This window comes from Xenorhabdus bharatensis, from assembly GCF_037996705.1.
Classification (GTDB): domain Bacteria; phylum Pseudomonadota; class Gammaproteobacteria; order Enterobacterales; family Enterobacteriaceae; genus Xenorhabdus; species Xenorhabdus bharatensis.
Map to the genome: position 1 here is coordinate 1 of NZ_JBBMXG010000016.1, position 57671 is coordinate 57671.

Below are 57671 nucleotides of genomic sequence, written 5' to 3' on the forward strand. Positions count from 1 at the left end.
TGTAACGAAAGCGCGACGCGGTACCCTGCCGGCGGCTCAGCAGCACACTGCCCGGCCCGTCCGTGCCCAGTAAATACACGCCGTCATCCGTGACACTCGCCGCCGACGCACTGCCCGCCTGCACCAGCCGCGTGACCGCGCCGCTTTTCCGCTGAATTTCCGCCACCCGGCTCGCGCCCTGATAGTACAGCTCTCGGGTGTCAGTCTGGCCCCGCCGCTGCAACGCAAGCCGGCCACTGCCATCATAACCGTAAGTCTGTGTGCTATCCGCCTGCGTGACTGATACCAGCCGACCCAGCCCGTCATAATCCAGCATCCGATGGGCTTCATCCTCAATTAGCCGCCCGGCTTTATCATAAATGAGCACAATCGCGGCCGGATAACCCGGATGACTGTGGGTAATTTTCGTGAGCTGGCAAGGGTCAGCCGGATTAGCGTAACTGAAGCGGGCCGTATCGTGGCTACCATCTTTCAGGGTGGTGATACAGGTCAGCAGGTTACCCAGCGGGTCATAGGTAAACTGCTGACGACTCAGAGTCTGCCCATAGGCATCCCGCGGGCATTCCGTACCCGAACAACGGTAATCCGTCAGCCAGTGGCGGTCGGCATCGTAGGTATAATGCTCTTCCCGTAACCGTCCCACCTTAGGGTAATCCGTGGTACGGCTCGCCAGCTGACCGGTCAGGGTATAGGTCTGACTCAGGGTCAGCACGTCCGTCCCGCTCTCAATCCGCCGCCCGATCTCCCGGCTGAAATCATCAAACGTCAGGGTCGTCATCAACTGCTGCCCGGAGATATTGTCCCGCACCGTCCAGCGGTCTGTCCGGCCGGCCGCATCATAATGGAGGGTTACGGTCACCGCCTTATCCACCGCTTCCACCGACCGGCCCAGCGCATCAAACCGCAGCTGGTGTGAGACCCCCGCCATATCCTGATAGGCTGTCAACTGACCGGTCGGGGAGTAATGATACACCGCACTGCGCGCCGGCCCGGCACCTTTATCGTCAAACTTCATTGTTTCCTGCTGCAACCACCCCGCCGACGTATAAGTGCGTTGCAGCGTAGCCTGCCCGACGGCTTCCGCCCGGAGCATCGCCCCACTCTGGCCATCATAGGTAAACTGCTGGGTAATCCCCGGGGCTTCCACGCGGATTGGGGCATTGCCCAGCCGCGGCTCATACTGCATCGTCACTGTCTGCCCCAGCGGGTCTGTGACGGTCTCCGGCAGCGGACTGGTACCCTGATAAGTGCTCTTCACCGCCCGGCCCCCAACCGTACTGGATGTCACCCGCCCCAGACTGTCAAACTCACGCTCACCGAGTACTTTCCCGCCTGCCTCAATTTTTACCACTAAATTACCGGGACTGAACGGTGCATAGGTTTTCCGCACCATCGTGCCATCACTGTAGAGAACTGCCGAGACCCGGTTAAAGACATCATAGGTGTATTCGGTTTTCCTCCCCAGCCTATCCAGACTGGCCCGTAACCTACCGAGACCATCATAACAGTAGCTCTGCTGGCTGACCGCCTTACCGGTACTGTCATACACCGTCACTGTCAGTGGCTGGTGTCGCACATCATACACTGTCTCCGTAGTACCAAATTTCAAGCCCTTGGCTTCCGTCGTCTGCCGAGCGATGCGGGTCACTGGGTCGTAATCCTGTCGGCTACGTTTGCCTGTGGCATCCGTTACCATGCAGGCCTGCCCCCAGTCGTCATAGCCAGTCTGCTGGCTGACCGAGATAGGGGTGATTTTATCCGGCATGTTCCCGGTCGGCAGCCAGTCATGCCGGGTCTGACTTACCACCCGCCCCCAGCTGTCTCGCTTCGTCTCCGCCACTGTTTTCCAGCCCGCGTGCTCCTGTCCTTTCGGCAAAATGGCCTGCTTGTAGCTCCGCCCCTGCCCGTCAAACCAGGTTCGGTTCTGGTTGTTCAGCACATCGCGCTGGGTGTTCACCACCACCCCCGCCTGTTCAATGGTGTAGGTATATTCAATATCGCGGGCGTATGCCGTCCCGGCATTATTCAGCTGTTTAGATAGGCGGCCAAATGCATCGTATTCATACCACGCCGTACAACCCTGACGGTTTTGCTCAAACCTCACTTTACTACTGAAGCAGGAGTGGATTTGTACGCTGGAAACTGTCAGGCCATCATAATCGCTCGTCCAGTGCGCGGTCTGTTTCAGATGTTGTCTGTCCAGTTTATAGTGAAAGTCCTGTCGACAGCTCCAATGCTGCTCAGCCGCTCCTCCTCCAGACGTCTTTCCTTCGTACACGGTCAACTTAAGCTTGCCTACACGCCCGTAGTGAGGTGAATTTAGGCGACTGATATAGTCGGTCTGGTATACATGCAGCAACTGGCGCTGTTTGGATTGCCAATCCACATGGAACAGACTCTGATGTGTGCGCACTATCGCCTCCGTGGTCGGTGTTCCCGGCAGCGTGGGCAGAGATTCATAACGGTAAATGACCTCATGCCCCGGTGCATCGACATAGAGCCCATCCGGGGAAGCCGCCCCCGGTGTTACCGTTTTCGATTTGACGTAACGGACAAACCCGTAGGGATCAGCCGGACACCCATCCTCCCCTTTCGCCGGATAATATACCCACTCCGTGCGGGTACCGTCCGGGGCAATCTGCATCGTTGGGTTGCCTGCCGCATCAAATTCCGTCAGGGTCACCTCCTCCCGCTGGCCGTTACCGGAAATAAAGCGTACCGTCGCCGATTTTGGCAACTGAAACTGCGGCGGCTGTTTCGCAAACTCCTCTCCTAGTTGGGCGTAATAACACGTTTCATGCTGACGTGTGCAATTATTCTGCTGCACCGTTTCTGAAACCAGCAAATGGTAGTTATTGTAGCGCCGAGTAATCACCCGAACCTCACGACCGTTGTAGCAGCGTTCGATTGAACCGTACTGATAATCGGACAAAATCCCGTAGAGGTAATCCTGATTGCTGCTCCAGTCTCCCCCTGTTCCACTGCCGAGAAAGTTTTCCTTCGAATAAGTATAAGTGCGGACACTGGTGTCCTCCGGACCGGATGACTGGCTGTAACAGGTCACATACGGCAGGGTAGCCGCCGGGCCCTTGGCCGGAAAATGGTGGCCGTTCTGCGTATACGTCACCTCCTCCAGCAAACCGGTCGGGGCCGACACCCGGTTTAAAAACTGGCAGTGCAGGTCATAGTCCAGTGACCATATCAACGTCTGCCCAGCCGTCCGGTTTGTGATGGTACTCACCCGACCGTTATGCAGCACCAGTTCAATCTCATACGCCTCCGACATGCCCGGCCAGACGGTCAGCCAGGTTGCTACCTCCGGTGTTGTCTTGACGGTCAGCAACGCCCGGTGTTTTTTATCCAGATCGTAAATCCCCTTCAGGTGGGGCACGGCGCCGACAGTATAATCCCACTCCAGATGCAGGCTGTGCCCCAGCGGATTCATGATCTTCACCGGGACTTTCAGGTTAAACGCATTTTTTGGCCCGGAGAGGATCTCCACCTGACCGGATTTATGGATCACCTGATACGTATCCTCATCCACTTTTTTTTCAAACCGCACTACATCCTGCTTGTATTGGCGTAAAGTCACGTCCTTATCCGTTTCATCCACTTTATAGCGCTCGCCGGTGGAGAGCTGCAGTATTTTCGTGTTGCTGTCGTAGTAGGTCAGCCCGAGGGAAAAACCGATCCCAAAGCCGATATCCGCGGAATTCAGTGGGTTGTATGTCAGCGCCAGAGTCAGCTCTGGCCCCAGCTGGTTATTGCCGATAAGGTGTGCCACCGGCATCATATAATTAAACAGGCCCGTGCGCGGATCGACACGGCCTGCGGCGATGCTCTGAAAATTCGAGGCCTGAGAAAAAAAATCTGTGCTCATATTAGGTAACCTTATTTAATTTTTATATATTTAATACTCAGAATGACAATATTGTTATATTATTCCCAATAATTATAAAAAATTATAAATAGATCCCATGCTATGTGTTTAATTAAATAAATAGTTAAAATGAAGGAGTATCCCTTACCCCGCGTACGGATACTCTCACTATTATGAAAAGGTATATATCTAAAAAAAATAAAATTATCAGTGTTAACTCGATGTAATGTTGATAAGTCAATCTGAACCCCATTAATCACATATATATAACACTAGTATAAACCCAAGATATTTCCATAAATTTAAAAATAAAAAAATTAAATGAAATTCATTTTCATATTAAAAAAATAAAAGTAAACCATAATTAATTATTTTTGCTTAAAAATTAAAGTGAAAATAAAATTATCTTTATTTAAATGTTAACATCACTATTGGTCATAACTTGTAAAATTCAGCTTCCTCCAGCATTCTACTTCTTCATAATATGAACTATACTGATAATATGTTTTTTAGTTTTCAAAATACTTAGTCATAGCCTGAAATCGACTAGATAACTTTTCAAAATGATAGGAGTATTCCTTACCCCGCGTGCGGATACTCTCACTATTATGGAAAGGTATATAGATATGATATCAATACCAAACATAAATCACTCCATTTTCATAGATCTTTGAAAACTAACATTTTCACCAAAAATTAATTCTATTATGTTATAAGGCAGAAATTTTTATGTTCATATGAGGAAATAAAAATGAATTCACAACAAAAAAAAACTAACAAAGCAAATAGAATAAATAGCTTGCCAGAATTTAGTATAGAATTACTTTCTTGCCATCAAAGTGATGTCATATATGCTAATGGTAATATGCAAGTGGGTGTATTGATCAATATTCAAGCAAGCGATGAAAATCGCCATATTGTTCACCTATCTGATGACCAACTCGATAAAATAGAATTAATCAACTATGTAACCGGGAACAGATTAGACCTAGAATGGTCATACAGTTCTACTAAAAATGATTATGATAATACTTTTCCTCATCCTACTCCTGAAAATACAAAAAAGGACTCTTCACAAGATAAAAGAATAACCGTAAATAAATCAGATAATAGCTCTGAATATCAAAGAAAAATCTATTGGGTTACAACAACAAAATATGAATCCATCATGATTGCAGCACAAGTTGTGCTTGATGAAACAACATTTGCGACAAATCAGGGAAGTCACGATTCATTTGCCTGTGTTACGGGCTACCCCCGTATTATTTATCATTCTGATGATCTTGGACATCCAGATCCTATACCAGATAGCTCTGGTCAGTACGTTGTTCATATAGATAAAGAATATTCTATATCACCACCTGAACATTATGATAAAAATTATGATTGGAAACAGAACAATTATTATCTCACTTTGATAAATAAACCCGCTGCATTATCAGTAAAACATGTTGATATAGAAGGCACTTACAATGATTCTTTTTTCGACATTGCTAATTACCATGGCATTGCCCATCGTGTAGAATCTGATAATCTCTATTTTTGGTTTCTCTGGGGAACAATGAAAAAAGATAAAATGGTAGGGGATGAACACCCCACAGTAAGAAAGAAATCGCTTCCAAATGTTGAAACAACATACACATCAATTGCACAAGCTAATATCTTAACAGCAACACGTACAGATTCTGTTTGTCTCAGTAGATTATACTTTGAATCACCAGTAGAGAAATTCTGGGATGAATTTCCAAATGCCTTGGCTCATTTCAGATTTTATGACAATTACGGAAATCAATCCTATCAAATAGAGTTGATTATGGAGGATGCAAAATCTTTTCACCTACAAGATATGCAGCCGTAACTAAATGTTAATATTAAGACTCTATTACTCTATAAACTTCAAATCCTAAAAAACACAAATAAAAACCGTTCCCGAATAAGAGATAGAAATATTTCAATAAAGCAGGAGAAATAATATGATGAGATTAGATGAAAACAACGATTATCCTAGAGTAGTTGACCATTTGAGTCGTTTTAGTATTGATTTGTATTCAGGTCATCAACAAGATTATCTTTATGCCAATGGGAATATGCAAGTTGGTGTTTTTATTACAATAATGGCAGTGGATGTTCATGAAGAACAAGTTAAGTTATATGATAGTATATTAGATACTATTGAATTAATTAAATACACTGACGGTCAAAAACTACCAGAAGGATGGTCATATACTAGCATTGAAAATGATTATAGCCATACATTTCCTTTTGCTAGTGACACATTTAAAATGGAAAATTTTTTTGATTTGTCATATAGAAGGATACCGCATTATAAGTCAGATGAAAAACCACAATATTATCAAAGGAAGCTCTTTTGGGTTACAACGAATAATATTGATTCAATCAGGATATCAGCAAAAATAACACTTGATGGGAAAACTTATAAAACATTTGATCAATTGACCTTAAAAGATCATGTTGTAAACAATCCATTTACTACCCTTATTGGCTATCCTCCTATTATTTATCATGCACAAGATCTTATCCATATTATAAAAAAAGACGTCAATTCTGGTGAATATGTAGTTAAATCGATCGTCAGTGAAAAACACTATAAGTGGGCGCAAAATAATTATTATATTCTACCAAAGACAGAATTAGGCAATTTTACAATTAAGAATGTCACCGTTTCTCGTACCTACAACGATTTTTATACTAAGGAGAATAATTATCGTTGCTTCACCCATCATACAAAATCTAACGATCTCTATCTTTGGTTTATCTGGGGGCAAGAAAGAACAGTAAAAGATGCAGGGGATACTCACCCTACAAAAAAAAATATGGATTACTTTATATACGAGGCAACGCCACAAGCCACTATAGTAACCACTCCACGTACAGATGCTGTTTGTCTGAGTAGATTATATTTTCAGTCACCAATAGACGGTTTTTGGGATGATTGGTCCAATGCGAGCCCTTTATTCAGATTCACAGATATCTACGGAAATAAATCGTATCTAATAGCAATCGAGATGCAGGATTATGAAAACTTTACTATGAAAGATTGGATACCATGATTGTGTTTTGGCATGAAGTAAATATCACACAACCTGTGGCCTGAAATAAAAGCAGGTCACAGGTTTTTAATTAAGTAGAGTTTCCATGCTTCCAGTTGATTCTTTGCTGAATTTATTCAGCCGGATGTAAATCCACCCATAGCAACTGGCTATCGGCGACTAATGGCTTAATCGCTCCTTCGCGCATATCATCAGGCAACCACCATGCACCCTGCCCAAAAGCCAGCTGCACATTATTTGTACCCGTTATTTCCCAGCGCCCTTTCAGGACATAAAGCACACCGCTATGGGATGTTGGTAATTTGCGCTCATCCGTTACAAAAGAAATTTCAGAAACCCACTCAGCATTGCGGGTCATGATATTGAAACACTGAACAGAACCATCCAACAGTTCAACATTACCCGGCGTATTACCGGAAAAATGGAAAGGCGCTATTTTTTGTACCAGTTCATGTTCAAGAAACCCGGGACTGGTTAAACGAAGCCCTTTACCTTTTAACAATACAATTGAACGATCAATATCCGGAAAGTGCCCCAATACTCCGTTTTTATGGATAGATGTGAAGCAGGCACGCCAGGCAAAATCATCAGTATTCGGCCAACAAACAATATCTCTTACTTCCCCGATGCCCCCAACCCATTGCTCTCTTGGTAACTCTGTATAATCGAAACACTTCATTCTCATGCTCCTATTTTTCCACTGCTTTTATATTCTATTTACACCTAAAGAGGCAATTTATGTCGAATTATAAACTTCGCAAAGAATTTTATCTGTCGCAATAGAAAAACAGTTAAAATGTGACTGATTACCCGTATTCCTTTAACAACATATGACACAAACTTCCTAATGTTTTCATCGCAGCAGCCTGAGTTTCGTTCCATGCAAACGAAGTATTCAGACGGAAAGCATGATCAAACTGAGAACTGGTAGAAAACATACTGCCGGGCGCAATACTGATATTTTTGGCCAGCGCCAGCTGATACAGCCGCTTGACATTGAAAGACGGTTCAAATTCCAGCCAGATAAAATACCCGCCCCGTGTACTGTTCACTTTGATAGAATCGGGAAAATATTCACTCACCGCCCGTAGCATCTGAATCTGTCGTAGCTCCAGTTGACGCCGTAGCCGTCGTATGTGGTTATCATAGCCTCCCTGAGACAGGTATTCAGCTATGGCCAGTTGAGTCGGAATGCTGGCTGAAACAGTACTCGTCATCTGAAGCTGCTGAATTTTCAGGGCGTGTTTTCCTGCGGCGACCCAACCGACACGATAGCCGGGCGCAAGGCATTTTGAAAATGATGAACAGTGCATGAAATTATTTTCTTTATCCCATGCCTTGACCGGCATTGGCGGATGCGGGTCAAAATAGAGTTCACCATAAACATCATCTTCAATCAGCACAATGTCATTTTCATTCAGAATGTCTACCAACCGTTGTTTGTTTTCTGTCGGCATACTGACGCACAACGGGTTCTGGAAACGGGACATCAGCCAACAGGCTTTTATCGGGTATTTTCCGGCCACCTCTTCCAGTACATCTAAATCAATTCCGGTTTTAGGGTCCGTTTTGATGGCAATGGCTTTCAGACGCAAACGTTCAATAGCTTGCAATGCCCCATAAAAAGCCGGTGATTCAATGACCACCCAGTCACCGGGTGAAGTGACTGTCTGAAGGCTGAAACTTAGCGATTCCATTGCACCTGCGGTGATCACAATTTCATCGGGAGAAACATGCATCCCCTGCGAGGCATAACGGCGGGAGATATTGCGACGCAACTGCTCATTTCCCGGAGGTAAATTCACTAACGAACTATGGGGGACAAAGCGACGAGCCACTGAGGCCAGTGTCTTGGCTAATTTAGGTTCCACCAGCAGGGAAGGATCGGGAAATGCAGAGCCGAACGGAACAATTTTAGGATCTTTACACGCCTGTAAAACATCAAAAATTGAGGCGCTGATCTCAACATTTTCGCTCAAATTCAGTCTTTTTCCCCCTTTTGCTTCTGCAAAGGGCTTTATCCGGGGAGCGACATAATAGCCTGACTGTGGACGTGCTACGATCCAGCCCTGACTTTCCAGTAACTGATAGGCCTGCAACACGGTCATCAGGCTCAACCCTGACGTCTTCGCCGATTTCCGTAAGGAGGGTAACCTATCTCCCTCCAGCCAGATATTATCTTCTATCTGTTGGCGGATTGTCACTGCCAATTGCTCGTAGCGTGTCATAGGCCGGGTCTTCCTTAAAGTGTTATAGGTCATTAACAGAGCATTGCTACTATTATACTCTAATCTATAACTTATTTGCTGACCGGCGTTGCTTGCTCAATTCTTGTCATATCTCTTTCAATAACGGGATATTACTCATTCCAATGGCGCATGTTCATTTTTCTCAGGGGATTATTTTCATTCCAGAGAACGGTTTCAGGATAACAATGACCCAAAACCCGGCACGCTGGTATTCAAGCTAAGTCGCTTCAGGAGCATATACGTTGTCGCTACAGAAGCTGAAATCACAGGTAAACCCATACGAGCTTCGATCAGGGGCACTGAGGCCAATGAAGGCATTTGTACACAGGCTGAAGCGACTATCACATCCACATTGCTGTTCAGTTTTTTTGTTATTTCCGCTGGTGCCAGCGGATCCTGACGTCCGACCGCCAGATTATCCGCAATTTCCAGCGAGATACTGTCAATAACTTCAATTCCCTCACTCTCGATGTAATCGATAACCAACTGGGTTAACGGTTTCATATAAGGTGTCAGTATTGAGATCCGTTTTGCCCCTAATGCGTGAAGTCCATCCACCAATGCACCGGCGCTTGTGATCACCGGAGCCGGATATCCGTTTTCTGATGTCCTCAAATGCAGGCGTTTTTCAGAAACACGATGATATCCTTTACCCATGCTCATGATTGCCACCAGACAGGCATATCCTAGCACATCCACTGAAGCATCTGACAGTTCCAATGCGCAACGATCACTGTCTGCATCCATTGCCGCCAGTTCATCTTTGCTGACTGTTTTCATTCTCATACGACTGGAATGGAAGGTAAAACGCTCAGGAGCAATCATTTCACGGGCACGCAAAATAGCTGGGATCTCCGTTTCCATGGTGGTATTTGAAGAGGGGACAATCAGCCCTACCCGAAAACGACGCTGCCCACTCATGAAATATCCTCCCGTATAGCATTAACTCCATCCACAGCAGGATTCAAGTCCGTCTGTTCCGGTTCATCAGTAAATCTGACTGCATTCATAGCACGGCGGCTGACGGCCAGATCGAAAATATCAAAACGGTTGTAATGCCCGGTGATATCGTGCATCTGGCGGGGCTGAATGCAGCGGTTTAAGTCAATTTCCGCATAAACAATCCCGCCTTTATCAATCAGAGGCGTGCCAATCACACGCCCATCCGGCCCGATAATTCCTGTAAATGCGCTGTTACGACGTGCCAACTGATGCTTGGCTTCAGGATGGTTGGCAGCCATCGCCTGCACAATTTCCGGCGAGATGGTGGAACAGGAAACAATAGTAAACACTTTGCCTTCAAAGCAGTGCGCTGCGGCGCGTAAACGGATAGCTTCTGCCATATCATAATCCGGCGGGGCGACAGGCAGAGAAATATAACTGGCGACATGTACCAGCTCCCCCTGCGATAGCAACGTAAAACGCGCCAGTGGATTGGTATTCTCGCCACAGGCCAGCACGCCCAATGGGCCAACGCTGGTGTTATGTACGGTTAATGAAGAAGCGTCACCGTTTGCCCATGTCAGTTTTTCTGCCCATGTCGGCACCAACTTACGATGTCGCCCCAAAATCTTCCCTTCGTCAGATATGGTCACCAGTGTGTTATAAATTGTCGCAACACCATTGGGATTGCGTTCATTGATGCCAACAACAACATTGATGTGATGCCGAGCCGCGGCCTGTGCCACCTTGAGGATTTCAGCGCCCGGCACTTCAATGGCCGATTTGCACAGTTTTTCAAACCACGGACTACCCTGCACAGGGTTCATGATCCAGTTCCAGTAGGGATAACCGGCAATAAAAACTTCAGGGAAAGCCACCAGACTGGCTCCGTTATTCGCCGCCTCACTAATCAGCCGGCAAACGAGATCAACCGTGGCTTCTGTATCCAGAAAGATGGGAGCAGCCTGTACCGCAGCTGCCTTGAATTTGGGAAGATTCAGCATATCAGGTCTCTGTTTAATATGAATGAGGTTTATACGGCAATGACGGGATGACGCAAATCCCCGATTTTCTCAAGATGAGCTTCAATAACATCCCCCGGCCATAACCATTCCTGCGGGTTACGCCCTGCTCCGACACCTGACGGTGTCCCCGTGGCGATAATGTCACCCGGCTCCAGCACAATGCCTTTACTGATATCAGCGATCAGGGCATCGACTTTGAATAACATATGGCGGGTATTGGAATCCTGTTTGGTAACGCCGTTAACTTTCAGGCTCAATGCAAGATCATGCGGGTCGGGGATCTCATCGGCAGTGACAATACAGGGGCCAAAAGGCGCGTAAGTATCCTGCCCCTTAGAATAAATCCACTGTCCGGCACGACGACAGTCACGGGCGCTCATATCAATAATCAGGCTATAACCGAAAACATATTTCAGGGCATCAGCTTCCGATACGCCTTTAGCCCGTGTTCCGATGATAACGGCTAATTCCACTTCCCAATCCAGTTGTTGGGTAATCTCACTGTTATGTTCGATCGCCTCTCCCGGGCCAATCACCGTGGAAGGGGGTTTGGAGAAGATAACCGGTTCTTTGGGCAGATCTTTTGCCGTATCCAGCGAACGGCTTGATTCTTCAACGTGCTCAACATAATTCAGGCCAATACCGAAAATATTTTTACGCGGGCGGGGAATAGGAGCAAGAATTTTGACATTTTCCAGTGGCCGGATGACACCAACCGGCCATAATCCGTCAAATGAATTCAGCAACGTTGCGGTGCTGGTGATGGCAAGCGGCCCCAGTTCAATAAAATCCAGCATATTGTCCGGTAATGTGCTGCCACTATGAGCCGCCAGTTTTGCCAGATCGACGACATTATTATTCACTATCGCCCCTAATCGGGCCTCCGCCGTTACCTCGGTACGATAAGTAATTAAACGCATGTTATTCTCCCGCTCGCTGATGCCCGTTATTCTCATTCAGGGCTTCTTCGTAATACAGCTGTAATGCCAGCATCACCGGCAAATCGCTGAAACAGAACAGGCAGGCATCTTCGGTTTGTGATGCATTCGCATGTTCGTGATATTTCCATGAAGGTACACAAAAGATATCCCGCTCCTGCCAATCAAACCTCTGACCATCAATAATAGAATATCCCGCTCCTTTCGCGACCTGATAGATGAAGCTGCCGGTATGCCGATGCGCCTGACCCACGAATCCGGGCCGCAGCAGTTGCATACTGGCCCCCAGAGTCGGCATAACATGCCCGCCAGTCAGAGGATTGGTGTAATACATTAATATGTCATCAAACGGCGATCCCGCTGATATGCGGGCATAGCGTTGCAGGGCTGCGTAAGTTGGTTTCCATTGGTATCTGAATAATGGGGAATAGGGTTTATCCCAGCCCACATTCTGCGGGCGCAGAGCAGGCGCTCCCCACAAGGCTACCGAGGCATCCACCGGTTCAGTCACAGCCTGACGCAGATCAGGATGCACCTTATAAAACCCGGCTTCCAGAGTATTCACCAGTGGCATATCGAGACCATCCTGCCAGATGCACGGAGAACCATCAGGCTCAACACCATGTTCATGCCAAGTGCCATTGGGCGTCAGAACAAAATCATTCGCTTCCAGCAACATCTTCTGACCATCAACAATCGTATAGGCACCACGTCCTTCCATGATGAAACGCAGGGCCGAGGAAGAATGAGCATGAGCCGAAGCTGCCTCCCCCGGTTGCATAGTCTGAAGCCCGGAATACAGTAAACCGACAGCCGGCCCTTCACCAGATTTACCGGGATTCTCCAGATAGACAACCCGACGTCCGGCTTTTTCCGGTGTGACTAATTCCGCGGATTTAAGGACATGCTCACGTAAGTCACGATAACGCCAGAGTACCGGAACAGAAGTGGACTGAGGTTGCCACGGCTCTATTTTGTTGGCGATTGTCCAGAGTGCTCCTGTGTGATATTTTGCCAGCTCTTTGTAATAGGCCAGCAGTTCAGGGCTATCGGCGACATTGGCACGTCCGAGTATATCTTCTCTGTACTGATCGTGGCTTTCTTGCTCATGCTGCTCATATTCACGCACATTTTCTTGTTGAGACATTAGGTATCTCCTACACGGATAATAGCTATCATTCATTTGAAAATCGGCCTGAGCTCTAGATAATACTCTTCTGGGCAAGCTGGCGTTCCAGCTGCTCTTTGCCGTAAAGGTACGGTTCCGGCCAATTGATATCTGTCCAGCCATATCTGGCACATTCATGCAGCAACCATGCGGCATCGGATAAAAATGGGCGCGATAAGGCACACAGATCTGCCCGACCGGAAGCGATAATGCTGTTAATCTGATCGGCATCGGTAATCGCACCCACGGCGATAACGGGCACATTGCCTTCATTACGGATACGATCAGCCATCGGCGTCTGATACATCCGACCGTAAACGGGCTGTTGTTCCGCAGAAACTTCCCCGGTTGAACAGTCCACCATATCAGCCCCCGCCTCATAGAAAGTACGGGCGATGATGACGGCTTCATCGACAGTGGTGCCCCCTTTTATCCAGTCAGTGGCAGAAATACGTACGGATATTGGCAAATCAGCCGGCCAGACACAGCGAACCGCGCGCAAAACAGCTAACGGGAAACGCAGCCGGTTTTCCAGCGAACCGCCATATTCGTCGTCACGCAGATTGGTAACAGGCGAAATAAAACTGGAAAGCAGATAACCGTGAGCTGCCTGAATTTCCAGCCAATCAAAACCGGCTGTGATAGCACGATGAGTTGCTTCAACAAATTGCGAAATGATTTCACTCATTTGTTTCTGAGTAACCGCCGTCGGCACTTGTGAAATACCCTGCAAATAAGGCAAGGATGAAGCAGAAACCAGCGGCCAGTTTCCTTCCGGCAACGGATGATTAACCTGTTCCCAGCCCCGTTGAGTAGAACCCCGCCTTCCTGAGTGCCCCAGTTGAATGCCTATTCGTGCATCCGTATTCTGGTGGATAAAATCGGTGATGCTTTTCCATCCCTGCACTTGTTGTTCATTCCACAAACCGGGGCAGGCAGGCGTCACCCTTGCCTGTGGCGAAATCGCGGTCATTTCGGCAATCACTAACCCCGCGCCTCCCAACGCTCTGCTGCCAAGATGAATCTGATGGAAGGCTCCCGGAATACCATCCACTGCCTTGTACAGCAGTGTAGGCGAAACTACGACCCGGTTTTTCAGCGTGATCCCCCGAACCTGATAAGGCGTCAGTATGGGAGGGCTCAGCGGGGAAGATTGATCAGGCTGCCGATTAAACCAATATTCATAGTTTTCCAGCCATGATTTATCCCGCAGTCTCAGATTTTCATGGGAAATACGCTGCGAACGAGTGAGTAAAGAATAGGCAAACTGCTCTGGCGGGAAATCTTCATAACGGGCCACATTTTCAAACCATTCTGTGGAATTACGCGCCGCATTCTGGATTTTCAGTACTTCCACGCTGCGTACTTTCTGATAATGAGCCAACCCTGTCGGTAAATTCCCCTTATGAATTTTCAGGCTGTTGGCGAGTTCAATCGCATCCTCCAATGCCAGTTTGGTGCCGGAACCAATAGAAAAATGCGCGGTATGGGCCGCATCCCCCATCAATACAATGGGGACATTTTTGCCTTTATTCCCTTTGGGCTTGATCCAGTGTACCCAGTGATTACAGAGAACCCGGGGAAAACGGATCCAAATTGCCGCCCCGCGTAAATGGGTCGCATTGGAGATCAAACCATGTCCATCCAGCCATTGAGCAAAGATATTTTCACAATACGCGATGCCCTCTTCCTGCGACATTTTGTCAATCCCTGCGGCCAACCATGTATCTTCTGTTGTTTCAACAATGAATGTGGATAACCCATCCTGAAACTGGTAAGCATGGGCCTGAAACCAGCCATGTTCTGTTTCAGCAAACAAAAAGGTAAAAGCATCAAATATCCGATGAGTTCCCAGCCAGACAAACCGACAATGGCGCTGTTCAATATCAGGCCAGAAGTTTTCAGCATGACGGCTGCGGATTTGGCTGTTGATCCCATCGGATGCAATCAGCAAATCAGCATGGTATTGGCGGGCTACCTCCTGCTCATCCTGAACCTGCGTCTCAAATACCAGCTCTACCCCCAATTCCTGACAGCGATCCTGAAGAATATTCAGTAATTTTTTGCGGCCAATACCAATAAAACCATGACCACCGCTGCGGTTTACGGTTCCTTTGAAGTGGATATCGATATTTTCCCAGCGACTGAATGCTGCACTAATAGATTCGGCAGATACCGGATCAGCCATACTCAGGTTTTCCAGCGTGGCATCTGAAAACACGACTCCCCAGCCAAAAGTATCATAGGGGCGGTTGCGCTCAATCACGACAACGCGGTTATCAGGATTTTGTAACTTCATCAGCAAACCGAAATATAAACCCGCAGGCCCACCGCCAATACACACGATGTTCATATTTTTTTTGTTCATGCTGGTTCTCCTGTCACACCTCTTATGGGTACGGGTTAAGGCATGGTTATTGGATAAATAATTGATTAGATAATTAATGGCTGGTTAATTAGTGGATAATAAAATTCATCGGGTATTGGTATTGCCTGATGCGTATCCAGTGAGGTCGTGACATAAGTCTGGATTGCACTCATTCTTAATTCGCCTTCCTGACTAAAACAGCGCTGGTGCAGCTTAAGTGATTTTTTACCAATCTCTTCAACATTCAGCTCCAGCCAGACTTTATCGCCCATTCTGCTAATCGCCTTAAACTCCGCCTCCAAATGTACTGTTGGCAAGCCGAAGCGATGCTTAACAATGTACGCAGCATATCCTTCTGGTGTCAGCTCATCGAACCAATCCTCCAGCAGGTTATTGAACATGACAAAATATTGGGGATAAAAAACAATTCCCGCCGGATCACATTCAGAAAAGCGAATTTTATGAGGCTGTACAAATCTATGCAGGTTCATGACTGACTCCTCCTTCGTTTTTTAGGATGCTAGTTTCAAGATACTGCTGATATTCATGTAACTGCCGTCCATCCTCATCAGCCAGTGCGGCTTCACGTAATTGGCTCAGGCTGTGTGCCGACAGCTTTTTCCGATGACAATCGACAAAGTTCATCAAAGTCTGAAAATTTTTCCGTCCACGGGAGTGGGTATCGCCATATCCCTTCAGCAGTTGCTGACACTTCACAACTTCCACAGCCAGTATCGGGTCATGTTTTGCCGTTGCCACAATTTGTCGTAGCCAGTTGTCAATTCCTGCTGTTTCACGTTGAAAACGCAGGGTACGGCGGCGTATCCGACGTAAACCCGCCAGCATATAAAGCAGTAAATACCCCCATATTGAGCTGGTCGTGATGACGTAACCACGACTGAATAACTTTGTCAGCATCCGGTTTATAGTGTGGGGGCGGGATAACCAGCGGCCAAAACCGGCTGGTAAGGTGTCGCAGATCTCTTCTGTTCTGGGGTGCAGAAATTCATTGATTTCGACGATCTGATAACGATTCGACCGTACCTCCTGATGAACCCGTTTAAAACGGCTGGCACGGGTTTTCAGGTCAGCAACCCGGATAATGTCTTCGTAAGTCATCCAGAGTGCCAGATAACGGGCTGTTTCGTGCAATAACTGCTGGTTAATCTCTCCGACTTGATTGACCAAATGTTGCAACCGATCAAGATATAAACCGGCATATTCCGGATCTTGATAATCTATCAACCGCCTGACCGCTTTGAGCGTGATTTTATGGATACAAGGCGGTAAATTTTCCTCAATACGCAATAAAAGTGCGTTCACTTCACTGTTATTAATAGAGTTGTGATTAATGGGGCTATTATTAACGGAATCGTTATTGATAGACCGGCTATGTTTAACAAAAGTATCCTGTCTGGCATCATTTTTATGGTGATTGTCAGCAAACTGCCCACCGGAAAGGGCTGACTGTGTCCGGCTCAGGCCCAGTCCAAATGCCTGTAAACTGGGTTTTATCCCGACGCCACCCCTGATAATCGCCTGCTCAAACTGAATACTGCTGAATGGCAGAATACCTGTGCCGCAGAGTGCGCCAAACAGTACAGAACTTATTACGCTGCCACTTTTTTCCGCCATCCGTGCCATATCAAAATGGATAAAACATCGGGCTGCCTGCTGTGACTGGCGGATTAACCGACGGCTATCCACCCGTCCATCACCCATTGCCGACTTTTCTTTCATAGAGAAAGCCCGGTGCGTTGAGGCGATCAGCGTTGTACGATCCGGAGTCACAAAACCGCGCTGGACTGCCCGTCCGGCTTCCATTAATTCAGAGGCCAGTACAATATCCACATCACCGGCTGTCGGCATTAATGCCAGTACCGGAGCCGGTGCATCAGGATCGTCTGTGCCGGGGAACAGTTCAACATAATATATTGTGGCTCCCGTCCGTTGTGCGACACCGGGTACTGACGTAGCCTGAGCAAAATAGCCATGTGCTTCAGCCAGACTGACAATCCAATCAGCCAACACACCACCTCCCTCACCTCCCATTGCCAAAATGGCAATTTTGATAGGCTGGGTTTTCATTTTCATCATCAGCGAATTCATGGATGGTGATACCAACATAGTTTCTCCCTCAAGGATGACAGAGACGGTTGTTAAACCTTATTTTGTTCACGACGCCATATATCCCGACGTTGCAGGTAATGGATGACGCGTTTGCGAATACGGTACAGCAGCCGCTCCCAGCGGGAGGGATTAGTCACAATTCTGGCCCTGAAAAAAGAGGGGCATAGCACTGCCGCATGGGCGATTTCCCCGCACAACCCGCATCCCACACAACTGTTCAATACCGTTACCACCGGATCAGTACGTAACGGGTCAGGGTTTGACTTAATGGAAAGGGAAGGACAACCGGACAAGCGAATACAGGAGTGATCACCTGTGCAGGTATCAGGGTCAACGCCAAAACGTTCATGTACCATTCTCTGCCCGGCGACCAGCACGGCTTTATTTTCTTTTTTTATCCGGCGCTGTTTATTCAGCATACATTCACTTTGCGCAAGCACGACTTTCGGGCCCTGTTCTTTGGTTGTCAGTGCTTCCCGTAATGTTTTGATCATGTGTTTGAGATCATACGTACGTCTGATTGTGCGTACCCACTTCACTCCGACCCCTTTAACGGCTTTTTCGATACCATGCCCCGTACTACGACGGGTATTCAAGGCAGTTGAAGATGGAATATCCTGCCCGCCAGTGGCAGAGGTATAGCTGTTATCCACAATAATGGTCAGATTATCGCTACGGTTAAAAACACTGTTGGCAATACCGCTCGTCAAACCGTTATGCCAGAACCCGCCATCACCCATCACGGAAATAGCCCGTTTACCTGAGGCTGATGTACTCAGCGCGGAAGCACTGGCTGTACCTAATCCGTACCCCATTGTGGTATTACCCAGATTAAATGGCGGCAGAATAGCAAACAGATGACAGCCAATATCCGCACTAATATGATGCTGCCCCAACTCCCGTTCTAACAATTTCATCGCAGTAAAAATCGGACGTTCCGGGCAACCGGTACAAAAACCGGGAGGACGGGCATGAACCGCATTGTCTGATATTTCATTTCTCGCATCCGTGCCTTCTGTTTCTCCATTCGGTAAAGTCACGGATGGGATTTGCACCTGACAGGCAGCAGCAGGTACTTTGACTTCAATCCGGCCATAACGCTCCAGAAAAGCACGAATACCTGCCAACACCGTGGCTGTATCATATTCTCCCGCCATTGGCAGTAGATCCTTACCGTGTAGCCGAACCGAAATATTGCGCTGATGCAGGATACTGGCGACATTCTGTTCAACAAAATTGGGCTGCCCCTCTTCCAGTACCAGAATTGCCCGTTTACCGTGGCAAAAACGCGCAAACTCCTCATCAATTAATGGGTAAGCCACATTCATGACATACAGTGGAATAGCGCTTTCACCAAATACATCTGACAGCCCCAGTAAATTCAACGCCCGGATCACGGTGTTATAACATCCTCCCTGTAAAGCAATGCCGATATCATCCGCTCCTTCCGCAAAAAACTCATTCAACGCATGCTGCTGAATAAAGCGCACGGCGGCAGGCCAGCGTTCCTGAGTTTTCTCTTTTTCATGCAAAAAACTGGCGGGCGGCAGAACAATACGGTTGAGGTCACGGGCCGGGTTTTCCAGAGCATCTTCAATCCTGAACATCGATAACTGATTATCAGCACAGACAAACCTGCCATGCACATGACAAGCACGAATACGCATCTGTAACATAACCGGTGTATGGCTGGCTTCCGACAACTCAAACCCCATCTTCACTGCCTGTACAATCGATGGCAGATTTGGGCGTGGATCAAGTAACCAAATCTGTGATTTCATGGCAAATGCGTGGCTACGTTCCTGCATAATTGAGGAACCCTCACCATAATCTTCACCCACTATGATCAAGGCTCCCCCTAAAACACCACCAGATGCCAGATTTGCCAATGCATCAGAAGCAACATTTGTCCCGACTGTTGCCTTGAATGTCACAGCGCCACGTAATGGATAGTTAACTGAGGCAGAAAGTGTGGCAGCCGCAGTGGCTTCACTGGCACTGTTTTCAAAATGAATACCATATTCAGCGAGGATATCCTGCGCATCAGTCAGAACATCCATCAAATGGGAAATCGGCGCGCCCTGATAACCGGCAACATAGCTGACACCTGATTCCAACAATGCTTTTGTAACAGCGAGTATGCCTTCTCCGCTGAAAACTTCGCCCTGCTTCAACCTTAATTTTTCCACTTCCTTTATGAAGGATCGTTCTGCCATGCTCACCTCTCATTTTTCTCTTTTCATGCGACTTTTTATCGATTCCGAATTGCATTGCGGCAACAGGGAAATAACTTCCCGGTAGATAACCGTATATTGATAAAAACGGTGATTGGAGTGACTTAAGTGCAACCAATAAATAAGTTCAGGCAACTAGAAAGACGGGTATATGTATACACAATGGATTTCAAGATGCGTCGCGGCGGCAAGAGAGTGAGTCCCCGAGAGCATAGATAACTATGTGACCGGGGTGAGCGAGCGCAGCCAACAAAGAGGCAGCTTGAAAGACGAAGTGTATAGTAGGAGTATGGAGAATATGAATGAATGATCAATGCATGAACTATCATACAATTGTTATTTATGCAGTACCCGGATAGGTCATGCAAAGAATGGATATACGCTTCATCTTTCAGTTTTCAATCACAAAATACAGCCACTACTATGGCCGCCGTACTGGTGTATCAAGCCCCGCAATATTGTCCATCGGGACTGTAATGGAGAATTTGATACCATTGTTTCCCGCCTGCAAGGTGACGAATGTTCCCATCTCCGCAACCTGATCGATACTACCGCCGGTAGCCGTTGATTCAGGTGTATCGGGATGGCGATGGTAAGCCAATTCCCGAATAGTTAGCCCACGACAATCCAACACTGTGACTGTCGGAGTGTTTTTATGTAACGATATATCCATATTTGATCTTTTTTATGCCAATTACCTGATAATTGATGTGTGAATATCGCTTTGAAATTAGTCTGCCACTTCCCCCCGATTTAGGAGGAAGTGGCAAAACCTTCTTCTATGTCATTAGTTTTTACTTAACTGAATTTTTATTATTTTCTGACTTTATGCGTGTTGCGTCATTAAATTGTGATTATGCCGTTCAATTGTTCGCATAAATCCTTCCGTTGCGCTACGTTTACTCCCTATGTAGTCTGCACTGATTATTCCCGCATGCGGCAGTCTATTAATACCATTGGCCAAAGTATTTTTTACTCTGGATAGATAGCTTTTTACCCCTAAAGTCAATTGCTTACGAGCAGGGGAAGCAACAGGGATATTTGTCTGTATAACATTAAGTTTATTTTCTGGCGCTGGGTCTGCGTGAAACTGGCTGAGGAATTGAACCGTGCCGTTTACGTTTGCACGATTAGCCCACTTTGTGTGAACTTGTTCTTTGTAAGACCACAACTCTGATTCAGTTCTGGCATTGCCATGAACCATGATCCCGATATTTTTTCCTTGGCTGAGTAAGTCAACCGTTGCGTTTGCCAAACTACGTGTATCTTCATGATTAATAAGATGATCATCATAATTTTTAATTACACCCCCTAAAAACATATCTGACACCGCTTTCTTCTTTCCTTTGAATACAAATTTCATTAGATAAAAATTATTTTTATCATCTGCTGCGTAATCTAACAATTCCCTGATATCAGATGTGGCATTGCCTCCCGCAATACTAGGGCCATGAAAAAAGCTAAATGAACCATTTTTATTCTGTGCTACACGAATATCAAAATATCTGGCTCCCGCTTCTGCTTGCTTTTTCAGACTCAAGTTTTGAGTTTTAAATGCGCGGGTAAATAATGCGCCTAATGAAGATGCTCCATTTCTTGCTCTACTATAGGCGTAAGTTCCTGCATCATGGCTACCCAACATAGCTATCTGAGATAACTTTGTATTGGCAGGTAATTCGCTATGGTTTATGGAATTACATCCTGTTGGATCAGATAATCCAATCGGGTTATTTCTTACCATTCTGAACAAGTTCAGGCCGTCCACCTTTCCCGCTGGATCTGCTGAGAGCCAGCGACCCGCCCACGGCTGATAATACCGGTGTCCGTAGTAGTATAACCCCGTCGCATCCCGTTCTTTGCCTGAGTACCGGCGAGTTTTGTAATCTGCTTCTGTTTGATTACGGGTCGCCCAGACTGCTGTGCCTCCATACGGATAGTATTCTTCCTGACTGATGACGTTACCACTGCCGTCCACTTCCAGACCGCTGCTACCGATAAGGTTATCGTAGTTGTAGCGCACCTGATCATTAATGTTGATTTCTGGCGGCTTACCGTTCTCCCAGTGCAGTACCCGTACTTGCGATCGACCAGCGTTTCTCACGGTAATAACATGCAGTTTCTCTTTTTCTGTTTTACCATTTGTCTTCGTGCGCAGTTCCAGCCCCGGCAGATATATCATTCGCTGCTTTTGCGTGATATTTCCTGTCTGCTGCGTGCTGACTTTCAGAACACGCTGACTACCCGCATCATAGCGATAGTTTTCACTGTCATTTTCCCCACTCTCACGGGTAACCAGCATCACCTTCTGTAGTTCACCACGCAGTGTCCACATCAGGTGTTGGCCCGGCTGCATTTGTTTTTGGTGTCCACTGCCATCAAATAATGCATCAACTTCGCTAATCTCTTTCGTCAGTGTACTGAGTACGCTCCGGTTACTACGGTTTGAAACGGTGAAATTGGTGGTATAACAGTTGTTGTTGGCTGGTGCGCAATGGCATATCTGTATCAGATTACCACCCCGATCATAGTGGTAATGGCGGGTATAGTTGGTATAGGCGTTGTCTGAAACTAAGGGGATACTGTCAGGTCGTTTTTTCCCCTGTGCAGCCGTTCCTGCCATTTCGCATCCCGTTGCCGAGACCAACTGATACAGACTGTCATAAGTGTAGGTATTTTCTGGCACCACTTCTTGATTTCGCCAGTACCGTGTTGCTTCCGCATCATTCTTGATGCTCAGCACATTTCCGACAGGATCATATGTATAACGTAGATCTTGTAAGACCATAGCCCCGACAGTATGTCCAGCCGGTCGCTCTGTTCTTATTCCTATCAGGCGTTGCGTTTCAGGTTCATAAGTATATGTAGTCACCACTCCGTTACCGTGTTCTTCACTCAGCTTCTGCCCGGCAGCAGAGTAAGTCAGTGACGTCACAATAACCTGTTCCTTAGCCGGACCTTTTTTCTTCTTCAGCGTTAACCAGCTACCCTTTAGCAGGCCAGCCACATCGTAAGCCACGCGCTGGCGGTTACCTGCTGCATCTGTGGTGGTCAGCTCTGCACCGGTGGCATCCACTGTGGTCAGGGTTTCGTGGAATTTCTCCTCGAGTAAAGCATCCCAGACAGAAGCATTCTCTCCCTGCCAGTTGACGACCGTTTCCGCTTTGTCTGCATCTTGCCGCAAACGACGACTGACAGAAAGCGGAGCACCACACAGGGCAATGCTATTTATCTGCACCAAACCTGCCGTGTCATAATGACTGATGCACTGACCAACCAGATTCAGATTTTTTTTATCCTGACTATTGTCTGCATACACGAATCGCTCCGTAAACTGAATCTCCTTACTGGAGACCTGTTCAGTAATGCCCAGCAAACGTCCCGGTAGAGCGCTGCCTTCATACAACCAGGAGCGAGTGATAGCCCGGCTTTTGTCATCCCTACCCTCTTTATTTGTTTCGATGCCAGTTACGGCTAAAAACGGCCTCCCGGCGGCATCATTAAGAGTCACAGAGATACCAGCATCAGCACTTTGTGTACGCAACACATTACCGGTAAGGTCAGTCAAGTATGTGAAATTCACCTGTCCGGCGTCATTCAGACGCGGGTCGGCGCTCTGCGTCAGGGCACCCCGTGCATCATAGTGATGGTGAGTGATACGTGTATCTATCACCGTTGGTGTGTCGGGATGACGGTGATAGGCGATTTCTCGCACAGTCTGCCCGCGATTATCCCGAACCGTAACCATAGGGGTTTTACTGAACAGCGATGTGCTCATGATTGGCTCCTTATTGTTGAAGTATTAATCCGATAAATGAGAATTTTTACTCTCAGTATTGTTTTCGGCATTACGCATTATAAGAAATAGGCATCCCAGCTGATGTTTTTATATTCTATCAATAACACCCTAATCTCATTAATGATGATGAAATCGGGTATATCCCATAATATCACCGCTGGAACTTTATTCAGTAGAGTACATCGTAATAAGCAATTGCATTAATTTTTAACGAATAATTAAGCAAGATTGTATAGAAACACCTCCTTTATTAGGATACATCCTTTGAAATTGAATTAAATAGATAATTAAAAATCAATAGTGAGAATAAAGATCTTTTATGGTGCTTATTTCATTAATAGACATTCGTTAATAACGACGAAGACGAATATTCATTCAAAAAGCACACTAAGAGAAAGGGAATAAAAGAAAAAACATTAACAAAAATGAAATATAACTGATTAATAAACGTCTAAAAAATAACAATAAAGATCAATTGAAGATATAAAATCGTTAATTAAAAAACTAAATAATAAGTATTCTCATATTTAAAATTAGCAATCATGATATAAATTTGCATAATTCAATAATCCTTTGTTATAGTTTCTCTCTAATAAAAATTATATCTTTTGCATATTCACATCACCATTAACAGGATTTAAATACTCCTTTTTTAGTATTTAAACCCTGTCTTTCATATTGTATTTCCATTACAGAAATACGATAAGCCCCCCTATATTTAAAGGAAACAAAAATGAATAAGTTTCACGCACAAATCCCAGAGGCTTTAAGAAATAAATGTGGGTTTTATTGTTCTTCGGATATTTGTCAGCGCTCATTTGAACAATTCCGTCAGGAAGTCCGTGAACATCTCTCTTGGTCAGAAACCCGTGCTTTATATGACAATGCATTAGAAGATCAAAAAAGTCATCGCCTGTATGAAGCCAAATTACTTTCCCGTACTAATCCACAATTACAGAATGCCATTCATCTGGCAATGAATAATTCTGATGCTGCTCAATATAGCTATAAAAATGAATTCGGTGACCGAGCTAATCAATTTGTTGCTCCGGATTCTGTCGCATCAATGTTTTCACCCGCAGCCTATTTGACTGAGCTTTATCGCGAGGCACGGAATTTACATACTGAAGATTCCCTTTATCATCTGGATAAGCGTCGCCCTGATTTAAGCACGTTGGCATTAAGCCAGCAGAATATGGATAAAGAAATTTCTACTTTGTCACTGTCCAATGAATTATTGTTGGAAGGCATTAAGAAGAAACGGGGATTAAAAGATCAATCCGCTGTAATGAAACACCTTTCTATTATAGGGGCTACAGATTTCACTCCTTATCATGATGCTTATGAAACTGTTCGCCAAGCGATAAATTTACACGATCCTGGGCTGAAACAGCTTACTGCATCCCCAGCTGTAGCTAAATTGATACCACCTGCCTCTTTACTGGCAATGCAGAATACTATTTCTCCAGTCGCGTTTGAGAACCTAAAAAAGGAACTTCCTGAAAATGTTACTGAAGAGAATGCCGAAGAGCTTTATAAGAGGTATTTTGGTTATGTTTTACCAGAAATGGCAGTCACTCCAAACCATTTAAAAAGCCTACCATTTGAATTTAGTAATGAGGAAATAGAGCAATTTAAAGAAATTGAACTTGTTACCCGTGTAAACAAGGAGGTTGAGCAGAAAAAACAATATATTGATAATAAGCTCACTATCTCTTTAAAAGAAGAAAACGGTTTCAATGCTCGTTATGAGATTACTAGAACACACATAGACCCTAAAGAAGTGTTGCCTGAAGAAGCGATAAGAGATCTTGATTTATCACATGACCGTCAGGAAAATATCATTGGACTATTTCCTAAAGGAAGGGGATTCTATAAATTAGTATACCCAAAGAACAACCCAGAAACATATTATCAATCAGATATTTTCATTACTCGTTTTAAAGATGGAAAAGAAACTGCTGAACGAATTCATATTTCAAATTTAGATCAATTTGAAGATACAGATGGTAATCTAATCACTGTAATTAATTTAAATCAGGAAATAAGAGAAAAACATGATGATTCTTTCTCTTTAAATCCTTTAAAAATCATACTAATTAAGTTTGATGCGTCAAGAACAAGCAAGGCAAAAGTAGTAGCCTCATCAGAATTTAAAATAGAAAGAACAGATCTTTATTCCATGATTAATAAGGATCAACTAAGTTTAGTAAAATTATTCAATAAAATCAGGCTGTCACGTTTGATAAAAATTCCATTATCCCTTAAAGACATTTCCGATAATCAGGAAATAGAAAAAAGGGTTATGGATACATTTTTCCGGCCATATACTTATATGCACCGCTATGGTATTGATGCCGAAAAAGCAACAGTTCTATGCAATGGTGTTATTTCTGCTAAGGCTAATAAAAATAAATTCAGCCAGTTTGACCACCTGTTTAATACTCCATTATTGGATAATGACACGTTTTCTGCGGATAACAAAGAGATTGATTTCACATCAAATCACACACCGGAACGGTATAAAACCATATTAAAGCGCGCCTTTAATGTAGATGACATCGCCTTTTATCACCTACTAGACGTTGCAATTGGTCATAAAGGAAAATTTTTTGTTAATAACCAAGAAAACCTTTCTGCATTGTATCGGGCCAAGTTATTGGCAGAAACACACCAATTAAGCCTGATTGAATTAAAATTACTGCTGACAGCGCTGGGTAAGAATAATGCTTTCTTATCAGGGATGAATAATAACGATCTGGCAGAATTAATTGATAATATTTATACCGTCACACAATGGTTACAGGCCAAGAAATGGGATGTCTATCAGTTATTTTTGATGACAACTGATACCTATGATAAAACCCTGACACCAGAAATTCAGAGTTTACATAATACGGTCTCACATGGTTTACAAAGCTTAGATAATGCTAAGAATCAAGCCACTAAGTCTGTTTTATTAGAAAAAATGGCACATTTTATTGCCGCCTCCCTGCAATTGCCCTCGGAGAATGTCGCTCATTCTATTTTATTGTGGGCTGATAAGCTCAAGCCCGGAAACGGTCAGATGACTGCGGAAAAATTCTGGAGCTGGCTGAGCACCGAATATCATTCAGAAAATAAAAATTCTGTTGTCACTCAGGAACACGCTGTGCAGTATTGCCACTGTCTGGCACAATTGGCGATGATTTATCGTGCCCTTGATTTGGGTGAAACCGCATTCCAGTTGTTTGTGAAATCGCCTGAATATTTTGGTATATCATCCGACATAACACGCACGCCGTTTTCATTGATCACACTCACCCGTTTTTCTGATTGGTTCCACTCACTGGGTGAGCAGGCTTCTGTCATATTGACCGAGTTTACAAAACAAACGTTGACCGCAGAACAATTAGCCCATGCCATGAATCTGGATATAGAACTGCTGAAAAAAGCTAATATTCAGGCGTTTTCCTCGGTTAATACAAAAGAACTTAAGCACCCGAAACATCTGGAAGATTTGAGAAGAGATCTAGAATACATCATGTTGGGTTTGAAAGATCTAAACAACCCCGAAATTCCGAAAAATTATCTGGAAGATTTAAAAAAAGGCCACCTGAAAAATATTCTGAAAAATGTTCTGAAAAATCCACAAAAAATGCTGGACGACTTGAATAAGTTAAATTCCTTAGAGAGCCTGAAAGAATTTATCAAAAATTTCCTGGAGGAGCTGGACGGTAAAGAACAAGAAATTATCCTCACCAATTGGCCGTCAATCGACGCAACGTTGCAATGGGTTAATCTTTCACAAACATTCAATACTCCTCCTCAGCATCTGGCTTTATTGGTGGAACTAAATCGGAATCCTGAGTATGCCAACTGGCAAACAGCAGCCACTTTGCTGAGTGCTGGTCTGGATAACCAGAAAACCAATATCCTGAATGATTATCTTGATAAAGTGCGCAGTACCGCATTAAGTCAGTACTATATCCGTGAAGTTTCCGATTCTACCCTCCATATCAATACCCGTGAGGATCTCTATCAGCACTTATTAATAGACAATCAGGTTTCTGCGTCTATTAAAACGACCCGTATTGCTGAGGCAATCAGTAGTGTTCAGCTCTATATCAACCGTGCCTTGCAAAAAATGGAACTTGACAAATTTCAGGCTAATGTCACCACCCGACAATTTTTCATGGATTGGGATAAATATAATAAACGTTACAGCACCTGGAGCGGTGTTTCCCAATTAGTTTACTATCCGGAAAACTATATCGATCCAACTATGCGTATCGGGCAGACCCATATGATGGATAATTTATTGCAATCCATCAGCCAGAGTCAGTTAAATACGGATACCGTGGAAGATGCTTTTAAAACCTATCTGACCGAATTTGAAAAAATTGCCAATCTGGAAATTATCAGTGCTTATCATGACCATATCCATAATCATGAAGGACTAACTTACTTTATTGGGCAAAGCAAAACAGAAGTGGGTGAATATTACTGGCGTAGTGTTGATCACAGTAAATTCTCAGAAGGTAAATTTGCTGCCAATGCATGGAGTGAATGGCATAAAATTGATTGCCCAATCAATCCACACCGTGCTCTTCTCCATCCCGTGATTTATAAATCTCGTCTCTATCTGGTATGGCTGGAACAAAAAGAACAAGCGCAACAAAATGAATTAAAAAATGCAGCAACGCAAACTGAATCAAAAAATACCGGCACAAAAACTGAATCAAAAAGCGTAGCAAAACATTATTACTATGAGCTTAAATTAGCCTATATCCGTTATGACGGTACCTGGAATGCACCGCTGGTATTTACTCTCCCCAAGGAAGCCGTCAATTTACTGACACAAAATAATGACTCTATCAGTTTATATTGTGTGCATTGCCCTGATAATAATACCTTACTGGCAATGTTACATAAGACTGAAAAAGAAACTAAAGACTATAAGAATAATTCCAAAGAAGTTCATGGATTATGTATTTCTGCTGATATGAGTGCAGAAAAGATGAAGGATTGGAGTCTCTACCATACCAGCGGTTATACTCACTTTGATACTACTGATGTCAAAAGAGTGAATATCCCTTGCACAGAGAGTCAATACACTTTATCCAGAACTTCAATAGGACACAGCAATTCCAACAGTTGGGGAAAATATGGATTAACTCAGCTCAGCGGGGGAAGTATTTCAAATATTTCACTGACTGGTTCAAAAATGTCTCTTTCCCCCAAAATATGTATTGCTTATCGTGGAAAAACAACGTCATTAAAGAAACAGTGCGACCTGATGATAAAGCATGGCAAGGTTGGCGATAAATTCACAATCTATACCAATATCAATCAGGGCACACCTCATATTTATCCTGTGTATCAGCATAATGGAAACAATGCGAATCGTTTACTGTTCTCAATAGCTGGCAACAAAAAGAGCGGTGAACATTATGCATCCGTCTATCTACATGGTGGTTCAAAAAAGGATAGTGGGAAATTCAGTGTCCATGAAGGGTTTATAGATAATAAAAATGACAGTGGAGATATATTCAATAAGGATTTCTCCATCATGCTTACTCAACAACAGCGCACTTATTATAGCAATGTTGACTCTCATGAATTACAAGCTTTTCCTTTCCCTAGTGATTCTTATTGGCCCCAGTCTTGGGAAAGAAGGCGTGACCCTTTCGATTGGCCTTGGTCTGATTTCCGTGAGCGGGATCGTATCACCTATTCGCGAACTTCTGTCAAAGGCCCCGTCACAATAGATACGGGTATCGATGTTGATACTGTAAAAGTCACCATAAAATCAGGTGGTAATAACATAGATTTCATTGACAAGAACTCCATCAAAGATCATAAATCAGGAAATTTACAGAATATTGTTTATTCATCTTCTCCTATTAAGATTGATGTTTCTAAACTGAAGTTCACAGGTAACAAAGCAAATATTGAAATTACTTTTAGCGCAGTAGCAAAAGATAATCGTAATTTAGGCTCTGAAACCTTTAATATGACTGTCTACCAGAAAATTGAATCAGAGGATAACGCCCCTATTTTGCTGCGCCATAACTCAAATGGTGTGCAATATATGGAATGGGATAAAAAGCCAATTCGTCTGAATACATTATTTGCCCATCAGTTAATCAAATTAGCGGGTAATGGTATCGATACCATTCTGAATATAGAAACGCAGAAAATTCACGAGCCGGGAATAGCTGATTCAGCCGAAACTGAAATGGATTTCAGTGGGGCAAATGCGCTCTATTTCTGGGAATTGTTCTATTACACCCCGATGATGGTGGCACAGCGCCTTTTACAAGAGCAAAACTTTGACGAAGCCAACCGCTGGCTGAAATATGTCTTTAGCCCATCCGGTTATACCGTGCAGGGTCATCATAAAGATTACCACTGGAATGTGCGCCCATTATTGGAACAAACCAGCTGGAACAGCCATCCACTGGATTCTGTCGATCCTGATGCCGTTGCCCAGCATGATCCAACACACTATAAGGTTGCGACCTTTATGCGTACGCTAGATTTGTTGCTGGCTCGTGGTGATCACGCTTACCGCCAACTTGAGCGTGATACGTTGAATGAAGCCAAAATGTGGTATATGCAAGCCTTACATTTGTTGGGAGATATGCCGCCCCTGCCAATGGATTCTATTTGGTCTGAACCCACACTGGAAAGTGCTGCCAGCCAAACAACACAACGTGCCCATACATTGGCTTTGGCTGCGGCTCAACATAAAGAAATACCACCAGCAGAAGTGTCTGAACCACTGTATACCGCAAACAGCCTCACCAAACTGTTCCTGCCACAAATCAACGGGGTCATGCTTGATTACTGGAAAAAACTGAAACAACGCCTGTATAACCTACGTCATAACTTATCGATTGATGGTCAGCCGCTTTATCTGCCGATTTATGCCAAATCTGCTGATCCTAAAGCACTGCTCAGTGCTGCGGTGAGCAGTTCACAGGGTGGCAATGAAATGCCAAAAGCTTTTATGCCGCTATGGCGTTTCCCGCACATGTTGGAAAATGCCCGTGGTATGGTTAGCCACCTGATCCAGTTTGGTTCGACCCTACAATCCATTATTGAGCGTCAGGATGCGGAGGCTCTCAATGCCCTGCTGCATAATCAGGCCAAAGAGTTAATGCTGACAACCCTGAAAATACAGGATAAAGCCATTGAAGAACTGGCTAAAGAAAAAACCGTTCTGGAGCAATCCAAAGCAGGTGCTCAAACCCGCTATGACCATTATCACGGCTTATATGAAGAAGATGTTAATGCCGGTGAAAAATCAGCCATGGAGATGAGAGCAACGTCTCAGGGCATCTCTTTGGGAACAAAAGGTTTATATATGGCAGGCGCGGCTCTGGAAATGGTACCCAATATCTACGGAATGGCTGTCGGTGGCTCTCGTTATGGTGCAATCACTAATGCCATCGCGATTGGTAGCGAAGTGATTGCAGGTAGTCTACAAATTGCTGCGGATACAGTGGCACAATCTGAAGCATGGCGTCGCCGTCGTCAGGAGTGGGAAATTCAGTATAAAAATGCTGATGCAGAATTGAAGCAAATCGATGCTCAGTTAGCGGCTCTGTTAGTTCGTACTGAATCTGCTGAATTGCAAAAACAAAACCTGATCACTCAACAGGAACAGGCTGAAGCACAATTAAGTTTCATGCAAACCAAATTCAGTAATCAGGCACTTTATCACTGGTTACGCGGACGTTTGGCAGCGATTTACTTTCAATTTTACGATTTGACTGTTTCCCGCTGTTTGATGGCAGAACAAGCATACCGTTGGGAAACCAATAAGCTCGAAGCAAGTTTTATCAAGCCGGGTGCATGGCAAGGGACTTACGCAGGTTTACTGGCTGGAGAAACCCTGATGCTGAATCTGGCACAAATGGAAGACAGCCATTTACGCTATGAGCAACGAGCGTTAGAAGTAGAACGTACCGTGTCTATGGCAAATGTTTATAATAACCTATCTGAAAATAATAAATTCAATCTGTCAGATAAAGTTTCAGAGCTATTGCGGGATGGCAAAGGCAACTATGGTCAAAATGGTAATACCCTGAAGCTAGAAAATGCTAATTCACTGACATCACTACAAGCCTCTATTTCTTTGGTCGACCTGAAAATCAGTGACGATTACCCTCAATTCAAAGACAGAACCCGCCGTATCAAACAGATCAGCGTGACATTGCCTGCATTGCTTGGCCCATATCAAGATATTCAGGCTATCTTGTCCTATGGTGGCAGCCATTCTAATCTGGCAAAAGGTTGTGAATCACTGGCCATTTCTCGTGGTTTAAATGATAGCGGTCAGTTCCAACTGGATTTCAATGATGGCAAATTCCTGCCATTTGAAGGTATTCCTGTTGATGATAAAGGAACGCTCACTTTGAGTTTCCCGAATGCGCTGAGTAAGCAGGAAACAATATTACAAAGTCTGAACGACATTATTTTGCATATCCGTTACACCATTAATCAATAAACCACCGAGATAAAGTTAACACCGATCCTGCAATTTCCGCAGGATCGGCAAGGAACCGTATATGAAAAAATCATCAACATTTAACGTTACCGAATTATCTCTGCCTAAAGGTGGTGGCAATATAACGGGTATGGGTGAAGCGATGACACCAGCCGGCCCTGATGGTATGGCAAATATTTCCCTGCCCTTACCTATTTCAGCGGGACGAGGATATGCACCTTCATTGAGTCTGAATTACAGTAGCGGTAATGGTAACGGCTCATTCGGATTAGGATGGAACTGTGCTGTCATGTCTATTCGTCGACGCACCAGCCAAGGCGTTCCAGATTATAACAATACCGATACTTTTCTGGGACCAGACGGTGAAGTATTGGTTGCTGCATTAAATGAAGAACAACAACCGGATATTCGCTCTGCTTCTTCGCTGCAAGGGGTTAAATTAGGGGATACTTACACGGTTACAGGCTATTGCTCCCGACAGGAACAGCAATTTAATCGCTTCGAATATTGGCAACCACAAACCAAACCGCAACAAGATGATTTTTGGCTTATCTATGGTGCTGACGGACAAAAACATTTGCTGGGTAAAAATACCGGAGCAAGAATTTCTAACCATCAACAAAATCATCAAACCGCGCAGTGGTTACTTGAATCTTCCGTTTCAACCCACGGTGAGCAAATTTATTATGAATATCGTTGTGAAAACGATATGGCATGTAGTGCCACAGAGCTTCAATTACATCCAAAATCGAGTGCCCAACGTTATTTGACCGCAGTACATTACGGTAATATTAAGGCCAGTAGTAAATTATTAGGATTGGACTGCAATAAAGAAATATCAACAGATGATTGGTTGTTTCATCTGGTCTTTGATTACGGAGAGCGTTCTTCTCATCTAAAGGATAAACCTGTTTTTGTCTCACCAAAAAATTGGCTATGTCGTAAAGATTGCTTCTCACGTTATGAATATGGCTTTGAAGTACGGACTCGTCGTTTATGCCGCCAAATTCTGATGTATCACAACATTGAGCAACTGGACTCTTCTACCAAGAATAACAACATAGATAAGATAGCGCTTGTTGCACGTTTAGTACTGAAATATGACGAGAAACAGGTTGCCAGCACATTAACGATGATCCAACGTGTCAGTCATGAGATTGAGAAAGACAAATCTGATGTTTTTCAATCCCTGCCACCACTGGAATTAGGCTATCAGCCTTTTGATCTTAAACAACCAACACAATGGCAACCGATGGAAATGCCTGCCAGTTTTTATCCTCATCAACATTGGCAGTTTGTCGATCTTAAGGGTGAAGGTATTCCGGGACTTTTATATCAGGAACACGGCGCTTGGTGGTATCGGGCGCCACAGCGATCCTCTGATAAAAACCAACCTGATACTGTCGTTTGGGGGGATATTCAACCTCTGCCTACCATCCCTTCCCTGCAACAAAATGCCAGTCTGTTTGATATCAATGGTGACGGGCAACTGGACTGGGTAATTACCGGCTCTGGGCTACAGGGCTATTATAGCCAGTGCCCTGATGGAAACTGGACGAATTTCACGCCGATCCATGCTCTGCCGGTAGAATATTTCCATCCAAAGGCACAACTGGCAGATATCATCGGTACCGGATTATCAGACCTTGTAATGATTGGCCCGAAAAGCGTTCGTTTATACGCCAATCAACGTAAAGGGTTTAATTCCGGACAAACCGTAATCCAATCCGAGGGAATTACATTACCAATACCGGGAATGGATGCCCGTCAATTAGTTGCATTCAGTGATATTCTCGGTTCTGGACAGACGCATCTGGTTAAAATCAATGCAAATGGTGTTACCTGCTGGCCAAACTTGGGGCAAGGCCGTTTCGGGCAACCGACCACCCTATCGGGATTTAATCTTCCAGAAAATAATTTTAATCCCGATCACGTTTATCTGGCTGATATCGATGGCAGCGGCACAACAGATTTAATTTATGCTTGTGCTGATCATTTGAAAATTTTCATCAACCAAAGCGGAAATCATTTTGCAGAACCATATCTCTTGCCACTTCCCGAAAATATGTGTTTTGATAACATCAGTCAGCTACAAGTCGCCGATATTCAGGGACTGGGTGTTGCCAGCCTGATATTGAGTCAGGCTTATGGGGGGCAACAGAATGGTACACGGCACTGGCGTTATGACTTTGTCAAACAAAAACCGTGGCTGTTGAATGAAATGAACAATAATATGGGAGCTCATCATACTCTGCATTACCGCAGTTCTGCCCAGTTCTGGCTGGACGAAAAAGCTGATTTAATCGCTACAGGCAAAAAAGCAGTTTGTTTTTTACCCTTTCCGATACATACGTTATGGCAAACTGAAATTACCGATGAAATTTCCGGGAATAAACTCATTAATGAAGTCAGATACAAATATGGGGTCTGGGATGGTCGTGAACGCGAATTCCGTGGTTTTGGCTATGTTGAACAACGTGATACGAACAAACGGGCGCAAGGCAGTGTATCTAACCAGGTGAAAGATAGTGCATCAAAACACGCATTTCCTGCATTGAACAAAAGTTGGTACGCCACAGGGTTACCTGCTGTCGATGATAATTTATCAGATCAATTCTGGCAGGAAGATAAAAAAGCATTTAATTTATTTCACCCGCGTTTTACCGTTTGGGAAAAAAATGATGATCTTGATATTCTTGTCACTCAGCAAAATGACAGTTATTGGCTCAATCGTGCCTTAAAAGGCCAATTATTACGCAGTGAGCTGTATGGATTGGATGAAAGCCGACAAGAATCTATTCCCTACACGGTCAACGAATACCGTTCTCAAGTCCGCCGAATTCACGCAGCTGATAATAAATTTATTTATCAGACCTCCGTATTAGAAAGCCGCCAATATCACTACGAGCGCATCAGCAGTGATCCTCAATGCCACCAGAGTATTACCCTGAAAACGGATAAATATGGTTATCCATTAAAGCAAATCAGCATTCAATATCCACGCAGGCCGCTTTCTGACATAAAACAGGATTACGCCAAAATATTATCATTGCCCGCCAATTTGCTAGAAGACAGCGATGATAAACAACAAAAAGTATTGAGATTGAATCAACAATTATTCAATTGGCACCATTTGGTTAATACTGAAACTCGAGTATTGGGATTACCCTATGAGACACGTCAGGATGCTTTTGTTTATGACGAGAATCAAGCTCCAACCCATGGATTTACCTTAGAAAATGTAACTATTCTCCTGAACTCAAAGAGTTCTTCGTGGGAATATCTGGGTCAACAACGAACCTTCTATACTAAGGGCTGCGGTGAAAAACCGATATCGGAACCTACACCTCAGGCATTAGTTGCTTTTACTGAAACCGCAATATTTACCGAATCGCAACTATCATCCGTTTTCGATAGTAAAATGCCAGAGCAAGAACGTAATGATATTTTAAAAAAAGGAGGATACCAGAAAGGAACTCTCGTCCTCTTTGATACGGAGGAAAAAGATAAGAAAAACCCCCCTAAAATATGGGTGTCTCGTCAAGGCTATACCAACTATGGCAGCACTAAAGAATTCTGGCGCCCAATGACACAACGAGATTCTCTGTTAACAGGTCAATACCAGCTAACATGGGCATCTCATTACTGTGTAGTCACAGAAACCAAAGATGCAGCTGGATCCACCACCCAAGTAAAAGAATATGACTGGCGTTTTTTGTTGCCCGTTCATCTTATTGATATTAACGATAACCATCATTTTATCACGCTGGATACACTTGGACGTTTAACAACCCAGCGTTTCTGGGGAACGGAAAAAGGTGAAACTGTGGGTTATTCTGAACCTCAAAAGGTGTCTTTCCCAACATCAGAACAAATAGCATTCGATTGTGGTGCCACCATCAAAGAATTAGTTACACAATGTAAACCTTTACCTGTTGCCATCTACCAGCGTTACTATCCTTCGAGTTGGATGTTCTCGGAAAAAAATAAAGACGTTGATTCATTGATAAACTCCTCTGATTGGACGGCGTTGGATAAACAAAAAATTTTCACTGATGATGGTTATATCCGCATTCTCGCTTTACTCCACTGGATTGAGAAGCAACCTAATCACACTCTTCTGAAAGAGCAGTTAACACAACTTTCCCGTTTACCACCGCACAGCCTAACATTGACTACTGATCGTTATGATTCTGATGCCGAACAGCAAATTCGCCAGCAGGTGACATTCAGTGATGGCTTCGGACGTGTATTACAATCCTCAATTCGTCATGAAGATGGTAAAGCATGGCAGCGCAGTCATGATGGTAAACTCATTTCTGAATACCAATCAACGAAAAACCGCTGGGCAGTAACCGGACGGACTGAATATGATAATAAAGGGCAGGTGATACGTACTTATCAGCCTTATTATCTGAATGACTGGCGTTATGTCGCTGATGATAGTTCTCGCAAAAACGCTTATGCCGATACTTATTATTATGATCCGATTGGGCGGGAAATATCGGTGAAAACCGCTAAAAATGGGTTGCGTCGGGTACAGTATTATCCGTGGTTTACGGTCAGTGAAGATGAAAATGACACAGCAGACGAAATAGCAACAAAAGCAGTTAAGTAACTTCTCTCTTATTTCCCCTGTCTGGCAGGCAGGGGATCCAATTTAACCCCATTTATTGTTCAGAGTAATTTATCTAATTCTCCAAAATATGAGTATCCGCCCGCCATATCCCGACTAATACTACAATCGTAATCATTCTGTAATCAGAGGGGGAATCCCGACGATGATGTGCTCGTAATCCATTCATGAATATATTCACGATGATGTAACTTCCATTTAGAAAAAATGTGGATACTGCTTAACAGAACATTTTATATACCTTATGAATTTCAGGAGTTAATCAAAACGATGGCCTGAGAAACAACGGGTATGACGTTATGAGGTTTCTGATAATGACGAGTAAGCCGTGGCACAACTATTACATTGATCATAAACACATTGATAATAAAAACGTTGATAATAAAAGCGCCGATTCAAAATATGCAGACTCCAGATATGCTGTATCTACAATTAAGTCTCATCTCAGTTCTCCGGAACATCTGCTTTTTTCGTCCTGTGATCTTGATGAAACAAGATCAATGGTCGGGCGGGTGATGAAGCCCCATCAGCTCAATATGCTGGGTAGCAGCCGAAAACTGAATTCAAGGATGTACTATATACCCTTTGGGGATTTTTCCATCAGCCGTCTGCATTATGGCGCCAATGTTGAAATTACGCCGGGTGCGCTGGATTCTTTTTTTCTTATTCAAATGCCGTTATCAGGCTATGCCTCTATTGAAAGTGGCGGGCAGTGTATTGATTCTACTCCGAATCTGGCCTCCGTCCTCAGCCCGGATCAACATACTGTTATGCGCTGGAATGCTGATAACGATCAGTTTATGGTGAAAATTTCCCGCTCATTACTGGAACGAACCCTTGTCGGGCAGTTGGGGCATCCTTTGGATCAACCATTGATATTTGAACTGGGATTCGAATGGCAACAATGCCAGACATGGCGCTGCCTGATGCTCTATCTGCTCGAATGTAGAGTTCAGGTACCCGATATTCTGCAATACAAGCTCATTACTACTCAGATTGAACAATTGCTTTCTGCCACCCTGCTTTCTGCACATCAGCATAATTACAGCGGTGATCCCGCTAATCACAGAGGTTCTATCCGACCACGGCATGTACGGCGGGTACAGGAATATTTGCAGGCTCACGCCCATGAGCCGATCACTGCTGAACAGTTGGCTCAGGTCGCGGGAGTCAGTCTGCGCAGCCTTTATTCCGGTTTCAGGGAATTTCTGGATATCAGCCCGATGCAGTATTTACGCAATCTGCGTCTGGAACATGTCCGTACAGAATTACTGGCAGGAGAAGCAAGCAACGTTACGGGAGTGGCCCTGCGTTGGGGGTTTGCGCATATGGGGCGATTCAGCGCTGAATATAAAGCGCGTTATGGGGAGACTCCGAGTGAAAGTTTACGTCGCGGATAAATACTGGTATCGGCCCAGAATATAATGACTCCAGGCCATAGAAGGTTACATAATTCGATATTTACTGCGGATATCCCTGATCTGAGATTTAAGTTGTCCACAGCCACCCAGAATTTCCGTACCATCGCTTTTATCTGATATGCACCGAAAGCCGGCTTCAGTAAGTGCTTTCGCAAAAGACGGCATTTCTTCGGACGGATTCAATATAATCCCATTTATGCTACTGACTTCGTTCAGGTATTTCAGCTTAATAATAAAAGTGTCTTTATCCACCAAGTCTTTTAACCGGGCCAAATCTTCCTGTGAGTCGTTAATTCCCTCCAACATCAGGTAATTAACGATAACAGGAACCCCCGTGTTATGGTGATAAGTTGCAAAATATTCAAGCAGATCTTTCGTGCTGAATTTTGCTTTTGACGGGATCAACATATCACGTTGTTCATCCGTGGTTGCATGGAGAGAAACAGAAATAGTATCCAGAGGAAGGTCATAAAGCTTATCTGCGGTATGGCGGATACCAACCGAAGTGAGTGTAACCCGATTAGCCAGTGATTGGCTTTTAAATTCAGTAACCGCTCCACTGATCTCTTTCAGATTCAGCATCGGCTCACCCATACCAGCAAACAGTATTGTATTGAGTTCCTGATTATCTCCCAATGACCCGGAATTTAATAAATGTTCACGACATAATAAGACCTGTTGCACTATTTGTTCTGTCGTCATATTCCCCAATGGTTTCTGCCTGCCGGTTTCGCAGAATACACAGCCAACGGCACAACCATATTGGCTGGAAATACAAAGATAAGGTAAATGTTGTTCGGTATGCTTAAAGAACGTAGATTCAACACTTTTTCTTAAGTCTGAATCACTTGCTGACAGTAAATATTTTTTAGAGCCGTTATCTGACTCCACCACTTCACTAATTCTCATCTTCATACCTTCTCAATCTTTTCAACACGGTAGCGCATGTCAGAGACCCTGCCTATTTTCGTATTGGATAAAGTCAGATCAGATTGCATAACATCCTGATGTCTTAATCGGATCAATGAATAATTTTTTGAATTTCGTTCAGTTAAAGTGTGGAAAAATAACAAACATGACTACCCAATCGTTTTTCGGGATCATCGTTGTCGCGGGAAAAATAAGTTGTTTTGGCTACTATGTTTTGTGTAAAGACCACGGTTTTGTGTAAAGACCACGTTTTGCAAAAGCCACTGTTTTTGTAAGGGCTACTTTGGAATCTTGACATTGATTCTGTGGACTAGTGATACCAAGGCGCACTAACTCAGAAATTTTAGCCTCAGCGACTGCTTGGACTGGATGAAAAGATACAACACATTAATCACAATCAGTATTTCTGTTTTAGCACAACCGAATGCAGCATAATATCATTCAGGTTTTTTCGGAAGGATTTTATGGCAAAAATTCCATTTTTTATCGATAAATAATTCCATCAATATGATTATTAAAGATTTTTATTCCCAAATTACGCTTGTGACGTTAATTTCACTCGAATCTATCGCCCTGCCCTCATCATGAGCAGCAGGGATGAGCCGGCAATCCACTTAATGGCGTGCTGGGGATTTCTGGGTTTGGCGAAAAAGAGATGCTGAGCTGATTTTTAACCTATTTATTTTTGCCATTCATTAAAAACCATTTATTATCAATGCGTTTTTACCTCATATTAAAGGGAGATTTTTATGCATTGGTTAGGATGGATACCCATTGGTCTCTTGTCGGTATATTTATTGTATCAGGGTCTTATATGGCTTTTAGTGGTTTTTATCATGAGATATGGCATAAAAATAATTCCGAAAGATGCCGAAAAAACCTTACAAAAAGAGAATGAAAAACGGGCGCGGGGTGAGCTCCTTCCCTTATCCCATGAAGACTGGGGGATGATGGTCATTGCGCCTCAGGCACTATTTGACGGGAAGAGTTGCACGGATTATTCACCTAAGGATGACACCGACAGTAAATTCGACCTAATCTATGGAGTAAAAAACAGGCAGGATTTAATCCATGAACTATTTAGTTTAATCACCGGGCAGGATGAAGGACATGTTTTATTTCATGAAACAAGGGAGAAAGTGATTGGCTTACCTGAAAAGGAATTTAAAAAAGCTCTGAAAGAAATCAGACGGCGTAACGTCTCTCAGGAGGAGAAAAAGGCATTTATCTGGCAATACAAAGTGATGTATCACAATATCAATGAGGCGCAAAGCCTGAAATATTTCCCGACTGACTATCATACCTTCATCAAACATTGTTTAGCCGGGTGCAGACTGAAATACATCACCGAAGCCGAAGCCAAAGCGTGGGCAAACATGTTAGCCCCGTTTTTTCGTGAGACGTTCAATGGATGGGGTGATGTATGGCACAGCTACGTCATGAATTACTGGTTTTTTATCGGATATGATAAAACATTTAAGCAGATAGAACCGACCTATCGAGCCATTATCAACGTCTTATTAAAAGAAATGTGCAGCCCGATTAATACGATTAAATGGAATGCCCCACTTCCCCCCGTTGAGACATTTTCATTTGCCGAAGCCGTGGCAGGCTTAAACGTGAAAAATCAGAGCGGTAGGATAATGGACGTTGATGAAGTAAATAACATCATCAGAAAACATCTGAATATGGCAGGTTCGTAAATCATCAAAAAGACAGAAAACCAATAACAGGAGCACTGTGCCCCTGTTATTATTTCTGCTGCTCAGGCCAGTCAATATCAGAGACGGCAGTACAGTCTATCGTGCTCCCTGAGAAAATGTGTCTATCCACACCCTTGGCGCGTTTGCTCCTCCCGCCTCGCGCGTGCACAAAAGGGATGTGTTTTTGCGCAGTTGTGCTGAGGCGGGGATCTCTAGCCGGAGCTGGTTTTGCGAGGGATTGGAATGCTAAGAAAAATAGAAAGAATGTTTGCCAAGATCGACGCCAATCAATGCGATGGTATTCATTAAATTCTCACCAAAGCAGGTAAAATCAAGACAAGAGGCTTAAATGATGTCACACTCATTTGCAGGTTGAATGAGCTATGGTCTTTCGTCGGTAACAAAAAAACAGCAGGTTATGACTCCTCGCAACGCGAGGAATCAAACGGGGTTCTATAATTTTGGAAAACTATTTACTACTACAGTCATAACTACTATTTTCTGATAACTATACTTCTACAAAGTGTAATACCGTATATCTTGGTATTGCGTTAGCACCATCATAAATAGGTAACTTACCCTGTTGCAATATGCGACTGAGACCTTCTGTGGAAATCTGATAAATAAACCAATTCTTCTCAGAGTAGTCTTCTTTAGTTGTCAGCACATATAAATATGTCTTCTCTCCTTCGACAAAGGTACTGAGGAAAGTATTTATTAAATTATCTATAATCATACTATCAGGGTAAAGAGTAAATTTTCCTTGTGCCACTACAGGGCCGGGGCCATTTATGGAAATCTGCCTAATAAACCAATTATTATCAAAATCCCGCCCAAAGGTATATGTCTGCCCCTTTTCAACAAAAAAACATGGAAAATCTATCGCGTAAGGCCAATGTCCCCTTTTCAATGCCTTACCTAAACCATTTACTGGTGAAATTGGGTAAACAGCCCATTCATAAGACTCATCATAATTATTAATATTTTTCATTGATAGAGAAAACAAATATGCTTGATTCCCTTCGCCGAAAGGAGATGAGGAATTTGAGTTTGTAATTATGACACTGTTAGTTGCAGAATTAACTGAATTTCCTGCCCAATCGATAATAGTATAGAAAATATCATATTCACCGGGAGGTATAGTATAAAAAGGTATTTTTATTTGATACTTAGGGTCATTAATATTGTCACTTGTAATATCTAACTCTTGTGAGTGTATATATTCATTAAGATAAACAATAATTTTATCCTGACAATGAACTCTCTCATACTTTTCTATTTCCACCAATAAAATTGGTTTATTTTGTTTTGCTTCATCAATGATGTCATTGTGTTTTTGTGGTAAATAAGGGGCTGCATGCTGGTTGTTTTTTGTCGTCATGAAATCACCTTTTCAACGTGTGGTTTTTATTACTCCATTCAAATAAAAATTATGCTAAAAACCAAATTATAACGTATCCAAATATAAAAAATATAACTTTATCAGTATACCAAATACTTTTAATAACACATTGTAAATAAATTAACACTCCCTTGGGTGTTATTTACACTTTAATATCAAAAAAACAGTATTACCGATAAAATAAATAACCACAATGCCTTTAATAAAAAAGAAATTAGCTGCTAAAGTGAGCAATTAGTTAGTGTTTTTACTCGTATCTTTGTCGGTTAATTATCAGATTTTATTATTATCCATAAATTAGAAAATGTGACTATACGAGATATAGTAATGACCTCAAAATAAAAATCGTTTTATCACATTCATGATCAGTTAAAATATTTCTTTTTTAAGATTTATATTACTAAAAGATTTTTCTGAAAAAAATTATCGTGACACACTATTCGAGAAAAGTGCGCCACGCCACCTAAAAATCAAATTAAACCAATGGGCTATCTAAATCACCATGTCATCCTTAAACCAATTTTCCCACTCAGCTCGTAACTATCTGCAAAGTTTTTCAGGCTGGTATTGACTGAAGTCTGACTATAGGCAAAATATCTACCATTACCCCAACTGTAGGAACCACCTGCTCCCGCTTCACCCCAAGTACGTTCATTGCCGCCATGGAAGGAAACATTCGCAACATCAACTACATCATTACGTCCCAGAAGTTCCTGTCGAAGGTTGAAAAGCCCGTAGAGATTTGACGCTTTTTCATCCTGATTCTGCTCATCGTACCACTTTTGACTGTAGTCTATCGTCGCGCCCACACGCAGTTTCATATTATTGCTTTGATCAAAGCGGATTTTTGTACCAAACCTGTCATCAAAATCTTTCATATCAATAGAAGAATAAACCAGCTGAGTCTGTGGGGTGAGTGACCATGTCGGGGTTAAATCAATCCGACGCCCTGACTCCAGACTCAATGCATATCCGAAAGCCGATTTCTTATTTCCCAAGTATTGGCCTGCCGTTTTTGAATTAAGGTCACTGTTAAAATAACTAAATTGAGCCAATCCATCCAAATAAAACCCATTATTGTCATGCCATGTACTGGTAGTACCCAGCGTGTAACCATTTGCATGGATATTGCCGTCACCGTGCACAGAGCCTGCATCAGCATTAATATTCGCATATTGCAGAAAAATACCGCCATTCACTGTACCCAGCCCATCGTTATAAAGACGTTTATCTACCCCAACCTGAGCACGGGTCATATTATAAGTGATACTGCCAGTTCCAGCGGTAGTGATACGGGATGATAGCTTACCGTGAGACGCTGTTATCTGCCCCCATACCCCAGAGGGGATATTGTCTGTACTATTTTCATCCACATCATCCACAGTAGTGCTGAAGCTATTCATGCTACGCAGCCTATCTTCACCGCTATAGAGTCGGTTATGCAAGGATTCAGGAGCGTTCAGCGTCTGCAAAACCCGACCATAAATTTCGTAAATACTGACACCTGCCTGATAAAGATGCGTTGGCTCTAGTTTAGGGCTTGGAGTGGTCAGAGATGAGCGCAAATACCAATTGCCATCCGAATTATCAAGGCCATTCTTATAAAGACGATAGGCATAGGCTCCGGCCACGATAGCTGGATCTCCTTTGTAACTATAGGCACCAGACAAAGTGAACGTGCCGTCTGATTTTCCTTCTACATCAATAATTTTTATGCCTTCACTCGTCGGTGCACCATTTCCTCCAGCATTTTTGATCTCGAGATAAGTTGAACCCGATGTGTTGCCCTTTACCAAAAATTTATCAGTCTTTGAGTTATCTCCGCCCAATATAGTTGATAAAGTTACAGTACCGTTATTTCCCGTGTAATCACCCGTAATGGTTAGTGCTCGCCCAACGGTTTTATTATCTCCGCCAACTAATACTCTGCCACTGTTATTCAAAGCGGAAATTGTCGCACTAAATCCACCGGTATCAAGCTTACCTTGTCGTCCAATGGTATAAAGCGAAGCTGGGCTGAAAGCCCCCTCTTTGCCCTGACGGAATGTCCCTCTCCGTACCTCTGCCATTCCTGTGTGGTTATTAGCACTAGTCAGAGTAAGGGTTCCTGTACCATTTTGAACAAGTTTTCCTGTACCTGTGATATCTCCGCCAAACGTTATATCATCTGAACGGTTAAAGATAAGGGTACCTTCACTTCCTATGGCAACATTGCCAGCAATACTGCCTTTGGTGCTGCCATCACCTATCTGAAGAACACCGCGGGTTATTTTTGTACCCCCGTTGTAATCATTCTCACCCTTCAAAATCAGCTTACCGTAATCCGTTGTCTCAAGCGTGGCCGAACCCGTTAAGTTTGATTCAATCGTCGCAACCATATCAGTTGCTGATTTTTTCCCCGTTCCAACGCGAATTTTAGCGCTGTTTTTGGGATCATTTTTTAAAGTTAATGGATGACCATTGATAGTGTAGCCGCTGGTGCTAAATTGCATGCCATTAACCGTGACATTGCCACCACTATCATCGACTCGTACCGTCCCTGCGGTGCCGGAAAAAATGGCAAACTGGTCGCTATTACTCCAGCTGGTATTACGTTCACCTGTCAGTTTACCTTCTTTTAATGTCCAATTATCTGGTCCACCGACCTGCCAAATGCCATTACCCCCATCAATTACACCATTATCGTGTTTGCTGGCATTATCGCCATCCCAATAGTTCAGGCGTATACCCCCAGTGTTAATGAGATAGACTTTATTATTTCTGTGCGTGAGAGAGAGTGAACCCGGTTTTCCACCCGTAAGTAGCGTCATACCATAATCAGGTAGCTTACTGTCATAGTTTAATTTGCCGCCATAATTGAATATATCGTATTCACCGACAGAGAAACCGCCAAGATCTGTGACGTCAAGCGTCCCGGCCAGTGTCAGATTACCCTTAACATCAAATAATGTGGGTACAGATATGTTTTCTGCCCCAAGTGATATATCTACATTTGCGCCGTTGCTGAAAATAAGATCGTTACCAAATGTCAAAGTATTATCTTGGTGACCGATAAGGCGCCCTCCGTTTTCAATCGTTGCCGTACTCCCTATGGCACCAATGGTGCCAACACCTGCGACAGTACCCTCACTTTGAACCCTGAGCATAGATGTGTTTAACTGACCGTCAACGACTAAAGTGCCTGTTTCAACATGGGTTGAACCGGTAAAGTTAACTGAATCTGCACTGAACGTAGTGAGCCCCGTGCCTATCTTCTTGATAAGACCACTGCCAGAAATCACACCGTCAAAGCGATTTGTACCCTTGAGATTAAGCGCCAGTGTGCCTTCAGATTTGACATCTACAAGGCGGGTCTGGGGCATATTAGTCCAGGAATCAAACTGTAATGTACCGGCTTTGACCGATGTTACTCCGGTATACGTATTCTGGCCGTTCAGGATTGTGGTACCACGGGTACCAGTTTGTGCCACACTGCCACTACCCGATATGGCATTGGAATAAGTCATTTTGTTGTTGCTATGGTTAAACGCTAGCATGCCACTATTGAAAATATTGCTCTGGGTTAAATTTCCCACTGAACCCCCATTTCCGAGCTGCAACGTGGCCCCCTGACCAATGGTGGTCTGGCCCGAGTAGGTACTGTCACCGGTTAAAACCGCCTTGCCTCCCATGATGTCCAGCGTTCCCGTGCCGTTTATCTCACCATCAAGTGTCACCGTACTGTCATCTGCCCCAGCAACGATAACGGCTCCTTGATTCTCAATTCCGGCGAGCGAAAGTTTGCCAATTGTGGTGCCATCGCCAAACCACAGTTTACCGGATGTCACGGTGATCGGTTTACCCGTAGCGACATTGCCGGTCAGTATCAGATCTCCTGAACCTTGCTGGCGAAGGGAACCCACTCCTTCAATATGACGGTCAAACATCACTTTATCTGAACGATCGAAGGCCAGTATTCCTTTTTGCCCGATTATCACCTTGGCAGTATTATCAATGCTCCCTGTTCTCCCATTATGACCCAGTTGCAAAGTGCCTGATTCGATATTTGTCTCACCAGTATAGATATTTGAACCTGTCAAAATGGTTGTACCACTACCCGTTTGGTGAACAGTGCCTTTTCCTCTTATAGCGTGGTTATAAGCTGATTTATCGCTGGGATTGAAATAAAGGTGTCCTTCATTATCAATGTCATTAGAGACACTCCCTGTGTTATGTCCGTCTCCTAGGCGTAATGTATTTCCTGATAATATCTTGACTATTCCGACATTCATATTATGAGTAAATGTAAAGTCAAGGTTTTCCACTGTAGAGCCGTTATTTCCAATAGTCACAACTGAATCTTTCAATTTAGTAACATTGCCATTCAGAATGGCCTTCGATCCAGTAACATTGCCATTCAGAATGGCCTTCGATCCAGACACATAGAGAATGGCGCTTCCAAGCTCTACATTACCGTTAATCGTGCCTGCATTATGAATGCCATCAGTAATAGTCCCATTATTAAGTATAGAAAAATGATCACCCTGTATTACGCCCGCATCTGAATTCGTAATGGTATCAACAGTGCCTTTATTGTCGATATGAATTCCATTTCGTTTTCCATGTATTCTGGACTCGTTAGTAATTTGATTTATTCTGGATGATTTTGGGAGGAGGCCTGATATATCTTGTCCAGATACCTGAATGGCATCCTGAACAGCCATAATGCCTTTACTTACCGAGAAATTATTGAGGTTTCCGAGGTGTCCACCACCTTGGATTAGGATACCATGATTGGGACCACACACTGTTCCATAATTATTAATATTGCTGATATTTCCACCATTATTTGAGACTTCTATCGTCGCACCAGCAGAACCTACAATATCCGCAAGGGATTTCAACGTTCCATAATTATCAAGAGTGGTCAGTGTTGCTGTATTAACAGTAATCCCATCAATCGATCCCATTTCATGATTCGTGATTTTACCTACTCGCCCATATTTATTGTCAGTATATCGTCCTGAGGCTTGATAAATAGCGATTGAATTTATGGCATCTGTATCAACTATAGATTTAATAATGCCATAATTATCTAGCTTTTCTATTTCACCAGAAACCCATATAGCTGTGCTACCTCCACTCATAGTTCCATTGTTAAGCAATTCACCAACAGAACCTGTTGCAGTTACTGTGACTCCCTTTGCTCCTAGTAACTCGCCATTATTGTTAATGTTATCGACTGAAATTAGTGAAGCCTGATTACTGTCATTACCGATATTGACGGCACTGTATTTCAGGGCATAGTTACCCGAATCATATGATGGCTCTGTAGGGACTTTAATAGATACTCTCTTCTTGATAGTAAGATTTTCTCCATTTGATAAATTGCATGGTTCTGTTTGAGTATCGTGAATAGTCGTTGTCGTATTCGGAGTGCCACATGGTGAGGCAGCAGTTGCATCAGTGCTCACCCCAGGAAAAAATAAAGCCACTCTAAGTGCAATCGGCAATACCGCCTGTTTGTATCTCTTCATAAGTAAAACCCTTAAATAACTCTTAATAAGTTTAAAAAAGGACTAACTGTCTGATATAAAAAATAAACAACTAGATACATTCAGACCATTATTACTTTAGAATAACTTTACAACTTCGTCTAAGATTCCGGTTTGGTCGCATTACTATTGATATATTGACGCTCCGCCCCATAAGTAGCATGTAGTTCGCTATCAGTAAAAATTGATCTTCTGGATTCCGGCATCAGGCACCCGATAAAATATTTTCATTGTTACATATGCAGGCATAATGTATAGGCGAGTGCTAACGAACATACTGGACAATAATATTATAAGGTAACGTGGGAATTTAAAGAATTTTCTGGCTAAAAATATATTTTCAAGCACTTAAAAATCAATAGTCAATCAGATATAAATAAAACAAAACTATCAATGCATTGAATTAATACTGATGTATATCAGAGCTACACCGTCTTATTTTGGAGAAATAATAATAAAGTGTAATTAAATTTACAATTGACAGATAAATATACGAGTAAAAACATTAACCAATTATTCACCTTAGCATATTAATGTTTTCTTTCAAAAGGATTGTAATTATCAATTACATAGGTAATATTATTTAACGCACACAAAATAAATCGTCAAATAAATATTAACTTATTTTTAAAATAATGGAATTCACTGCAAGAGTTATATGTTTTCTCATATACATTAAATCTGTTTTTTGAGTATAACCTTTGCTTGCAAACTCCAACAAACTTTACGCGTTGAAAAGGATAATAAAATGTCTGGAAAACTCGAGGTATTATATCCTGCTGATGGTTCTAGTGTTATCAAAGGCCAACCATTCAGTGTGATGGTGAAAGTGAGCGGTGATGCATCTCTTAACAATAATTCAAAAATCCTTATAACTTCTTTTTCGGGTGTGGAGTATGATCCGGAAAATACGACAGATGTGAACAAACAACTAGTTCATATGCCTGCTTATATGCAAGGAACTACTTTTTATCAACAAATAATATTTAATGCAAAAGATGACAGTAACAGGTGCACACTCTCGTTTTCAGCTGGTCCAGAAGCCGAGTTAAACAAAAGTGTAACCTATACAATTATCGACAATCCAGACCTGAATCCATCTACTTGTGAAGTGAGCGTAGAGTCGGCTTTTTTATTCGATCCACAACCCGCTGGAGCTATAGGCCCCTTGCCAACAGAAAATAATCCATTCATTCAGGCATCAATCAATCCGAAGCTAAAAGATGGTGGTTCAATCTCACACTACGATATACACCTTAGAGTACCGGCTGAAATAAGAATACTCACAGGAGATCAGAGCAATCCAGATGAAATAACTCATTATTTTAAATATAATGGTATTTATTCCTATCTGATCCGGAAAACATCAAATGAAGCTGTGAATTTAAGAATATATGCCACCACAGATCTCGTTCAGTTAATTAAGCTTGATACTATATTCAATAATGAAGACTACTCATCACAACCCATATTTATCACTACTCAATTAGTTCATTTATCCCAAAACCTTAGTCCACCAAGCATTGGCGGAATATTAACTTCTTCTCATTTAACAAAGCCGCCTCACAAGGAAAATTTCGAATTTGAAATTCCGACCAGCAATTCTATCAAGTCTGGTAGTTTCTTAATTGGATTTGTGACGGACAATACGCAAAATTTTTATAAAAAACAATTATACGCTGAATTTTCACCAGATCCTTCAAACGGATATTATAATATTTGCGTTCCTTACAAGTATCTGTATGAGGGTATTAATCATATTAGTTACCTTGTTGTTACAGCCAACAACGCATCAAGATCCAAATTCCAATACATATATTATGATAGCAAAAATCCAAAACCTGGTGATGCTCCTCGGCCTCTGTATAAACCCCGGGTATTTAATCAGTTCAACCGAGAGATATATGAACCTAATCCAATATCACTCAACGATATTGGTAACAAAGGGCTTGAAGTTTGGCTGAGATACGTCAAGGACAATTCTGAATCAATCGCCATAGATGATACAATCACGATTACTGTACATATTTCAAACTGCATTGATGAAAATGAAGTAAAACGTACTCTACCGTTTAAGATTGATAAAAATCATGTCGTGAAGTCAGATGATGTAACATCTGGTTATTTTAAAGCCCATATTAATGCTAATGAACTTCAAAATTATGCACCAGCAGGTGATAATGTGGCAGGATCGATTTCAATAGAATACAACCGTATTCCTAAGGGCCAAACTCAAAGCCAAAACTCGAAAATTTTCACTACGGCGTTCAATACCGTCTTGCCTTAATAATCAGTATATGTGACATGCTAATTATTAATTTTATAATTAGCATGTCATCTTTTACTCAGAAGATAATTTTTGAAAAGGTGATTACATGGCGATGAAAAATAACCAACTTAGAGCACCCTATTTACCCCAAAGCTACAATAATACTATTGATGAAGAAAAATCAGATCAACACGAACTAGTAATAAAAATATACCAATATGATGATGTCCATATTGATGATAAAATTATTGTTCATTTGAATGAATATATATCTTCACCTCCATATTCTATTACATGTGACAATATCAATTATCCTGTGTATCAAATAACAATACCTTTTTATACTATACCTCTCGGTGAATATGATATTTTTTATACGATTATTAATCGTAAAGGATACCCAGCTAACTCCGCAACTAACAGAGTCACAATTACAAAATCAACACCTGTATCACCGGTTGTTAAAGGGACATACATACTTACAAATGGTGCCACAATAATTGATGCTGTCTCTTGGTGGGAAACCTACCCAATTTCTTCGGAAACAGGTGTGGGAAAACAGCTGAACACTGGTGTTTGGAGTAAAGAATATGGCGATGATAAAGACCCATCATTCTCCTTTGTCGAAGGAGAAAAAACCTACTATTTCGGATACACAGATGTTTCTCTTAACGGCTGGTATATTCAACAAATTTCGGCTCAGGGTCCTACAGGCCCTATACTGGCACAAGGTAAATGGGTCTATCGATCTGCACCCGGAACCGATTACAGTTATTCTTATCAGATGTTGCCCTTTATCATAGAGAGACAAACCTATGGTTTAGTATTTAATGAGATTGATACTCCCGATGGATTTGAGAAACATTGGTATATTCATCAGATTTCATCAAATGGTATCAACCCCGTACTGGTTAGCGGCAAATGTTCCGAATGCCAATTTAATGATTGCACTTTCCATACCTACATCACGTCTTTTGTTGAAGGTTGAGTGAGGATCAGTGAATAAATACCTTGCTCTCCGCTATTTTCCAAAGGATGGTGCTGAGCTATTTATTTGATGTCCCCAGTGGACGTCGGTTGGTTCAGGAGATTCAGGTTAATATGACGTACCTCTGCTTTTTGCTGTTCGGGCGGGCAGGAAAAGTCCTTGATACCTCTATCCTCAATCAAAACCACCGACGCCACTTCAACCACTCCGATATTTTCCGGCAAATATCAATTTGTTTATCCAATTTTCGACTGTTTTTCTGACATGGAATTACCGGTAGCATACCTTCTTGTTTGATGAGCTCCTTGGAGGTTTCGTTATTTGACGCCAATAATAATTTATCTCAACTTTTTGAATGAACAGCCTTAAGTCGGATCTCCAGCTTATCCAAAGCCTGTGTTGCCAGCCGGATGCTTCCAAGGGCGCAAATGCCCTGAGCTTCCTGCTCTATTTCTTCAGAGGATAAAATACCGGTACAAAGTGTGTACACGATGCGAGTAATAAAGAGCTGATGTAACTCGTTCATGGGCATGTCGAGCTGTTTAGGATCAAGCTCAGGAGCCTGTACACTGAGTGGTATGTCTTTGCGGAGATGCTCAGCCTGAAATACCGATTCAAAACTGGCAGCTGCCCGTATGCGATCACCTAACCACCAATTCGATGCCTGTATTCCCTGCCATTGCAACAAGGTTGAAAGAAATGATGTGGCATCGTATTGGCGTCCTTCTTGCGCTGAACGAAAGACCGTCGAATTCTCTATCCAGGGTGAAATGAGCACCGTCGGGACACGTACCCCAAGCAAATCAAAGCCAAAACCTCCCTCAGTATCATTACGATAAGCATTGTTGGTATAAGGAGGTGGAACGTGATCATAGATGCCACCGTGCTCATCGAAAGTGATTATCAGCAGTGTCTGATCGAAGTCAGGCCCCTGACGTAAAGCATTGTAGATGTCCGCCACCATTTTTAATCCGGGAGCCATATCTGAAGGAGGATGACAGGAGTTAGGAACCATGCCTGATGAATTTCCAACCCATGCGGGTTCAATAAAACTGAACGCTGGCAATGTACCTGCTTTGGCTGATGATATGAATTCGCTGATATCCGTGTTGTAATGGTCGGTTTTTTGATCGACTTCGTCAATATGTCCCTTTAAAAACAATTGGTTGGTATATTGCAGTTTTCCCCACGTAGCGTGGTAATAAAGTTTCCAGTCCTTGATACCGTGAGCCCATAACACATCCCAAACTGAGGGACGACGAGGAGACTTAGGCCACGAAATATAGATTTCTCCGGAATCAAAATTCTCCGTTTTGCAGAAAGATGATCCTGTTAGCGAAAAAGCCCGATTTGGGTCAGTAGGGCCAGGCAAGGAGCAGAACCAGGTATCGGAAACCGCATATTGCTTCCCCAACAGACTCAGTGGTTCCAGCATACTAGGATCGTAATAATCCATGACCTCATTAGGCGATTTTCCACTGAAGCTATAGCTCTTGACGAAACCTTTCATTTCTGGAATATGCCCAGCACCGGGCTCAGCTCCATCAAATAATTGTTGAATAATACCTGAATATGTATGATCGGGATCACTTCTTGGGTAGTCCACACTGTGTACGGAGAATTTGGTTTGATAATAGCGGTGACCATTTTTATCCGCATTCCAGTTCGTATTACTGGCTCCATCAAAAGGCTTATCAGGCCCAATAAATTTACCGACTTTATCCACGGTATAAAGATCACCGAACATATGGTCTAAGGAGCGATTCTCCAGCATCAGATATACCACTTTTTTGATCCGTTGCCGCATCCAGGGAATTGTTCCCGGGCCATCCTCTCCACCCTGCACTCCTTCTGGCAATTCTAATGGGACAAGGGGAGTCATACCAAACAGTACGGTATCGGCAGGTAAGGCACTCTTCCAGACGGTGATCGTTTTTGAAGGTAACCCCGGATGTGCCAGCGTTGGATCAACAGGCCAAAGAGTAATATCGCGGGAATCAGGATCCCAGCCGACAATTCTGTCACCCAGCGTGCAAAGTTTCGTGCTCGGGTCAATTGTCCACTGCATACCGGGAATTTGTGGTTCAGGCAGAATATCAGAGGCACTTCCACCGTCAAACATCCACGTCCGGCACTGACCATTACTTCTGTCCCGGCTGACGACATAACCTGCAGCAGGTATTAAATCCGCATTCGTGATTGTTTGCCAGTGTCCGGTAATATTTTGTGGACTATCAGCAGTAAGCATCAATGTACTGCTGAATGGATCGAAACGCTGACATTGATAGGCACCGGTATCTGGCTTGTATAACAGCAAATAATTACCTAAAGGAATAATTTCTGTCGAAGGATCCAACTCAGCACTCAGATCTCCTTGTGTTATGAGAGACGGCAAAAAATCCGCCTGAAAGATATCGACTTGCCACAAACGGAACTGGTTGGATGCGATTTCCCTGTCGATAACATAGTTACCAATGGGAATAAGTTGATGCCCTGATTTCACTGTCTGCCAATTGCCTGACTTAACTAAATGAAGCTCAGCAGTATCAGAATTAATAAACTGGTAAAGATTCCAGTCACCGGTTGAGGGTGTCCATTGGACAAGGAATTCATATGTAAGTGACATTGAACTTTCTCTCTATTGTATGTTAGTCAGGTAATAGCATCTTTTATTTAAGATATTTGATGCTATTTAAAATGATTTTTAATAAATATTTCCATTCAATTTATTGTTTTTATTAAATGTAATTTAAGGTCGTTATCCCAAGGTTATTTTTAATGAAAAATTCATTTGTTTAAATTAAAAGTATAGTTGCAAATATAAAAACACAAAAATAAACAATAAAAAAAGAGAGATTACTTTATTCAGATTTCCATAAATGAATATATTAAATTCTTACCAAGCCATTAAAATAAATATATTTTAACACTCAAAGCCAATGCAATAGATGTAAAAATAAATATATTAATAGTTATATCACACCTCATCCACCTGAGTGGGCAATGGTGGGGTAACTTCCTGAACCCCACCACTTAACAAAACTACCCTAACGGGCAATTGCCACACTTGATTTGATATGTTTAAGGTGGACAACAATCGTAAAGGTCACAACGACCAATAATGACCATGCTCCCCACTTTCCTGCATGAACAACAGACCAAGCACCTAATTGATTAGGATATTGCCAAACTCCAAAAAAGGTGCCGAAGTTTTCTGCTAACCAGATAAAAAAGCCAATTAATATAAACGATAATAATAGCGGCATTTTACGTTCTTTATCCAATGGCGTATAAAAAATAGTGCCACGGGCATACAATCCAAAAATAAAAGCCGTTAAGTACCAACGATAATCATCAATATAATGGTGACTAAAGAAGTTGATATAAATAGCCAGAGCTACCAATGTGGCCATCCAATACGGTGGATAGTGCTCAATGCGCACTTTAAAAAAACGCCATGACTGTATAATAAAGCTCCCTACAGCGGCATACATAAAACCTGTAAATAATGGGACTCCCCACAGTTTAGTGAACGCAGCATCAGGATATTGCCATGAACTGATAGAGGCTGAAGTTTTAAACAACTCCATGATAAAACCCACTAAGTGGAAGACACAAATCGCTTTAAATTCATCCCATGTTTCAAGCTTGAACCGTATTAACAATGCCTGAAAGCCTACTGCAAAGACTAGCAGTACATCATAACGCGGTATACCCAAGATACCTTTTGCCGGCACTAAAAATAAAGCCAAAAAAAAGAAACCGGCGAATAAGCACGAACGGGCATTAATCAAACCAAAGAAAAGAAACTCTAAAATAAACCGTTTAACACCGGTGCTATTATTGGGCTTATGTTCCATTAATAATTTATCAATTCTATTCAGAATATTAAGTTTCTGATACACATTTTCCATTCAATTAACCTATTATTTTATTTGTTGTTAATTCACTACAGTAATCCCTATGTCACGCCACGAATTCTAACAAAATTTGAGTAATCATTCATCCGCATCTATTCATTCAATAATCGGTTTAAACATACCGAGGATACGTATAGCATGTTGTACTAAAAGCTTAATATACATTTCGCCTTTCACGTTGTCTCTTTGTTAAACCCCGGTCACCGTTTTTATAAACATACGGCTATCTATACTACTGGGGATACTCTCCTTATCGCCGCAATATATATTGAAATCCATTGTGTATTGTGTATAAAGAGCGGGTATTGATTTTTTCTGGGCATGGCCTGTTATCCCGATATCCCGTATTGACAGGCTTAACCGTGATGTTCAGCAAGGCGGGCTAAAGCTGAGAATTCCAGACGATCTTACAAACATTCCCATTTATATTAATCTTTAATCAGCTGAAATCACTGCAATACCGCGCTAAAACCAGTTATCTCCGAGCATACGCATTATTTATTTTCCGATAAAAATGAGGAGTAACACCATGAAATGGAATAAAGTTTTTATACTATTATTTCCGGTCAATAGACCAAACAGGCCCAGAGATCCTTTGTTACCCACTAGTGAAATGCTCAAAAGAAGATACCAGATCCCTGAGGCACACTCCTTCGCCACAAAAACGATTGTCGGATATCGAGATTTACCTCCTCCTCATAGTCACTTTTCTCAACCTGCGGATAAGCCCTTTGCTCAGTGCGATCTTAATTCAAAATTAATCGTCGTTGCTCATGGTGCAGATCATGGCAACCGAATTTACCACGAAGAATTTGGTCGGCTTGATGGCGCATCGTTTGCCCGTATGCTTATCGACTACGGGTTAACTCAGGTTGGTTTGATATCAATGAAAGCCTGTCAAGCGGGTAAAGGTGAATTCTTGCCTACACTTGTTCAGACGCTGATAGAGGAAGGCGTAAAAATTGGCTGGGCCATAGGATACAAGTCAAATATAAATTTATATGACAACGCTATGACAACATCATGCTGGGATGTATTTACCCGCCCATGGTTCAAATTACCAGATAGTCAAAGGATTAGGATCCAACAGGGAAATGCTTTTGTCATTATTCCAAATAGTACTCGATTTAAGTATCCGTGATAAATACTTTAATCATTTTCAATAACGTATCTTTATGATCACTGTCATAAAAACGTTATTGAGTCCATTTCTATTGTCAGAAAAAAATAATCCACATGTTAAATATTTAACATAATATAAATCAACTCAATCATCATTGCCGAGACGAAAAATACTGGACTCAATCAATATATCCAACAGCAAAATAGTTATAGCACATAAAAAATAATATGGTTTCCAGCCAAAATGACCAGAAAAATTACACAATCATGGGTTATGATCATGCAGTAATAAATAAAAACAGAATCATTTACTGATAAACATTAACTATTTTTCATGAGGAAGGATGTTGAAAGATTGCGAGATTATCTGTAATGATACCATGATGAATTATACCCACTAGGTCATAAATGACAGCCAGAAATATTACGGAATCAATTACAAATAACTTGTAAACGGAATACATTCGTATAATTTATTATGAGAGCATTTAAGGGTTCTTTGAATTCGGTTTTTTATCCTCTTCACCCTTCTCAAGAAGATGTCTTTTACGAGCAGGCACTTTATGAAAATACTCCGATACACAGCCTTAGCTGGTATACAGCTTTAAAAGAAAATATTGATATCGCAATTTTACAAAAAGCATGGGATTTACTGCATCAGCATATTGATACATTACGCTTGCAGATATCAATAAATTCAGATAATGAGGTTGTACAATATATCCCGGAACTGAGTAAACCCGAATTAATCAGGTGCTACGATGCGACAATACAGCCTGAACCCGAAAAACACGCTCTTACTTGGATGAGGCAGCAAAGCTATATTCCTGTTAATTACTTAAAAACAACGCCCTATCAAGTAACATTAATCCGGCTGAATAATAAAAAACATTATTTATTCACACAATTCCACCACATTATGATAGATAGCGTTGGATTATATCGGCTTCATGAGTATATCTATCAGTTATACGGCTGTATTAAACAAGGCCTATCAACAGCATGGTTATCAGATATTCCGCAATATTTAACATCCATCGAAAATGCAAGGGATTATTTAAACAGTATTCATTATACGAATGATAAAAATTATTGGGTCGATTTTTTAAGAGAAAAAGAAATACATCACTTAACCCCTTACTATAAAAATAATGAAGCCGGTTATCACTCACTGACACTCCCTTTTTCTGCTAAAGAAAATTTACTGGCTTTTTGTCACCAGCATAAAACTCATTTACTGGCTGTCTTTTCCAGCCTTGTCACCATCATGATGACAGAACTCACAGGGCAAAAAGCGCTTATTTTTAATACCGTTACACACGGCAGGCGAACAAAAGCAGAGAAATATGCTGTTGGTATGCAGGCTAATACGTATCCCGTACATTGCCATATTTCGCCAACATTCAGTGTCATGGAACAAATCAAAGGGATAGAATCCGCTCTGAAAA

At 42.8% G+C, this 57671-nt stretch carries 28 protein-coding genes and 1 pseudogene (1 of these 29 running past the window's edge); 11 read left to right on the forward strand and 18 right to left on the reverse strand.

Going from position 1 to position 57671, the window contains the following annotated elements:
* A partial coding sequence (locus AAC855_RS15090) for a hypothetical protein (protein ID WP_340610677.1) occupies positions 1-3880 on the reverse strand: 3880 nt, incomplete at its 3' end.
* A 751-nt stretch (positions 3881-4631) separates the two neighbouring features.
* On the opposite strand from AAC855_RS15090, the gene AAC855_RS15095 reads away from it, so the two are divergent.
* Both AAC855_RS15095 and AAC855_RS15100 read left to right on the forward strand, forming a co-directional pair.
* Positions 4632-5738: a hypothetical protein gene (locus tag AAC855_RS15095; RefSeq protein WP_340610678.1), complete on the forward strand. Its 1107-nt coding sequence runs from the start codon at positions 4632-4634 to the stop codon at positions 5736-5738.
* Positions 5739-5853: 115 nt separating this feature from the next.
* Complete coding sequence (locus AAC855_RS15100) at positions 5854-6951, forward strand: hypothetical protein (RefSeq protein WP_340610679.1); 1098 nt, start codon at positions 5854-5856, stop codon at positions 6949-6951.
* A 112-nt stretch (positions 6952-7063) separates the two neighbouring features.
* Here AAC855_RS15100 and AAC855_RS15105 read toward each other — a convergent pair whose 3' ends face one another.
* The 12 genes from AAC855_RS15105 to AAC855_RS15160 all read right to left on the reverse strand — a co-directional run bounded on the left by AAC855_RS15105 (position 7064) and on the right by AAC855_RS15160 (position 23780).
* The gene (locus AAC855_RS15105) at positions 7064-7630 is read right to left on the reverse strand and encodes a HutD/Ves family protein (protein ID WP_340610681.1); all 567 of its coding nucleotides are present in this window, start codon (positions 7628-7630) and stop codon (positions 7064-7066) included.
* A gap of 127 nt (positions 7631-7757) precedes the next feature.
* Entirely contained in the window at positions 7758-9179 is a 1422-nt protein-coding gene (locus AAC855_RS15110) for an aminotransferase-like domain-containing protein (RefSeq protein ID WP_340610682.1), read from the reverse strand.
* 195 nt (positions 9180-9374) lie between these two features.
* A complete protein-coding gene (locus AAC855_RS15115) occupies positions 9375-10121 on the reverse strand; it encodes a maleate cis-trans isomerase family protein (protein WP_340610684.1) in 747 nt (248 codons plus the stop codon).
* Positions 10118-11146, reverse strand: a complete 1029-nt coding sequence (locus AAC855_RS15120) for a carbon-nitrogen hydrolase family protein (protein WP_340610685.1) — start codon at positions 11144-11146, stop codon at positions 10118-10120. The genes AAC855_RS15115 and AAC855_RS15120 overlap by 4 nt, the downstream gene beginning before the upstream one ends.
* A 29-nt stretch (positions 11147-11175) precedes the next feature.
* Complete coding sequence (locus tag AAC855_RS15125; protein WP_340610686.1) at positions 11176-12087, reverse strand: fumarylacetoacetate hydrolase family protein; 912 nt, start codon at positions 12085-12087, stop codon at positions 11176-11178.
* Between the two features lies 1 nt (position 12088).
* A complete protein-coding gene (locus AAC855_RS15130; RefSeq protein WP_340610687.1) occupies positions 12089-13252 on the reverse strand; it encodes a cupin domain-containing protein in 1164 nt (387 codons plus the stop codon).
* Positions 13253-13307: 55 nt separating this feature from the next.
* Positions 13308-15641, reverse strand: a complete 2334-nt coding sequence (locus AAC855_RS15135) for a bifunctional salicylyl-CoA 5-hydroxylase/oxidoreductase (RefSeq protein ID WP_340610688.1) — start codon at positions 15639-15641, stop codon at positions 13308-13310.
* 65 nt (positions 15642-15706) lie between these two features.
* The gene (locus tag AAC855_RS15140) at positions 15707-16132 is read right to left on the reverse strand and encodes an acyl-CoA thioesterase (protein WP_340610689.1); all 426 of its coding nucleotides are present in this window, start codon (positions 16130-16132) and stop codon (positions 15707-15709) included.
* Entirely contained in the window at positions 16119-17768 is a 1650-nt protein-coding gene (locus AAC855_RS15145; RefSeq protein ID WP_340610690.1) for an indolepyruvate oxidoreductase subunit beta family protein, read from the reverse strand. The genes AAC855_RS15140 and AAC855_RS15145 overlap by 14 nt, the downstream gene beginning before the upstream one ends.
* Positions 17769-17800: 32 nt before the next feature.
* A complete protein-coding gene (locus tag AAC855_RS15150; protein ID WP_340610691.1) occupies positions 17801-19987 on the reverse strand; it encodes a thiamine pyrophosphate-dependent enzyme in 2187 nt (728 codons plus the stop codon).
* Positions 19988-20426: 439 nt separating this feature from the next.
* Positions 20427-20678 (reverse strand): hypothetical protein, encoded by a 252-nt coding sequence (locus tag AAC855_RS15155; protein ID WP_340610693.1) that lies wholly within the window; start codon positions 20676-20678, stop codon positions 20427-20429.
* A gap of 153 nt (positions 20679-20831) precedes the next feature.
* Positions 20832-23780 (reverse strand): RHS repeat-associated core domain-containing protein, encoded by a 2949-nt coding sequence (locus AAC855_RS15160; RefSeq protein ID WP_340610695.1) that lies wholly within the window; start codon positions 23778-23780, stop codon positions 20832-20834.
* A gap of 754 nt (positions 23781-24534) precedes the next feature.
* On the opposite strand from AAC855_RS15160, the gene AAC855_RS15165 reads away from it, so the two are divergent.
* From AAC855_RS15165 to AAC855_RS15175, 3 genes are all read left to right on the forward strand, one after another.
* Entirely contained in the window at positions 24535-32298 is a 7764-nt protein-coding gene (locus AAC855_RS15165; RefSeq protein WP_340610696.1) for a Tc toxin subunit A-related protein, read from the forward strand.
* A 61-nt stretch (positions 32299-32359) separates the two neighbouring features.
* Positions 32360-36916 (forward strand): SpvB/TcaC N-terminal domain-containing protein, encoded by a 4557-nt coding sequence (locus tag AAC855_RS15170; protein WP_340610698.1) that lies wholly within the window; start codon positions 32360-32362, stop codon positions 36914-36916.
* Positions 36917-37248: 332 nt separating this feature from the next.
* Positions 37249-38334 carry an AraC family transcriptional regulator gene (locus AAC855_RS15175; RefSeq protein ID WP_340610700.1) on the forward strand — a complete coding sequence of 362 codons (1086 nt, stop codon included), beginning with the start codon at positions 37249-37251 and terminating at the stop codon, positions 38332-38334.
* Between the two features lie 45 nt (positions 38335-38379).
* Here AAC855_RS15175 and AAC855_RS15180 read toward each other — a convergent pair whose 3' ends face one another.
* A complete protein-coding gene (locus AAC855_RS15180; protein WP_340610702.1) occupies positions 38380-39264 on the reverse strand; it encodes a radical SAM protein in 885 nt (294 codons plus the stop codon).
* A gap of 857 nt (positions 39265-40121) precedes the next feature.
* On the opposite strand from AAC855_RS15180, the gene AAC855_RS15185 reads away from it, so the two are divergent.
* Positions 40122-40988 (forward strand): DUF1266 domain-containing protein, encoded by an 867-nt coding sequence (locus AAC855_RS15185; RefSeq protein WP_340610704.1) that lies wholly within the window; start codon positions 40122-40124, stop codon positions 40986-40988.
* A 508-nt stretch (positions 40989-41496) separates the two neighbouring features.
* Here AAC855_RS15185 and AAC855_RS15190 read toward each other — a convergent pair.
* Entirely contained in the window at positions 41497-42369 is an 873-nt protein-coding gene (locus tag AAC855_RS15190; RefSeq protein WP_340610705.1) for a hypothetical protein, read from the reverse strand.
* 518 nt (positions 42370-42887) lie between these two features.
* Complete coding sequence (locus tag AAC855_RS15195; RefSeq protein ID WP_340610706.1) at positions 42888-47906, reverse strand: autotransporter outer membrane beta-barrel domain-containing protein; 5019 nt, start codon at positions 47904-47906, stop codon at positions 42888-42890.
* A gap of 766 nt (positions 47907-48672) precedes the next feature.
* Between AAC855_RS15195 and AAC855_RS15200 the strand changes: the two genes are divergently transcribed.
* From AAC855_RS15200 to AAC855_RS21685, 3 genes and pseudogenes are all read left to right on the forward strand, one after another.
* Positions 48673-50211 (forward strand): hypothetical protein, encoded by a 1539-nt coding sequence (locus tag AAC855_RS15200; RefSeq protein WP_340610707.1) that lies wholly within the window; start codon positions 48673-48675, stop codon positions 50209-50211.
* 88 nt (positions 50212-50299) lie between these two features.
* Entirely contained in the window at positions 50300-51181 is an 882-nt protein-coding gene (locus tag AAC855_RS15205) for a hypothetical protein (RefSeq protein ID WP_340610708.1), read from the forward strand.
* A gap of 47 nt (positions 51182-51228) precedes the next feature.
* Positions 51229-51408: pseudogene (locus AAC855_RS21685) on the forward strand (IS5/IS1182 family transposase); the annotation flags it as partial.
* Between the two features lie 116 nt (positions 51409-51524).
* Here AAC855_RS21685 and AAC855_RS15210 read toward each other — a convergent pair.
* Complete coding sequence (locus AAC855_RS15210; protein WP_340610709.1) at positions 51525-53807, reverse strand: alkaline phosphatase family protein; 2283 nt, start codon at positions 53805-53807, stop codon at positions 51525-51527.
* Positions 53808-54228: 421 nt separating this feature from the next.
* Positions 54229-55095: a DUF817 domain-containing protein gene (locus AAC855_RS15215; protein ID WP_340610711.1), complete on the reverse strand. Its 867-nt coding sequence runs from the start codon at positions 55093-55095 to the stop codon at positions 54229-54231.
* A 535-nt stretch (positions 55096-55630) separates the two neighbouring features.
* Here AAC855_RS15215 and AAC855_RS15220 point away from each other — a divergent pair.
* On the forward strand, positions 55631-56242 hold the full coding sequence (locus AAC855_RS15220) for a hypothetical protein (RefSeq protein ID WP_340610712.1): 612 nt from the start codon (positions 55631-55633) through the stop codon (positions 56240-56242).
* Between the two features lie 459 nt (positions 56243-56701).
* Positions 56702-57671 carry the start of a non-ribosomal peptide synthase/polyketide synthase gene (locus AAC855_RS15225; RefSeq protein WP_422824395.1) on the forward strand. 21416 nt of this gene lie beyond the right edge of the window, so 970 of the gene's 22386 nt are visible here — the first part of the coding sequence; its start codon is at positions 56702-56704; its stop codon lies beyond the right edge, outside the window.

Bases quoted from the DNA above. Each gene is read 5' to 3' on its own strand.
- AAC855_RS15095 (WP_340610678.1), top strand. From the start codon at position 4,632: ATGAATTCACAACAAAAAAAAACTAACAAAGCAAATAGAATAAATAGC.
- AAC855_RS15100 (WP_340610679.1), top strand. From the start codon at position 5,854: ATGATGAGATTAGATGAAAACAACGATTATCCTAGAGTAGTTGACCAT.
- AAC855_RS15105 (WP_340610681.1), bottom strand. From the start codon at position 7,630: ATGAAGTGTTTCGATTATACAGAGTTACCAAGAGAGCAATGGGTTGGG.
- AAC855_RS15110 (WP_340610682.1), bottom strand. From the start codon at position 9,179: ATGACACGCTACGAGCAATTGGCAGTGACAATCCGCCAACAGATAGAA.
- AAC855_RS15115 (WP_340610684.1), bottom strand. From the start codon at position 10,121: ATGAGTGGGCAGCGTCGTTTTCGGGTAGGGCTGATTGTCCCCTCTTCA.
- AAC855_RS15120 (WP_340610685.1), bottom strand. From the start codon at position 11,146: ATGCTGAATCTTCCCAAATTCAAGGCAGCTGCGGTACAGGCTGCTCCC.
- AAC855_RS15125 (WP_340610686.1), bottom strand. From the start codon at position 12,087: ATGCGTTTAATTACTTATCGTACCGAGGTAACGGCGGAGGCCCGATTA.
- AAC855_RS15130 (WP_340610687.1), bottom strand. From the start codon at position 13,252: ATGTCTCAACAAGAAAATGTGCGTGAATATGAGCAGCATGAGCAAGAA.
- AAC855_RS15135 (WP_340610688.1), bottom strand. From the start codon at position 15,641: ATGAACAAAAAAAATATGAACATCGTGTGTATTGGCGGTGGGCCTGCG.
- AAC855_RS15140 (WP_340610689.1), bottom strand. From the start codon at position 16,132: ATGAACCTGCATAGATTTGTACAGCCTCATAAAATTCGCTTTTCTGAA.
- AAC855_RS15145 (WP_340610690.1), bottom strand. From the start codon at position 17,768: ATGTTGGTATCACCATCCATGAATTCGCTGATGATGAAAATGAAAACC.
- AAC855_RS15150 (WP_340610691.1), bottom strand. From the start codon at position 19,987: ATGGCAGAACGATCCTTCATAAAGGAAGTGGAAAAATTAAGGTTGAAG.
- AAC855_RS15155 (WP_340610693.1), bottom strand. From the start codon at position 20,678: ATGGATATATCGTTACATAAAAACACTCCGACAGTCACAGTGTTGGAT.
- AAC855_RS15160 (WP_340610695.1), bottom strand. From the start codon at position 23,780: ATGAGCACATCGCTGTTCAGTAAAACCCCTATGGTTACGGTTCGGGAT.
- AAC855_RS15165 (WP_340610696.1), top strand. From the start codon at position 24,535: ATGAATAAGTTTCACGCACAAATCCCAGAGGCTTTAAGAAATAAATGT.
- AAC855_RS15170 (WP_340610698.1), top strand. From the start codon at position 32,360: ATGAAAAAATCATCAACATTTAACGTTACCGAATTATCTCTGCCTAAA.
- AAC855_RS15175 (WP_340610700.1), top strand. From the start codon at position 37,249: ATGACGAGTAAGCCGTGGCACAACTATTACATTGATCATAAACACATT.
- AAC855_RS15180 (WP_340610702.1), bottom strand. From the start codon at position 39,264: ATGAGAATTAGTGAAGTGGTGGAGTCAGATAACGGCTCTAAAAAATAT.
- AAC855_RS15185 (WP_340610704.1), top strand. From the start codon at position 40,122: ATGAGATATGGCATAAAAATAATTCCGAAAGATGCCGAAAAAACCTTA.
- AAC855_RS15190 (WP_340610705.1), bottom strand. From the start codon at position 42,369: ATGACGACAAAAAACAACCAGCATGCAGCCCCTTATTTACCACAAAAA.
- AAC855_RS15195 (WP_340610706.1), bottom strand. From the start codon at position 47,906: ATGAAGAGATACAAACAGGCGGTATTGCCGATTGCACTTAGAGTGGCT.
- AAC855_RS15200 (WP_340610707.1), top strand. From the start codon at position 48,673: ATGTCTGGAAAACTCGAGGTATTATATCCTGCTGATGGTTCTAGTGTT.
- AAC855_RS15205 (WP_340610708.1), top strand. From the start codon at position 50,300: ATGGCGATGAAAAATAACCAACTTAGAGCACCCTATTTACCCCAAAGC.
- AAC855_RS15210 (WP_340610709.1), bottom strand. From the start codon at position 53,807: ATGTCACTTACATATGAATTCCTTGTCCAATGGACACCCTCAACCGGT.
- AAC855_RS15215 (WP_340610711.1), bottom strand. From the start codon at position 55,095: ATGGAAAATGTGTATCAGAAACTTAATATTCTGAATAGAATTGATAAA.
- AAC855_RS15220 (WP_340610712.1), top strand. From the start codon at position 55,631: ATGAAATGGAATAAAGTTTTTATACTATTATTTCCGGTCAATAGACCA.